Consider the following 41,779-nt stretch of genomic DNA (forward strand, 5'->3'; position numbering starts at 1 on the left):
GACCGGCACCCGCCGCGTGCGGCTGACCCTGGTCAATCCGCCGTCAGCGTTCCGGCTGGGCTCGACGATCACGGCGACGCGCATGACCAAGCTGGCGCCGACCATCGAACTGCCGATATCGGCGCTGCTGGAAAAGAATGGCTCGGAAATGGTGTGGGTCGTCGATCCGCAGTCCTCAAGCGTGAGCGCGCGCGAGATCAAGATCGCGTCGAAAAAGGGCGGCAGCTTCACCGTGGCCGAAGGCCTCGAGGCAGGCATGCGCGTCGTCACCGCGGGCGTCCACAGCTTGAGCGAAGGCGAGAAAGTCAAGGTGCCGGAGGGCGGGGTCTGATGCAGGGCTTCAATCTTTCCGATTGGGCGCTCAGCCACCGCTCCATGGTGTGGTATTTCATGCTGGTCTTCGTCGTGGCCGGCATTTTCTCCTATCTCAATCTCGGCCGCGAGGAAGATCGCGCCTTCACCATCAAGACCATGATCATCCAGGCCAACTGGCCGGGCGCCTCGGTCAAGGAGACGGTGCAGCAGGTGACCGATCGCATCGAGAAAAAGCTCGAGGAGCTCGACAGCCTCGACTTCACCAGATCCGTCACCACGGCCGGCCAGACCGTCATCTTCGTCAACCTGAAGGACACCACCAAGGCGCGCGATGTCGTGCCGAACTGGCTTCAGGTGCGCAATATGGTCAACGACATCAAGGCGCAGTTGCCGCAAGGCGTGCAGGGACCGTTCTTCAACGACCGCTTCGGCGATGTCTACGGCAACATCTACGCCTTCACCGCCGACGGGCTGACGCCGCGCCAATTGCGCGACTATGTCGAGGATGTGAGGACAAAGATCCTGACCGTGCCGAATGCCGGCAAGGTTGACCTGGTCGGGGCGCAGGACGAGGCGATCTACCTGGAATTCTCCAGCCGGCAGATCGCCGCGCTTGGCCTCAACCAGCAGCAGATCGTCGCCAGCCTGCAGGCGCAGAACGCCATCACGCCGTCCGGCGTCGTGCAGTCCGGTCCGGAGCGCGTCAGCGTGCGCGTCGGAGGCCAGTTCACTTCCGAAGAGAGCCTGCGGGCCATCAACCTGCGCGTCAACGACCGCTTCTTCCGGCTGAGCGACGTGGCGACGATCAGGCGCGGCTATGTCGACCCGCCGACGGCCTTGTTCCGCTTCAACGGCCAGGATGCGATCGGGCTTGCCATCGGCATGAAGCCGAACGCCAATCTGCTCAAATTCGGCGAAGCGCTGCACGACGAGATGCAGAAGGTGCTGGCCGATCTGCCGGTCGGCGTCGGGGTGCATCTGGTCGCCGACCAGCCGGTCATCGTCGAGGAGGCGGTCTCGGGCTTCACGCGGGCGCTGTTCGAGGCCGTCGCCATCGTGCTGGCCGTCTCCTTCATCAGCCTCGGCCTGCGCGCCGGCTTCGTCGTCGCACTGTCAATTCCGCTGGTGCTGGCCATCACCTTCACGGTCATGGCGTATCTCGGGATATCGCTGCAGCGCATCTCGCTCGGTGCGCTGATCATTGCGCTCGGCCTTTTGGTCGACGACGCCGATCGCCGTCGAGATGATGGTGGCGCGGCTGGAGGTCGGCGACAACCTGCGCAAGGCGGCGACCTATGTCTATACCTCGACCGCCTTCCCGATGCTGACCGGCACGCTGGTGACAGTCGCCGGCTTCATCCCGATCGGGCTCAACTCGAGCGCCGCAGGCGAGTACACCTTCACGCTGTTCGTCGTCATCGCGGTGTCGCTGCTGGTGTCATGGATCGTGGCGGTGCTGTTCGCGCCGCTGCTCGGGGTCACCATCCTGCCGGCGACGATGAAGGAAAAACATCACGACCAGCCCGGCCGGTTCACGTCACTGTTCCGGCGCGTGCTTGTCTTCTCGGTTCGCCGCCATTGGCTGACGATCATCGTGACGATGCTTGTGTTCGCGGCCTCGGTCGCCGGCTTCGGTCTCGTCCAGCAGCAGTTCTTCCCGCCATCGGACCGGCCGGAGCTGATCGTCGACTGGAACCTGCCGCAGAACTCCTCGATCACCGAGACGCGCGACCAGATGGAGCGCTTCGAGCAGCGGGCGCTGGTCGGCAACCCCGACATCGACCATTTCAGTTCGTACATTGGCCAGGGCGCGGTGCGCTTCGTGCTTGCCTATGACGTACAGCCGGCCAATCCCTATTTCGGCCAGACCGTCATCGTCACCAGGAGCATCGAAGCGCGCAACCGGGTGAAGCCGGCGCTGGAAAAGCTGCTGCGCCAGGAGTTCGTCGGCACCGACGCGTTCGTCAAGCCGCTCGAGCTCGGGCCGCCGGTCGGCAGGCCGGTGCAGTACCGCGTCGGCGGTCCCGACATCCAAACGGTGCGCGAGCTGGCGCAACAGTTTGCCGGCGTGATCTCCGCCAATCCGAGGCTCGCCGCGCCGACCTTCGACTGGAACGAACCGCAGCGCGTGCTGAGGGTCGACGTGCTGCAGGACAAGGCGCGTCAGCTCGGCATCACCTCGTCCGATATCGCCAGCGCGCTGAACAGCACGGTGGGCGGCTCGACGATCACCCAAGTGCGCGACGCCACCTACCTGATCAATGTCGTGGCGCGCTCGCGCGAGGCGGACCGCAGCTCGATCTCGACACTGCAGAACATGCAATTGCCGACCGGCACGGGCGAGTCGATCCCCTTGGCTGCCATCGCCAATTTCCGCTACGACCTCGAGCAGCCGACGGTGTGGCGGCGCAACCGCACGCCGACGATCACCGTGCGCGCCGGCCTGGTGGGCGACGTGCTGCCTGCGACCGTGGTCAACGAGCTTAAGCCTTCGGTCGATGCCTTCATCGCCAAGCTGCCGCCCGGCTATTCGGTCGAGACGGCGGGCTCTGTCGAGGAAAGCGCCAAGAGCCAAGGACCGATCGCGGCCGTGGTGCCCTTGATGCTGTTCATCATGGCGACCATCCTGATGGTGCAGTTGCAAAGCTTCCAGCGCCTGTTCCTGGTGGTGGCGGTGGCGCCGCTCGGGCTGATCGGCGTGGTGGCCGCCCTGGTGCCCAGCGGCGCGCCGCTCGGCTTCGTCGCCATTCTCGGCGTGCTGGCACTGATCGGCATCCTGATCCGCAACTCGGTCATCCTGATCGTCCAGATCGAGGATCTCGTCGCCGAGGGCAAGGACCACTGGGCAGCCGTGATCGAGGCGACCGAGCACCGGATGCGGCCGATCGCGCTGACGGCGGCGGCGGCCAGCCTGGCCCTCATCCCGATCGCGCGCGAGGTGTTCTGGGGACCGATGGCCTACGCGATGATGGGCGGCATCATCGCCGGCACGGCGATCACGCTGCTCTTCCTGCCGGCGCTTTATGTGACGTGGTTCCGGATCAAGGAGCCGCCGAAGCGGGTGCGGGATGGCGCCAAAGCAGACGTGATCGTTGCTGCGGAGAGTTAAAAGCCAGGTCGCACCCCGTCGCGAACCTGCGAGAGAAAACTACACCCTCACAAACCCCTCGCTCGCCCGAAGCAGGTTGCGCGTATAATCCTCGCTCACGCGGTGGCCGATCAGCTGGCTTGCGGTCAGCGTCTCCACCGCTTCGCCGTTCTGCATCACCATCAGCCGTTCGCACATATGGGTGATGATGGCGAGGTCGTGACTGACCATCAGGAAGGTGAGCTTGCGCCGCCGCCGCACCTCTTCGAGCAGGTTCAGCACCTCGGCCTGGACAGAGGCATCGAGCGCCGAGGTCGGCTCGTCGAGCAAAAGGATCGAGGGTTCGAGGATCAGCGCGCGGGCGATCGCCACGCGCTGGCGCTGGCCGCCGGAGAGCTGGTGCGCATAGCGGAAGCGGAAACCCTTGCCGAGGCCGACTTCGTCCAGCGCGCGCTCGATGCGCTTCTCGCCGTCCTGGATTGCGTGAATGGCGAGCGGTTCCTGCAGCAGCCGGTCGACGGTCTGGCGCGGATGCAGCGACCCATACGGATCTTGGAAGACCATCTGCACGTCGCGGTAAAAGGCCTTGTCGCGGGTCTTGCCGAGCGTCTTGCCGTTGACAGCGATGGTGCCGGCAGCGACAGGCGCAAGGCCGGTGATCGCCTTGAGTAGGGTCGACTTGCCGGAGCCGCTTTCGCCAACCAGCCCGTAGGACTCGCCTTCCCTGACTTCGAGGTTAACGCCCTTCAGCGCGCGGAAGCGGTCGAAAAGCACCTCCAGCCCTTCGATGGTGATGGCGGCCGTCATGCCGCCCACTCCGGCTTGCGGTCGAGCACCGGCAGCGGGTGTCGCTCGAAGCCGATCCTCGGCATGCAGTTGAGCAGGCCGCGCGTATAGGGATGCTGGGCCTCGCGCAGCTCGGACGCCTTGAGCTGCTCGACCACCTTGCCGGCATACATGACGACCACGCGGTCGCAGAAGGAGGACACCAGGCGCAGATCATGCGAGATGAAGATCAGCCCCATGCCGCGCTCGGCGACCAGCCTGTCGAGAATGTTCAGCACATCGAGTTGCACGGTGACGTCGAGCGCCGAGGTCGGCTCGTCGGCGATCATCAGTTCCGGCCCGGCGATCAGCATCATGGCGATCATCGCGCGCTGGCCCATGCCGCCCGAGACCTCATGCGGGTGAAGGTCGAAGACACGGGCCGGATCGCGAATTTGCACCGCCCGCAGCATCTCCAGCGCGCGCTCGCGCGCTTCGGCCTTTCCGACTTTCTCATGCGTGCGCAGCGTCTCGACGATCTGGCGGCCGATGCTCATCACCGGATCGAGCGAGTATTTCGGGTCCTGCAGGATCATGGCGATGCGGTTTCCCCGCAGCGCACGGCGCCGGCTGGATGACACCGAGAGCAGGTCGATGCCGTCGAAGCGCAGCTTTTTCGCCGACACCTCGGCCTGCGGCGGGGTCAGGCCCATGATGGCGCGGCCGGTCTGCGACTTGCCGGAGCCGCTCTCGCCGACGATGCCCAGCCGCTCGCGGCCGAGCGAGAAGGAAACGCCGCGCACCGCCTGCACGATCCCGGTGCGTGTCGGGAAAGTGACGCGCAGATCGTCGACTTCGAGCAGCGTGCCTTTCGTTTGCTTATCGGAATTGCCGCTCATTGGTCGCCACTCATTGGTCGCCACTCCGGGGATCGAGCGCGTCGCGCAGGCCGTCACCGAGCAGGTTGAAGCCGAGGCTGACGATGAGGATGGCAGCACCTGGCGCGGCAGCCACCCACCACTGATCGAGGATGAAGCGGCGGCCGGATGCAATCATCGCGCCCCATTCGGGCAGCGGCGGTTGCGCGCCGAGGCCGAGGAAGCCGAGGCCGGCGGCGGTGAGGATGATGCCCGCCATGTCGAGCGTCACCCGGATGATCAGCGAGGAGATGCAGAGCGGCATGATGTGGCGCAGCACAATGCGGAAGGGTGAGGCACCCATCAATTGCACCGCCTTGATGTAGTCGGAATTGCGCACCGTCAGCGTCTCGGCGCGGGCGATGCGCGCGTAAGGCGGCCAGGAGGTGATGGCGATCGCCAGCACCGCGTTCTCGATGCCGGGACCGAGCGCCGCAACGAAGGCCAGCGCCAGCACCAGCTTCGGGAAAGCCAGAAAGATGTCGGTGATGCGCATCAGAATGGCATCGGTCCAGCTGCCGGCATAGCCTGCGACGGTGCCGACCAGCAGGCCGATGGGCGCGGCAATGATGGCGACGAGGATGACGACATAGAGCGTCCAGCGCGAGCCGTAGAGAATGCGCGAGTAGATATCGCGGCCGAGGTCGTCGGTGCCGAACCAATGCGCGGCGCTCGGCGCCAGCAGACGGGCATTCTTCAGGTCACCCACGGTTGGCGAATAGGGTGCCAGCACGCCGGCAAGCGCGGCTACCACCACCAACGCGAAAATGATGAGCAAACCGACGAGCGCGAGCCGGTTGGCTGTGAAGCGCCGCCAGGCCACATAGGCGCGGCCGAGCCTTGCCTGCATGCGCGAGGCCGGCCTCTCGCTGAGCAGCCATTCGCGTCGGGTTTGCATCGTCTCGGCGCTCATTCGACTTTCGTCCGTGGATCGAGGAGCCGATAGAGCAGGTCCGACAGAAGGTTGATGGCGATGAAGACCGAGCCGATGATGATGGTGCCGCCGAGCACCGCGTTCATGTCGGCGTTCTGCAATGAATTGGTGATGTAGAGGCCGATGCCCGGCCAGGAGAAGACGGTCTCGGTCAGCACCGAGCCTTCGAGCAGGCTGGCATAGGAAAGCGCGATCACCGTCACCATCGGCACAGCGGCGTTGCGCAGCGCGTGGCCCCAGATGATGCGCGTCTCCGACAGGCCCTTGGCGCGGGCGGCGACGATATATTCCTGCGCCATCTCGTTCAGCATGAAGGAGCGCGTCATGCGGCTGATATAGGCGAGCGCGAAATAGCCAAGCAGGGAGGCCGGCAGGATGATGTGGCGGTAGGCGTCGTAGAAGACATCCCACTGTCCCTGCATGGCCGCATCGAGCAGGTAGAAGCCGGTGATCGGCGTGAAAGTGTATTCGTAGACGACGTCGAGCCGCGCCGGAAAGGCGACCCATTGCAGCTTGGCGTAGAACAGGACGAGGCCGAGCAGTCCCAGCCAGAAGATCGGCACGGAATAGCCGATAAGGCCGATGATGCGCACGATCTGGTCGACGAGACTGCCGCGACGGACAGCAGCGAGCACGCCGAGCGGCACGCCGATGACGGCGCCGATGATCGTGCCGAGCGTCGCCAGCTCGATGGTCGCCGGAAAGACGCGGCGGATGTCGGACATCACCGGATTGGTGGTCAGCACCGAAGTGCCGAAATCGCCGCTGAGCGCGTTTTTGACGTAGATGTAGAACTGCTGGATCAGCGGCAGGTCGAGCCCCATCTCGCGGCGCGTGCGCTCGACGACAGCTGTCGGGGCCCGGTCGCCGAGCACGGCCAGCACCGGATCGATCGGGATGACGCGGCCGATGAAGAAGGTCACCGCGAGAAGACCGAGATAGGTCGTCACCGCGATGACCAGGAAGCGGCCGATCGACGACAGAAGCGCGACGGCACGGGCGCCGCCGCGCCCCGCCGCCGCCTGGTTCTCAGCTACGCTCACGCGGCGCGTCCGAAAGCGCTATTCCTTCGAGACCGGCCAGACGAAGTTGGTGTCGAAGCTCGGGCCGAGCTTGAAGTCCTTCAGGTTCTTGCGCAGCCCCGCCACTTCCAGCTGCTGATGGATGATGACGAAGGGGCTGGTGTCGAGGATCTTCTTCTGCAGGTCCTTGTACATGTCGGCGCGCTTGGCGGAGTCCTTCTCCAGCAACGCCGCCTCGGTTTCCTTGGTCAGGTCCGGAATGTCCCAGGCATTGCGCCAGGCCAGTGTCTTGATCTTGGCACTGTCGGAATTGTCCGGGTTCGAGGCGAAAGTCTGCGCGTTGGAGTTGGGATCGAAATAGTCCTGGCCCCAATTGCCGATATAGATGTCGTGGTTGCGGGCGCGGTATTTGGTCAGCGTCTGCTTGCCGTCGCCGGGGATGATCTCAAGCTTGATACCGGCCTGGCCGAGCGTCTGCTGGATCGATTCCGCCATGCCGGTGGTCGGCTGGCCGGTGCGCACGTCCATGGTCACTTTGAAGCCATCAGCCAACCCGGCCTTTGCCAGCAGTTCCTTGGCCTTGGCCACGTCGAGCTTGAACGGATTCTCGTCGATCGCGCCGAGGTCGCCCTTGGGCAGGAAGGACTGGTGGATCTCGCCGATGCCCTTCAGGATGGTCGAGGCCATCGCATCATAGTCGATCAGATATTTGAACGCCTGACGCACCTCCGGCTTGGCGAGGTTCGGGTTCTTCTGGTTGAGGCTGATGTAATAGACCGTGCCCTTCGGCGCGCTTGTCGTGGTGAGATCGGCGTTTTTGGAGATGGCATCGAGATCGTTCGGTTCCAGATTGCGGGCGACATCGATGTCACCGGCCTCCAGCGCCAGGCGCTGCGCCGAGCTCTCCTTCATGTTGCGGTAGATGACGCGGGCGAGCTTGGCCTTCTCGCCATTGTAGTTGTCGTTACGCTCCAGCACGACAGCCTCGTTGGCGCGCCATTCGCGCAGCTTGTAGGGGCCAGAGCCGGCATAGCCGGTCTTCAGCCAGGCGTTGCCGAAGTCGTTGTCCCATTTGTAGTCGGCGCTCGGCGTAACGGCGGCGACATGCTCCTTGACCAGCTTGCTGTCGACGACCGAAGCGACGGTGGCCGACAGGCAGTTCAGCACGAAGCTCGGCGCATAGGCCTTGTCGACAACGAACTGGAAGGTGGTGTCGTCGACCGCTTTCGCCTTCTCGGTGACATTGTCGCCACTGATGCCGAACTGATTGATGATGAAGGCTGGGCTCTTATCGAGCTTGATGGCGCGCTCGAAAGAATAGGCGACGTCGGCCGCGGTGATCGGATTGCCGGAGGCGAACTTCATGCCGGGCTTAAGCTTGAAGGTATAGGTCAGGCCGTCATCCGAAACGCTCCAGCTTTCGGCGAGATCACCCCTGACCTTGGAAGTATCGTTAAGGTCGAGGCGGACCAGAAGATCATAAGTATTGCCGGTAACCTCGGCGGTCGACAGCTCGAACGCTTCGCCCGGATCCATCGAGATGATGTCGTCGATTGCGAAACCTTCGACCAGCGTGTCGGCAGGCGTGACCGCAAAGGCCGGCACCGCGAGCAGCGCCGACATCGCCACACCCGCGAGCAAGCCACGAGAGCGAAGAGCAAACCTTTCCAGCATCATGGTAGTCGTTCCCTGTTTTGTCGATTGTTGACCTGAGTTCCCGGCTCAGGGTTGCAGAATTCCTTGGGACCGATCGACGGCCCACCGACCTTACCGTCGTGGTTTTTGTCCAGTTGGTCAACACCCTATTCGGCGGCGTTCGAGCCCGCAACGCGCATTTTGCGAGACAGCTTATTGGGCCAGAATGGGCCGCCGCGAGTCGACCCAACTGCCGCCCAATCGAAACCGCCGATTGGGAAAAATCTGCCAAATCTTGGCCGCTTGGAAGTCGCCCGTCATTTCAGCTGCGCAACCAGGTTCGCGTCCGGAAAGCAGGTGGCGGCCTTGCCGTTCTTCGCTTGCCAGACGCCGATCGAGCGGCGTGTCTTGAAGCCGGGCAGGCCGTCGGCACTGCCGACATCGTAGCCCTTGGCCTCCAGCGCTTGCTGGAGGGCCGCGATATCGGACCGGTGGAGATCGCCCACCCGACCCCAGGTGCCGGCAAAGGTGGTGTCGCCTTTGGCGATGCGATCGGCGGCGTGGCCGATGAACAGCGCATAGAGATCGCTGGTGTTGTATTGCTTCAGCACATAGAAATTCGGTGTGACGATGAAAGCGGGGCCGCTGCGTCCGGCCGGCATCAGCAGGAAACCCTCGGCCTTGAGTTCACTGGCCGGAAACGCCTTTCCGTCGACGCGCCTGATGCCCATCGCCACCCAGTCAGAAATCTTCTTGCCCTGGTCGGGTCCTTCGAACGCGCAGGAGACGTTTGCCGGCGCAATCACCTCGGTCCCCCAGCCGCGCCCCCTCACCCAGCCATAGTGGACAAGATAGTTGGCGATGGAGGCGAGCACGTCCGGCGTCGAGTTCCAGATGTCGGGCCGGCCGTCGCCGTCAAAGTCGACGGCATGCTTGAGGAAGGACGTCGGCATGAATTGCGGCTGGCCGAGCGCGCCGGCCCAGGAGGACTTCATCGCATTGACCGGAGCGAGCCCGCGCTCGACGATCTCGAGTGCGGCCAGCACCTCCGTGCGGAAGAAATCCTTCTTCGTCGACATGAAGGCCTTGGTGCCCAGCACCTCGAAGGCGTCGTAAGGCATCTTGGCGGCGCCGAAGCCGGTCTCGCGACCCCAGATCGCCAGCACGATCTCGCCGGGCACGCCGTATCGCTTCTCGATGAGCCCAAGCACGCGGGCGTTGGCGCTTTCGCGCGACCGTCCTCCGCCGGTGACGGCCCGAATGATCTTCTCGGCGAAATAATTGGCGGGCGGACCGAACTCCGCCTGGTGCTGTTTTTGCGGTGTCGCCGGCTTCTCGCCGGGCATGACGAGATCCGGCAGTTTCAGGTTCGGCTTCACGCCGATGAAGGCGGCGTCGAAGGTCTTTTTGGAAATGCCTTTGGTCTTGGCCTCGGGCCAGAGGTCGTTTTGCAGCCAGGCCTGGAATTGGTTGTCGATGGGCGTGGCGCGAGCGGGGAGGGTGAGGAGGACGGCAAGCGCCGCAAGGAAAAATGCGAAGCCGAATTTGGAAAAGCCGCGTTCTGTCGCGCCCTCCTCTGTCTTGCCGGACATCTCCCCCACTTGGGGGGAGATTGGCTGTTTCGGTGCCCCGCCTCTTCCTGCGACCTTGGATATTGGCGAAAGCCGGCGTGACGTCTGATCTCCCCCCTTGCGGGGGAGATGTCCGGCAGGACAGAGGGGGGTGGGACGGAGTGCGGCCTTTCCGGGAAAAACGCCAGTCACCAATCCCCTCCCCTCAAAACGCCGTCCTCGAGCGCAGCGCCGCGGCAAGCGTGCCTTCGTCGAGATAGTCGAGTTCGCCGCCGACCGGAACGCCATGCGCCAGCCTAGTCACCTTGACCTCGAAACCCGAGAGCTGATCGGTCAGGTAGTGCGCCGTGGTCTGGCCCTCGACGGTGGCGTTGACGGCAAGGATCACCTCCTTCACCTCGCCGCCGGCGACACGGTCTACCAGCGAGCGGATGTTGAGCTGGTCCGGGCCGATGCCATCGAGCGGCGACAGCGTGCCGCCGAGCACGTGATAGCGCACATTCATGGCGGCGGCGCGTTCCAGCGCCCAGAGATCGGAGACGTCCTCGACGACGATAAGCGTGCCGGCATCGCGGCGTGGATCGGTGCAGATCATGCACGGGTCGGAGGTGTCGACATTGCCGCAGGTCGAGCAGATGCGCACTTTATCGGCCGCCTCGCCCATAGCTGCGGCTAAAGGCTCGAGCAGCTGCTCCTTCTTCTTGATGAGATGGAGAGCCGCGCGCCTTGCCGAACGCGGCCCGAGCCCCGGCACCTTGGCCAGGAGCTGGATCAGGCGTTCTATCTCTGGACCGGCGATTCTTTTCGACATCGCTCTGATCTAGAGCAATTCCGGGAAAAGTGCGAAACGGTTTTCAGAGCGCTTTGGTGACATCCGCAACATGAAGTGATCCGCCATGTCGTCACGGCGGATCGTTTGATGGCGGAGTTGGCTCAGTAAGCTTCGAGCGGCCGGGACTGGCTGACGATCAGCGCGCCGATGGCGTCGGTGTTCTCAGGCGTCGACTGGAATCCCATCGCCGCTTCCTGCGGAGCGCTCGGAACGGAGGTGATGTAGCGACCTTTCAACGTGCCGCCGAAGCGGGAGGCGTCGGGCTCCTCCATCGGCTCCTGCATCGCCACCATGATCGGCTTCGCCGTGACGCGGCCGGCCTTCTGCCCTGGCGCGGCGGAGGCCGTCACATAGGTCTGCTGGGCAGCAACGGTTGTGGTCTTGGCGGGAAGCGCCGGCGCGGCAGCCGCGGTCGTGGCGGCCTGCTTGGCCGGATCAGCATGCACGATCGTCTTGACCACCGGCTCGGCGGAAGCGACGAGAACCGGAGCGGTGGGGTCGGTCTTCTGCGACTTGCCGGAGGCCATGGCGACCATGGGCTCATCCGGCAACGGCTGCCAGTCGCGGCCGCGCTTCTCATAGAAGGCATTGCCGCCGGCCACCATCGTGTAGTGCATGTTCTTGTAGGGGAAACGCAGGCCGGCGGTGTGGAAGAACATCGTGTTCTTGAGCTTGGCCTTGCGCTCGCCTTTCAGCACTGCCTCGGCGGCTTCCTCGACATCTGGCAATGCCCGCGAATTCATCGGGCGCGTCAGCACGCCCGGGGCGAACTGGCCCCTTTCGCCGACGACCTCGCAGATCGTGCTGCCATGCTGGCCCGAGCGTAGCCGGTTCATCACGACCGTGCCGACGGCGATCATGCCGTCACGGCTCGACCGGTTGGACTCGAAGAACATCGCCCTTTGCAGGCACTCCTTGTCCTTCATCGAGTATTTGTAGGAACGCGAGCTGAGAAAGCTCGGGGTGACGGCGTCGGTCAGGCTCGCCACCGACATGCCATGTGAAGCGGTCTGGCTGCAGCCGGCCAGGAACAAGGGGGAAGCGGCGATGCCGATAAGCAGCAGCGGCGTCTTCCATCGCGTCGCGATCAACAAAAAAGCCTCATTTCCAGATGCCAGCCCGCCCCGAGATGTGGCAAGAATGAGACTCTTTCAGGCAAAAAGATGGCTAGATGGTTAGCAACCTCTGGACTTGGGTAAAACTTTATGAATGTCGCGAAATGAGCCCGTGAGCATGCCGGCAAAATGGTTAATATTGCGGCCCAGGCTCAATTCTCGTTCACAATCAATTAACTGGTGGCAGATGCCTTAGAACGGCAATTTCATTCCGGGCGGTATAGGCAAGCCCGCAGTCAATGCCTTGGTCTTTTCCTGCATGACCAGCTCGACCTTATTTTTGGCATCATTGTGAGCGGCCAACAGCAAGTCTTCGAGGATCTCCACCTCGTCGTCCTTCAGCAAGGACGGATCGATCTTCAGCGCCTTCATTTCGAACTTGCCGGTCAGGGTCACGCTAACCAGCCCGCCACCCGCCTGCCCAGTGGCTTCGAGGGTGGCGATCTCGTCCTGCATGGCCTGGAACTTGGCCTGCATTTCCTTTGCCTTGCCCATCAGGCCGAGAAGATCCTTCATCGTAAAACTTCCTCTTGTTGGAATCTACGTTAACGCGAGCATGATCTTGACCGAAACCGGTCCGTACTTTCCCTGACGCGTTCGTCAGCTCTAGATCTCTTCGTCGTCGGCAGCCGGCTCAACCGGCAGGTCGGCGTCAACGCCTTCCGCTTCCGGCACATCCGGAATGCGCACGTCGATGATCTTGGCGCCGGGAAAGCGAGCGAGGATGGCGGCGACGGTCGGATCGCTCCTGGCATCGGAGAAGGCGTTCTCGCGCTTGGTCGTCTCCATCTCGGCCAGCGTCTGGCTACCCTCTTCCTTCGACAGCGAGACCAGCCAGTTGCGGCCGGTCCAGGCACGCAGCTTGGAGGTCAGGTCATTGAGCAGCATCTTGGGCGCATCGTCGGTCAGGCTGACGTCGATGCGGCCAGGCTCGATGCGCACCAGCCGCACGCAGCGCTTGACCAACACCTTGAAGGCGATGTCGCGGTTGGCATCGGCCAGGGCCACGATGTCGGCCAGCGACTTCACCGGAACGGCCGGTGTTTCGATGACCGGTTCGGGCGCCGGGACGAAGGCGGCAGGCGCGGGCTGCATCTCGACCAGCCGCATGGTCTGCCCTCCGCCGTTAGAGGCCGGCATCCGCGCCGGCGCCACGGCATTTGTGCCGCCGCCACTGCTTGCCGGCGCTCCATTGGCGCGCGGAGCGCCATTCGGCACAGGGGCCGCCCCCTCGAGCGATTTCAGCGCTTCGTCCAGCGTCGGCAGGTCGGCGGCGTGCGCCAGCCGGATCAGCACCATCTCGCCGGCGCTGACCGGACGGTTGGAGGACTGCACCTCGGGAATACCTTTCAGGAGCATCTGCCAGGTTCGCGAGAGCACGCGCACCGACAGCGTGCTCGCAAATTCGGCGCCGCGCCGCCGCTCGTCCTCGGAGAGCGAGGCATCATTGGCCGCGGCCGGCACGAACCGCAGACGCGTAACGAGGTGGTTGAATTCCGCCAGGTCGGTGAGCACCGCGGCCGGATCGGCGCCGGTATCGTATTGCGCGCGGAATTCGGACAAGGCCGCCGCAACATCGCCCTTCATGACGTGCTCGAACAGGTCGATGATACGGGCGCGGTCGGCCAAGCCCAACATGGCGCGAACGGCGGCGGCGCTGACGGTGCCGCTGCCATGGGCGATCGCCTGATCGAGGATGGAGAGCGAATCGCGTGCCGAGCCCTCGGCGGCCCGCGCAATCATCGCCAAAGCCTCATCATCCACGGAAATGCCTTCCTTGGCGGCAATCGAGGAAAGATGCGCGACGAGCGCGCCGGCATCGATGCGCCTCAGGTCGAAGCGCTGACAGCGCGACAGAACCGTGATCGGCACCTTGCGGATCTCGGTGGTGGCGAAGATGAATTTGACATGCGGCGGCGGCTCCTCCAGCGTCTTCAACAGGCCGTTGAAGGCCTGGGTGGAGAGCATGTGCACTTCGTCGATGATGTAGACCTTGTAGCGGGCCGAGACCGGCGCGTAGCGGACGCGGTCGATGATGTCCCTGATGTCGTCGATGCCGGTATGGGAAGCCGCGTCCATCTCGATGACGTCGACATGGCGGCCTTCCATGATCGCCTGGCAATGCTCGCCGGGGGTCGAAAGGTCGACGGAGGGTTGGTCGACGGTGGCGGTTTTATAGTTCAGGGCGCGTGCGAGAATGCGCGCCGTCGTCGTCTTGCCGACACCGCGCACGCCGGTCAGCATCCAGGCCTGGGCGATGCGGCCAGTGGCGAAGGCATTGGTGAGCGTGCGGACCATCGGCTCCTGGCCGATCAGTTCGGAGAAATTGGAGGGGCGGTATTTGCGCGCCAGCACGCGATAGGCGCCGGCCTTACCTGTCTCCAGGCTTTCTGGCCCCGAATTTCCGGCTTCGCTCATTCGCCGTCAAAAGCTCCAAGGACCGCGACGGAAGGCGGCCGATTCCTGCGCATAGTCTCGCCCGCACGGCTCGGCGCCGTCAATGTCGCGGGAGAAAGGCGAAGAGGCGGGAGGCTGGAACAATGACCCGTTCCGGGCTCGTTAGGGCTGCTTCCTTCCGGACCTGACCCGGTTGGCGAGTGGATCGTCCACCACCAACCTCCCAAGCTCCATATCGGCAATTCAGCGGCGAAATGCAAGGGTCGTATTGGATCAGCGGCCAGGCCATGCGGTGCAGACGACCTTCAAATCCGCAGGAGCGGTCAATGATTCGCTTGCAGCCACCTTGCCGTCGCTCTAGCGTTCAGGGTTTGAAGCATTCTCGAAAAGTGAGGGAAACGCCCATGCTGCCTGGCCTAAAGGCCGGTTTCACACTGGACACCCGATTGGAGGCGGACAGTGAGCAGCTCATGTGGCTCGGTCTGTGCGAGCTCCGGCTGATGAACGATCGCCGCTGGCCGTGGCTGGTCCTGGTGCCGCAGCGGCCGGGCGTGGAGGAAATCCACGACCTGACGCCGCTCGACCAGACGATGCTGACCTTCGAGACCAATATGGTCGCCCAGGCGCTGAAGCGGGTGACCGGCTGCACCAAGATCAACACCGGGGCGCTCGGCAACATCGTGCGCCAGCTGCATGTCCATGTCATCGCCCGAAGCGAGAGCGATCCCGGCTGGCCAGGGCCGGTCTGGGGGCATGGCATGCGCGAGCCATATGAGCGCTCCGACATCCGCCGGTTTGCCGAAAAGATCAAGGCAGCGCTATAAGCCATCAGTGTCCATTCCTGCCCCTCCTCGAGTCTCCTATGAACTTTCGTCTGTTTGACGCGCCTCTGCGCGAGCCGAGCCAATTCGTCGGTTTCGCCGGCAACCGGATCGACCGGCAATCGGAATCCCGCGCCGACGACGCGGTCGAGAAGGCGCTTGGCGAGCGATCGGCGCGGCTGATGCTGATGCATGGCGGCAGGCTTTATCTGAAGCTCGACGACGGCAAATTCGACCCATGGTTCGAAGCGGCGGAAAGCCAGGCCTTCGAGGTTTCGCTCGACGGCGGCGTGCTGCTCGGCCTTTCGGAGAGCGGCCCGGTGCTGGCCGTGCCCGCCGGCATCGAACCGGAAAATCTCCCGGAAACGGTGAAGGCGATCGACTACCGCTCCGTCTATATGCAAGGGCTGATCGACGAAGCGGCGGCCGGTGCGCTGGCCCAGGGTGCTGCGCTGCTCGCCTGGCATGCCAGCCACGCTTTCTGCAGCAAATGCGGCAATCGCTCGGAGATGCGCGCCGGCGGCTACAGGCGGCATTGCCCGGCCTGCGGCACCGACCATTTCCCGCGCACCGATCCGGTGGCGATCATGCTGACGGCGACGCGCGAGAAATGCCTGCTCGGGCGCGGCCGGCATTTCGGGCCCGGCATGTATTCGGCCCTTGCCGGCTTCATCGAGCCCGGCGAGACGATAGAGGCGGCGGTGCGCCGCGAGACGCTGGAGGAGGCCGGAATCCGCCTCGGCCGCGTCGTCTACCACGCCAGCCAGCCCTGGCCGTTCCCCTATTCGCTGATGATCGGCTGCTTCGGCGAGCCGCTGAACGAGGACATCCAGGCCGACCTGAACGAGCTCGAAGACTGCCGCTGGTTCTTCCGCGATGAGGTGCGCTCGATGCTGGAGAGGACGCACCCGGGCGGCCTGATCACGCCGCCGAAAGGGGCGATCGCCCACCACCTCATCCGCGCCTGGGTCGACAGCGAATAGGAGCCGAGAAATGATCCGTCATACCGTCGTGTTCACGCTAAAGCATCCGCCGCATTCGCTGGAGGCGAAGCGGTTCCTCCACGATGCCAAGAAGATCCTGACGGCGATCAAGGGTGTGACGCATTTCGAGCAGCTGCGCCAAGTGAGCCCCAAGAACGACTATCAGTTCGGCTTCTCGATGGAGTTCGCCGACCAGGCTGCCTACACCAGATACAACGAGCATCCCGACCACGTCGCGTTCGTGCGCGACCGCTGGCTGCCTGAGGTCGAGAAATTTCTCGAGATCGACTATGTCCCGCTCGGCTTTGGCTGAGATTGGATCGAGCGCCGGCGTCTAAGATTGACGCGGACCTCCATGAGGTCATCCCAGGGCGGAGCGACGCGAAGCGGAGCGCAGACCCTGGGATCCATGCCGTTACCTCAGTCGAGGGGCGCAGCGGAGCAGAATCTGGACCGTCCTAACGCGTTGAAGTCCGGGCATGGATCCTCGGGTCTGCGCCGCCTCGCTTCGCTCCTTGCTTCGCCCGTGGATGACGAAGCATCAAGGCCTTTGCTAATCTCGAAGGTCCTAGGAACCACCTAATCGGCGACCTTTCACTGCTCGCGCGACGCGCTTGCCGGATAGACGCCGAGAATGCGCATCTCGCGCGAGAAGAAGCGCAATTCGTCGAGCGCCAGCTTGACCAGCGGATCATCGGGGTGGCCCTCGATGTCGGCATAAAACAGCGTCGCTGTGAAAGCGCCGAGCTGGTAGCTCTCGAGCTTGGTCATGTTGATGCCGTTGGTGGCGAAGCCGCCCATGGCCTTGTAGAGCGCGGCCGGCACGTTGCGGACGCGGAAGATGAAGGTGGTCATCATCTTGGCTTCCAGCGAGGGGCGCTCGGCCCATTGCTTGTTCTTGGTCAGCACGACGAAGCGGGTGACGTTCGAGTCGGTGTCCTCGACATTCTTCTCGATGATGTCGAGGCCGTAGAGCTCGGCGGCAAGCGCAGGCGCAAGTGCCGCCATCGTGCGGTCCTTGACCTCGGAGACCATCTTGGCCGATCCCGCCGTGTCGCCGGCGACAACCGGCTTCCAGCCATTCTTGCGGATGTATTTGCGGCATTGGCCAAGGGCATGGATATGGCTGTGCACGCTTCTGATCTCTTCGCGTTTCACGCCCGGCAGCACCATCAGCTGGAAATGGATGGGCAGGAAATACTCGCCGACGATGTGCAGGCGCGATTCCGGCAAAAGATGATGGATGTCGGCGACGCGCCCGGCAATCGTGTTCTCGATCGGGATCATGGCGAGCTCGGCCTTGCCGGTCTCGACCGCGTTGAAGGCGTCTTCGAAGGTCGGACAGGGCAACGGCTCCATCGAGGGGAACATGTTGCGGCAAGCGGTATCGGAATTGGCGCCCGGCTCGCCCTGGAAGGATATTCTGTTGGTCTTTTCAGGCATGCGCCAAGGTCTCGCTTACGGATGTCTCAGTTTGAAAGAATTTGCCTGGCGCGCTCGAGATCGTCGGGCGTGTCGACGCCGAGCGGCAGCGACCGGACGATCTCGGCATCGATGCGCATGCCGGCTTCCAACGCCCGCAGCTGCTCCAGCCGCTCACGGCGTTCGAGCGGCGACGGCTTCAGCGCCACGAAGCGTTCCAGCGCTGTCCGGCGGTAGGCATAGAGGCCGATGTGGTGATAGAGCGGGCCCTCCCCCCACGGCGCCGTGGCGCGCGTGAAATAGAGCGCCTTCAGCCTTGTCGCCGAGAGCGGCGAGCCGACGATCTTGACCACGTTCGGATTGGTCCTTTCCTCGTCGCGCACTATCTCGACGCCGAGCGTGGCTATGTCGACCGACGGGTCGGCGAAGGGCCGCAGCGATGCGCCGATGATCTCAGGATCGATGGTCGGCAGATCGCCCTGGACGTTGACGATGGTTTCGACCTTTTTCTCCGGGTCCAGCACGGTGAGGGCCTCGAAGATGCGGTCGGATCCCGATTCGTGGTCCGCGCGCGTCATCACCGCCTCGAAACCGTGATCCCTTACCGCCGAGGCGACCGCTTCGGTGTCGGTCGCCACCACCACACGGCCGAGCCCAGCCTCGGCGCCGCGGCGGGCGACATGGACGATCATCGGCGCGCCGGCGATGTCGGCCAGCGGCTTGCCCGGCAGGCGCGTCGAGGCCATGCGGGCGGGGATCAGGATCAATGTCGACATGGGACTTCTGGGACAGCCGGGGAAGCGGATGGAAAAGTGGCAAAACGTCTCACTGGAAGCGCCCTTATAGGTGTTGCAACGACGAAGCAAAAGACCTAGTTTCCGCGCGATTTAACGGGCCCGTTGGGGCCTTCGCTATACCGACGGACGGAGTGGACGGGACGGTCCGCCGGAAAAGGGAGCAAGGGGCGTATGGATTCCAACGAAGTCAACAAGCTGCTCGCCGGATTCCTCGGAACCTGTTTCGTCGTCTTTTCCGTGGGCATTGTTTCCGACGGGCTGTTTGCCTCCCCCGCTCCCGAGAAGCCGGGCTTCGCCATCGAGGCGGCCGAGCCGGCCGAAGGCGGCGGCGCTGCCGCGCCCGCGGCCGAAGCCAAGCCGATCGCCGACCTGCTCGCAACCGCCAATGCCGAGACGGGCGCCGCCATTTTCAAGAAGTGCCAGGCCTGCCATTCCGGCGAAAAGGGCGGCCCCAACAAGGTCGGTCCGGACCTCTGGGACATCATCGATCGCCCCGTCGCCGAGCATGAGGGCTTCGCCTATTCGGCCGGCATGAAGGATTTCTCCAAGGGCGGCGCCGAGAAGTGGACCTACGACAACCTCAACCACTTCATCAACGCGCCGAAGAAGTTCGTGAAGGGCACGGCGATGGGCTTTGCCGGCCTGCCGAAGGATGAGGACCGCGCCAACGTGATCGCCTATCTGCGCACGCTGTCGGACAATCCGAAGCCGCTGCCGCAGCCGGGCGCTTCGGCGGAAGCCAAGCCCGCCGAAGGCGCCGCCGCGGCGAAGCCGGCCGCAGGTGCGGCACCCGCCAAGCCGGCCGAAGGTGCGGCTCCGGCAAAGCCGGCCGAAGGTGCCGCCCCGGCCAAGCCGGTCGCGCCCGCGCAATAAACATTTCGTCATAAAGACACCTTGGAAAAGCCGGGTTCGTCCCGGCTTTTTTGTTAGGAAAGCCGCATATGCTGAGACAAAAGCCGGCGCTTGCGGTTTTCACCGGCGTCAAATGATCTAGATTGCCGGTGGGTACTGTTGCGACGAGGAGAACGCATGACGGTCGGCCGCTCCCGGACGTTTTTCGCATCGATGCTGGCGATCGCCTTCGCCGCCAGCCTGCAGGCCAGCCTCGCTGATGAGTGGCACACCACGTCCTCGCTGACCGGCCCGTCCAAATACGGCGAAAATTTCCAACGCTACGACTATGTCAATCCGGACGCTCCCAAGGGTGGCGCCCACGACTCCGTCGTTGTCGGCACTTTCGACAGCTTCAATCCCTATATCGTGCCGGGGTCGCCGGCCGCGGGGCTCGCCGGGTTCGGCGGCGGCCTGCTCTACGACACGCTGATGGACCAGGCGACCGACGAGGGCAGCGTCAGCCACCCGCTGGTTGCCGAGGCCTATAAATACCCGCCCGACTATTCCTCTGCGACCTACCGGCTCGACCGGCGAGCGAAATGGCATGACGGCCAGCCGATCACCGTCGACGATGTGGTCTGGTCGTTCCAGGTGCTGAAGGCCAACGCCCCCCAATACAACCGCTATTTCGAGAACGTTACCGACGCGGTGGCGATTTCCGACCGCGAGGTCGAGTTTCATTTCAACCAGAAGGGCAACCGCGAGCTGCCCAAGATTATCGGCGATCTGGTCGTCCTGCCGAAGCACTGGTGGGAGGGCACCGATGCCAGCGGCAAGAAGCGCGACATCACCAGGCCGACTCTCGAGCCGCCGCTGGGATCAGCCGCCTACAAGATCGCCAGCTTCAAGCCGGGTTCCGAGATCGTCTGGCGGCGCGTGCCTGATTACTGGGGCGCCAAGCTGCCGGTGAAGATCGGCCGGGAGAACTTCGACACCCAGCGCTTCACCTACATCCTGGACGAGAATGCTGCGTGGCAGGCCTTTACCAAGGGCGGGCTAGACGACATCAAGGCCGAAAACAGCTCGCGGCGCTGGGCGACGGCTTACAACTTTCCGGCGGTGAACGCCGGCGACGTGATCAAAAAGGAATTCAAGACCACTTCGCCGGAGCCGATGCAGGCCTTCATGCTGAACCAGCGCCGGGCGCTGTTCCAGGATCGCCGGGTCCGCGAGGCGCTGACCTATCCCTATGACTTCGAGACGATGAACCGAACGCTGTTCTTCAATTCCAACACGCGCACCCAAAGCTATTTCCAAGGTACGGAACTCGCGTCGAGCGGTCTGCCGCAAGGCAAGGAACTCGAAATCCTGGAGAAGTATCGCGACAAGCTGCCGCCTGAACTTTTCACCCAGGAATTCAAGCTGCCGGTCTACGACTCACCGCAAGCGGAGCGGAAATATCTGAAGCAGGCTGTCGACCTCTTCGCCCAGGCCGGCTGGGTGATCAAGGGCGGCAAGATGATGAATGCCAAGAGCGGCGCGCCGTTCAAATTCGAGATCCTCGGCACGTCCGACACGGATCAGATCCTCTCCGGCAACTATATCGCCAATCTGCGCAAGATCGGCGTCGATGCGACGCTGCGCATCATCGACCCCAGCCAGTACGTCAACCGCGTCAACAATTTCGACTATGACGTCATCACCAACGTGCTGCAGCAGTCGGATTCGCCCGGCAACGAACAGCGCGATTTCTGGAGTTCGAAGTCCGCCGATTCACCCGGCTCGCGCAATTACTCCGGCATCAAGGACCCGGTCGTCGACGCGCTGGTGGACCGCGTCATCTTCGCCACCGACCGCGACGATCTCGTCGCCGCCACTCATGCGCTCGATCGCGTGCTGTTGTGGAACTACTATACCGTGCCGCAATACTACCGGGCGGTGGTCTGGCTTGCCTACTGGAACAAGTTCGGCATGCCCGAAAAGCAGCCCAGCTACCGTGGCGCCGATATCGACTCCTGGTGGATCGATACGGCGAAGGAAAAGGCATTGACCGCCAAATACAGGGGCAACTGATGAGGCGGCAGACATTGCTTCCTCGTCGCGACTTCCTGGCGCTCGGCGCGGCGACGACTGCCGCAGCGCTGCTGCCGGGTCGGGCTTTCGCCCAGACCCCGACCGGTGTCAAATTGCATGGGCTGTCGGCGTTCGGCGATTTGAAATACAAGCCTGACTTCGCGCATTTCGACTATGTCAACGTCGATGCGCCGCAAGGCGGCACCTTCAATTTCTCGCCGCCCAACTGGGGCCAAAACCAGAGCCCTTTGACGTTCAACACGCTGAACTCCTTCGTGCCCAAGGGCGATGCGCCGCAGCGCATGGAAATGTGCTTCGATTCGCTGATGGTGCGGGCGCTCGACGAGCCTGACGCCGTCTATGGGCTGATCGCCGACGGGGTCACAATTTCCGACGACCGCAACGGCTTCACCTTCTCGCTGCGCCCGCAGGCGCGCTTCCATGACGGCACGCCGCTCACCGCCGACGATGTCGCCTTCACCTTCAAACTGCTGAAGGACAAGGGGCATCCGGATTATTCGCTGTCGTTGACGCATCTCGACAACGCGGTGGTGAAGGACGCCCATACGGTCGAGCTCAAGTTCTCCGGCAAGCAATCGGCCCGTACCATCCTGAACGTCGTCGCGTTTCCGATCCTGTCGAAGGCCTTCTTTACGGCCAACCCCTTCGATTCGTCCCAGCTCAACCCGCCGCTCGGCTCAAGCGCCTACAAGGTCGGGCGCTGGTCGGCGGGCGCCTGGATCGAGTACGAGCGGGTGGCCGATTATTGGGGCAACGACCTGCCGGTCAACCGCGGCCAGAACAATTTCCAGCGTATCCGCATCGAATTCTACCAGGACCGCACGGCCGGCTTCGAGGCCTTCAAGAAGGGCGAGATCCTCTATCGCGAGGAATTCACCTCACGCGTCTGGGCGACGGCTTACAACTTTCCGGCCTTTACCGCCGGCAGGGTGGTGAAGCACGAATTCCCGGCCGAGACGGTGCCGTCGATGCAGGCGACAGCCGTCAACCAACGGCGCGCGCAGTTCCAGGACCCGCGCGTTCGGCAGGCTATCGCGCTCTGCTTCGACTTCGAATGGACGCGACGCAATTTCTTCTATGGCTCCTATGAGCGCTCGCAATCCTGCTTCGAGAAATCAGATTTTCGCGCCGAAGGCGTGCCGCCGCCGCCAGAACTCGCGCTGATGCAGCCCCTGCGCGAGAAGCTGCCGCCGGAGGCCTTCGGCGAAGCGGTGACGCAGCCAGCCTCGGACGGCTCGGGACGTGACCGCAAACTGCTTGGTAAGGCGGCGAAGCTGCTTGCCGAAGCCGGCTGGAAACGCTCCAGCGATTTCGTCGTCAACGACAAGGGCGCGCGGCTGCCCGCCGAGTTCCTCGTGGAAGACGAGACCTTCGTGCAGGTGTATTCGCCCTGGGTCGCCAACATGAAGGCGATCGGCATCGACGCTTCGATCCGGCTGGTCGATTCCGCCCAATACCAGCTTAGGCAATCGACCTTCGATTTCGATCTGATCTCGGCCGCCTTCTCTTTCAGCGCCACGCCGACACGCGACGACCTCGAGATCTTCTTCCATTCGCGAAGCGCGTCGGTTTCAGGCTCTCGGAACCTGCCGGGCATAGCGAGTCCGGCTATAGACGCGCTGATCGACGCCGTCGGCGCGGCCAAGGACCGTGAGAGCCTCACCGTCGCCATGCGGGCGCTCGATCGGGCCTTGCGCGCTCGGCGCGATTGGATTCCAAGTTGGTATCTGGCGAATCACCGAAGCGCCTATTGGGACATGTTCGGCTTTCCCGAGCAGAAGCCCGATTTCGGCTTTCCGGTCGAAGCGCTGTGGTGGGTCGACAAGGGCAAGGCGGCGAAAATTGGCAAAGGGTGACTTTCATGCGGGCGAAGGTGCCGCCCCTCACCTGCCTGCCGGCATCCTCTCCCCGTATAGTGACGGGGAGAGGGAAGCCTTCATCTTTGGTTTCGCCAATCACAAGCGGCGTGGCGAAAGTGCCGAGATTGCGGCCAGCCCCTTTCTCCCCGTCACTATAGGAGGAGAAATGTCCGGCAGGACGATGAGGGGCGGCGCCGACGCCGACAATTGGTCTGAAGCGATTGCCTCGGGGGCACCTCCAGATACAGTGGTCTTCCCCAAGGAGGGCAACATCTGATGGGCGCCTATATCCTGCGCCGCATCCTTCTGATGATCCCGACGCTGTTCGGCATCATGGCGATCTCGTTCGCCGTCATCCAGTTCGCGCCGGGCGGCCCGGTCGAGCAGGTCATCGCCAAGCTCACCAATCAGGGCGGCACCGATCGCCTGGGCGGCGGCGGTGGCGACGCGGGCGCCACCAATTTCGACGTCGCCGGCGATGTCGGCTCGAAGTATCGCGGCGCTCAAGGGTTGGATCCCGAATTCATCAAGAAGCTCGAAAAGCAGTTCGGCTTCGACAAGCCGCCGCTCGAGCGCTTCGGCATGATGCTGTGGAACTATGCCCGATTCGACTTCGGCGACAGCTATTTCCGCGACATCTCGGTGCTCGACCTGATCCTGGAAAAGATGCCGGTGTCGATCTCGATCGGGCTCTGGATCACGCTGCTCTCCTACCTGATCTCGATCCCGCTCGGCATCCGCAAGGCGGTGCAGGACGGCTCGACCTTCGATGTCTGGACGAGCGGCGTGGTGATCGTCGGCTACGCCATCCCGGGCTTCCTGTTCGGCATCCTTTTGATGGTGCTGTTTGCCGGCGGCTCGTTCTGGGATTGGTTCCCGCTGCGCGGCATCGTTTCCGACAATTGGGACCAGTTGTCCTGGCCGGACAAGATCATCGACTATTTCTGGCACATGACGCTGCCGCTGACCGCGCTTGTGCTGTCGGCCTTCGCCACGACGACGCTTTTGACCAAGAACTCGTTCCTCGAGGAGATCCGCAAGCAATATGTGGTGACGGCGCGCGCCAAGGGTCTCTCGGAGCGCAAGGTGCTATACGGCCATGTCTTCCGCAACGCTATGCTGATCGTTATCGCAGGGTTCCCGGGAGCCTTCATCTCGGCCTTCTTCACCGGCTCGCTGCTGATCGAGAACATCTTCTCGCTCGACGGGCTCGGCCTGCTCGGCTTCAAGTCGGTGATCGACCGCGACTATCCGGTGGTCTTCGCCAATCTCTACATCTTCTCGCTGCTCGGCCTGTTCGTCGCCCTGCTCTCGGACCTGATCTACACCTGGGTCGATCCGCGCATCGATTTCGAGCGGAGAGACGTCTGATGACGGCAGCTTCGGCAGAAACCAAGCCGGCCCGCGCCGCCCGGCCGTGGTTGTCGCCGCTCAATCAGCGGCGGCTGCAAAACTTCAAGGCGAACCGGCGCGGCTACTGGTCGCTGTGGATCTTCCTGTTGCTGTTCGTGCTGTCGCTGTTTTCCGAATTGATCGCCAACGACAAGCCCATCATCGCCTCCTACAAGGGCGAGATCCTGTTTCCGGTGCTGGTCGCGTATCCGGAGGAGAAATTCGGCGGCTTCTATGCCGTCACGGACTATCGCGATCCGGTGATCCAGGACGAGATCAATGCCAATGGCTGGATGATCTGGCCGCCGGTCCGCTACTCCTACCAAACGGTCAACAACGCCATCCCTGAAGCCGCACCCGCCAAGCCGTCATGGCTTTACGACAAGAAGACGCGCTGCAGCCAGTATCCGCAGGGCGAAGCCGATCCCAACTGCGTCGTCGGCAACTGGAATTGGCTGGGCACCGACGACCAGGCGCGGGACGTGCTGGCACGCGTGCTTTACGGCTTCCGCATCTCGGTGCTGTTCGGGCTGATCCTGACGCTCGGCTCCTCGCTGATCGGCGTCGCGGCGGGCGCGGTGCAAGGCTATTTCGGCGGCTGGACGGACCTTCTGTTCCAGCGCTTCATCGAGATCTGGTCGGCGATCCCGGTGCTTTATCTGCTGCTCATCGTCTCCGCCATCCTGCCGCCCGGCTTCTTCATTCTGCTCGGCCTGATGCTGCTGTTCTCCTGGGTGGCGCTGGTCGGCGTAGTGCGGGCCGAGTTCCTGCGCGCGCGCAACTTCGAATATGTCAACGCGGCGCGCGCGCTTGGCGTGCCCAACCTCACCATCATGTTCCGCCATCTCCTGCCCAACGCCATGGTGGCGACGCTGACCTTCCTGCCCTTCCTGCTCTCGGGCTCGATCTCGACGCTGACCTCGCTCGACTATCTCGGCTTCGGCCTGCCGCCGGGTTCGGCCTCGCTCGGCGAATTGCTGAAGCAGGCGCAACGCAATCTCAACGCGCCATGGCTCGGCATCTCGGGCTTCATCGTGATTTCGCTGATGCTGTCGCTGCTGGTCTTCATCGGCGAGGCGACGCGCGATGCCTTCGATCCGCGCAAGACGTTCAAATGAGCGAGCCTCTGCTTTCCGTCCGCGATTTGAGTGTCGCCTTCGCGCAAGGCGGCAAGCAGTCGATTGCCGTCGACCACGTCTCCTTCGACATCGGCAAGGGCGAGACGGTGGCGCTGGTCGGCGAATCCGGATCCGGCAAATCGGTCTCGGCGCTCTCGGTGCTGAAGCTGTTGCCCTACCCGTCGGCCAGCCACCCCTCGGGAAAGATCCTGTTCCACGGCGCCGACCTGCTCCACGCCAACGAAAGGACGCTGCGCGGCGTGCGCGGCAACAAGATCACCATGATCTTCCAGGAGCCGATGACCTCGCTCAATCCGCTGCACACGATCGAGCAGCAGATCGTCGAGGTGCTGAAGCTGCATCAGGGGCTGGGCGATCGCCAGGCCCACGCTCGCACGTTGGAGCTGCTCACCGAGGTCGGCATACGCGACCCGCAGAAGCGGCTCGATGCCTATCCGCACCAGCTCTCCGGCGGGCAACGCCAGCGCGTCATGATCGCCATGGCCTTGGCCAACGAGCCGGAACTCTTGATCGCCGACGAGCCGACGACGGCACTCGACGTGACCGTGCAGGCGCAGATCCTCGAACTGCTCGCCGGCCTGAAGAGCCGCAAGCGCATGTCGATGCTGTTCATCACCCACGACCTCGGCATCGTCAGAAAGATCGCCGACCGCGTCTGCGTCATGACCAAGGGCAAAATAGTCGAGACCGGGCCGACCAAGGAGATCTTCGCCAACCCGCAACACGCCTATACCAAGCACCTCTTGGCCGCCGAGCCGAAGGGCAAGCCGCCGTCGGCGAATGCCGATGCCACGGCGGTGATGACCGGCAAGGACATCAAGGTCTGGTTCCCGATCAAGCGGGGCTTCTTCCGCCGCACCGTCGACCATGTGAAGGCGGTGGACGGCATCGACGTTACCGTGCGCGCCGGCCAGACGCTCGGCGTCGTCGGTGAATCCGGCTCCGGCAAGACGACGCTCGGCCTAGCGCTCGCGCGGATGATCTCGTCCACGGGCGCGATCAACTTCAACGGGCGCGACATCAACCAGCTTTCCTTCAGCGCCATGCGGCCGCTGCGGCGCGAACTGCAGATCGTCTTCCAGGACCCGTTCGGATCCTTGAGCCCGCGCATGTCGGTCGCGGAGATCATCGAGGAAGGGCTGAAGATCCACGCGCCGAAACTCTCGCCCGATGAGCGCGACGACAAGGTCGTCGAGGTGCTGAAGGAAGTCGGTCTCGACCCGGAGACGCGTCACCGCTATCCGCATGAATTCTCGGGCGGCCAGCGCCAGCGCGTCGCCATCGCACGCGCCATGGTGCTCAACCCGCGCTTCGTCATGCTCGACGAGCCGACCTCGGCGCTCGACATGAGCGTGCAGGCGCAGGTGGTCGATCTGTTGCGCAACCTGCAGGCCAGGCACAACCTCGCCTATCTCTTCATCAGCCACGACCTGAAGGTCATCCGCGCCCTTGCCAACGACGTGATCGTCATGCGCAATGGTCAGATCGTCGAAGCCGGGCCGTCCGAACAGATTTTCGACCGCCCGCAAACCGACTATACGAGGGCGCTGATCTCGGCCGCGTTCCGGATCGAAACGGCACCGACCGGGGTCGTCAGCGAGTAGGCTGGAAACACAGGAAAGACACTGCGCGAATGGAAAAAGGCAAAGTCTTGCTTGCCCTCACCGGCTTTCACCCGCAGCGCTGGCGCGAACTGCTCGCGGCCGAGCGCGAGGTGGTGCTGGAGCCTGATGGTCCGAGCGATCCCTCGATCGCTTATGCAGTGGTGTGGAAGCAGAAACCGAATCTGTTGTCGTCGCTGCCCAATTTGCGCGCCATCTTCTCGATCGGCGCAGGCGTCGACCATATCTTCGCCGACCCCAGCCTGCCCGAGGTGCCGATCGTCCGGGTCGTTGCCGACAATCTCACGCAATACATGACCGAATATGTCGTCTGGCGCGTGCTCGACCACCATCGCCAGGGCATGCTCTACCGAGCGCAACAGCAGAAGAAGACCTGGCACGAGCCGCCGCAACGCCCGGCCGGCGACATCTCCGTCGGCATCATGGGTCTCGGCAACCTTGGCCGCGCCGCGGCATCGGTGCTTTTGGCGCTAGGCTTCGCCGTGAACGGCTGGTCGCGCACCGAGCACCCCATGCAGGGGGTCTCGACCTATTCCGGCGAAGGCGGGCTGATCCCCTTCCTCAACGCCACCGACATCCTGGTGGTGCTGTTGCCGCTGACGCCGCGCACGCAAGGCATCGTCAATTACGCCGTTCTGAAGGAATTGCGCAAACGCAACGGCCTCGGCGGCTCGGTGCTGATCAACGCCGGGCGCGGGCGGCTGCAGAAGGATGCCGACATCCTGCGCGCGCTGGACGACGGCACGCTGAAGGAAGCGAGCCTCGACGTGTTCGAGGTCGAGCCGCTGCCCAAGACGAGCCCGCTGTGGAGCCATCCGAAAGTGTTCGTGACGCCGCATGCGGCGGCGACCTCGGACCCGGCCCATCTGGTGCCGATCATGCTTCGGCAAATGGCTGCCTTCGAGCGCGGCGAAAAGCTCGAAAACGTCGTCGATCGCGAAGCGGGTTACTGAGCAGACGCCGGCTTCGAGCCCGGCAGCGCGAACTTGTCCTTCTTCTTCGGCTTGCCGCAATCGCGCCGTTCGATCGAACGGTTCATTGCGTCGATCTCGCCGCTCGCCTTGTCGCTGTCGCGCTGCGCCCTGGAGCGCATGTCCGGCGTGAACGGGCCAAAACCCATCGCCGGATTGGAGAAAGCCGGTTTTGCGGTGACCGGCAGATTGTATTGCTGCGCCAGCGCGTTGCGATTGGCCAGCAGCTGGTCGCAGGGCACGCTGTCATATTGCAGCGAGGATTGGACGTTTTCGTCCTGGCGCTCCGCCATCGAAGTGCCGCCAACGCAGCCGGCCGTCATCAGGCAAGATGCCAACACAGCCATGGTCCAGCGCATGGTAATTCTCCGTGCCATATCGCCCAAGCCTAAGCCGACACGCGATTCGGGCTTTTTCGCGAGCAGCCGTCGCCCTCATTCCGCCGGCCTGCGACGGGCTATTACAGCAAGGCCTCCTACGGCCTCGCCGCGGTCATGCCGGATGGTCGTGCTTTCCAGCGACAGGATCGCAAACCCGCTGTCGGCGAGAACGTGCCGCACATAAGCCTCGGAATGCGCGTAGCGCCGCGAGGGCAGCAATGCAAAGTCATCGCCACCGGCAAATGTCTCGACCGAGAACGCACAGAGCCCTTCATCGACCAGACTGTCGGCAACTGCTCCAACAATGCGTTCGAGCGCCCCGACATAGATGAACACGTCGGCGGCGACCACGAGGTCGGCTTTCGCGTCGGGTCGAGAAAAATGCTGGAGATCGGACTTGGAAAGCCGGTCGTAGATGCCTTTGGCGCGCGCCTTCCGCAACATGCTGCTCGAAATGTCATAGCCTTCCAGCCGGTCGACGATCGGGCGCAGCCTTTCGCCCATCAGGCCGGTGCCGCAGCCGAGGTCGAGCGCCAGCCGGAACCGGCCCGGGCTCGCCGCGCGAATGGCGCGCTCGAGAAACTCGGGCATCCGATAGCCGAGTTTCCCGACCAGCGATTGCTCGAAATTGTCGGCATAGTGATCGAACAGGGTCTCGACGAAAGCGCTGGGCGGAGCCGCTGCCGCCAGCGCATGGCCGATCAGCTGCAGCTTGAGCGCGGAACCCAGCCGGTCCGCGGGATCGAGCTTCATGGCCATCGCCCATGCGTGGGCGGCTTGGTCGGGAAAACGTGCGGCCTCCTGCATTTCACCGAGCCGGAACCACCCCGCCGTCCATTGCGGCGCCAGTTCCAGCGCGCCAAGCAAAAGCTCCGCCGCCTGCGCAGGCTCGCCGGAGGCCAGCAGCATCTCGGCAAAGTCGGCGCGACGGTCGGCGTTCAAATCGCCGGACGAGGCCTGAAGTGGTTTCATGGTTCCATTGATCCCGCCGGTGTGCGAACCGGCGGCCGGCTGTAGGACGAGTCAGCAGTCTGTTGCAACAGGCTTCCCGCGTCGAATTTAGCCACTATGTTCAAGGCCATGCGCGCCAGCGACCTGCTCAAGCCACGACCCGAAGGGCTCTACTGTCCGCCAGGCGATTTCTTCATCGATCCGGTGCGGCCGGTCAGCCGCGCGCTGATCACGCACGGCCATTCCGATCATGCGCGCTCAGGCCACCGCTCAGTGCTTGCCACCCAGCAAACGCTCGACATCATGGGCCTGCGCTATGGCGAGGATTTCGCCGAAACCACGCAGGCAGCCGTCATCGGCGAGACGATCGATATCAACGGCGTCTCCGTCACTTTCCATCCGGCCGGGCATGTGCTGGGTTCGGCGCAGATCGTCGTCGAGCATCAGGGCCTGCGCATCGTCGCCTCCGGCGACTACAAGCGCCAGAAGGACGCTACCTGCCTGCCGTTCGAGCCGGTGCCTTGCGATGTCTTCATCACCGAGGCGACCTTCGGGCTGCCGGTGTTCCGGCACCCGCCGGACCATGAGGAGATCGCGCGCCTGCTCAAATCGGCGATGCAATTTCCCGAGCGTTCGCACCTGATCGGCGCCTATGCGCTGGGCAAGGCGCAGCGCGTCATGCGGCTGCTGCGCGAGGCCGGTTACGACAGGCCGATCTACATCCACGGCGCGCTCGCCAAGCTCAGCGAATATTACCAGAGCCAAGGCATCGATCTGGGGCAACTCGAACCAGCGACGGTGGCAAGCGGCGGCAAGGCCGATTTCGAAGGCGCCATCGTCGTCGGGCCGCCGGCCGCCTTCGCCGACCGCTGGGCGCGGCGCTTCCCCGACCCGATCGCCTGCTTCGCTTCAGGTTGGATGCGCATCCGTCAGCGCGCCAAGCAGGGCGGCGTCGAGCTGCCGCTGATCATTTCCGACCATGCCGACTGGGACGAGCTCATCGCCACGATCAAGGAAACGGGCGCCGAGGAGATCTGGGTGACGCATGGCCGCGAGGAAGCGCTGGTGCGCTGGTGCGAGCTGGAGGGCATTGCGGCGCGGCCGCTGCATCTGGTGGGCTACGAGGACGAGGGCGATTGATGGAACAGTGTTCGCCAATCGCCGCCGAGTTCTACGGCGCCCCCCTCTGTCCTGCCGGACATCTCCCCCTCAGAGGGGGAGATTGGCAGTTTCAGCGCCGACGCATCTCGCGCGACGCGAGAGATTGGCGAAAGCCGACGCGGCATCTGATCTCCCCCCTTGAGGGGGAGATGGCCGGCAGGACAGAGGGGGGTGCCTCGCGCCGGCTTTCGTCATTGGCGTGTCGCGCATGAACCGCTTCGCCGAGCTCCTCGACCGGCTGGTGCTGACGCCTTCGCGCAACGGCAAGCTGACGCTGCTCACCGACTATTTCCGCAGCGTCGAGGATCCCGACCGCGGGCTGGCGCTGGCGGCGATCACCGGCGATCTGTCGATCGCGGCGGTGAAGCCGGCGATGCTGCGCGCGCTGGTGGTCGAGCGGATGGACCCCGTGCTGTTCGGCTATTCCTACGATTATGTCGGCGATCTCGCCGAGACGGTGTCGCTGGTCTGGCCGCAGCCGGCCGGCCACATACCGAACCACGCGCCGACGCTCGCCGAAGTGGTCGGCAAGCTGCAGGCGGCGAGCCGCTCCGACGGGCCGCAGGTGCTCGCCAGGCTTCTCGACAGCGCCAGCATCTCTGCGCGCTTCGCCATCATCAAGCTGGTCACCGGCGGGTTGCGCATCGGCGTGTCGGCGCGGCTTGCCAAGCAGGCGTTGGCCGATCTCGGCCAAGTCGATGTGGTCGAGATCGAGGAGCTCTGGCACGGGCTGACGCCACCCTACACGGCGCTCTTTGCGTGGCTGGAAGGCCGGGCGGAAAAACCGAGGAGCGCCGCGCTCGCATTGTTCCGGCCGGTGATGCTGTCCAACGCGGTCGACGACGGCGACTTGGAAAAGCTCGGCCGATTATGCGGCGGAGTGGAAGTGGGACGGCATCCGCGTCCAGGCGGTGTGCGAGGGCGGCATCCGCCGGCTCTATTCGCGCACCGGCGACGATGTTTCCGGCGCCTTCCCGGACCTCGCCGCGACGATGGATTTCGAGGCGGCGCTCGACGGCGAATTGCTGGTCGGCGATCCGCGCGAGGCGACCGGAACCTTCTCCGACCTGCAGCAGCGGCTGAACCGCAAGAGCGTCTCGCCAAAAATCCAGCAGCAATATCCGGCCTTCATGCGCTGCTACGACGCGCTGCAAATCAACGGCGAGGATTTGCGCAGCCTCCCCTTCGCCGAGCGCCGCACCCGGCTCGGAGCCTTCGTCCAGACGCTCGATCCCAGCCGCTTCGACCTTTCGCCGCTGGTCGAATTTTCGGATTGGGAGACGCTGGAGCGGCTGCGCCAGGCGCCGCCGCATCCGATCATCGAAGGGGTGATGCTGAAGCGCTGGGATTCGCCCTATCTTGCCGGCCGGCCGAAAGGCCCCTGGTTCAAGTGGAAGCGCGATCCGCACACGATCGATGCGGTGCTGATGTATGCGCAGCGCGGCCACGGCAAGCGCTCGAGCTTCTATTCCGACTACACTTTCGGGGTCTGGTCCGGCCCGGAGGGATCGGAAGAGCTGGTGCCGGTCGGCAAGGCCTATTTCGGCTTCACCGACGAGGAGCTGCGGCAAATCGACAAATATGTGCGCGACCATACGATCGAGCGGTTCGGGCCGGTGCGCTCGGTGCGCGCCGATCGCAAGAATGGGCTGGTGCTGGAAGTGGCCTTCGAAGGCCTCAACCGCTCGACGCGCCATAAATCGGGCGTCGCGATGCGTTTCCCGCGCATCTCACGGCTGCGCTGGGACAAGCCGGCCGCCGAGGCCGACCGGATCGAGACGCTGCAGGCGCTGCTCGACAGTTAAAAATCTGCCGGCACTTCACCCCACCCGGCGCTCCGCGCCGACCTCCCCATCAAGGGCCCATCAAGGGGAGGTGGAAAGTCGCATCCCTGGAGATAGCCCCTCGCTGCCGATGCCGAGGTCACTCCGCGATCGATACGCGGATCTCGTAGATGTCGACGGACTTGCCCTGCTTGTCGACGTCGGAGTTGACGGCGATGGTGCCGGCCGCACCCGGGTGCTTGTTCGGGAACTGCACGTCGAACAGGTATTCGTTGCGCTCATGGCCGACGGCATAGCGCTTGCGGCCGCAATCGCCGAGCTCGCCGAAATTGCAGTCGACCGAGATCTGCGTCTCCTTGCCTTCTTCCGAGCGGGCGATGATGTCAAACATGGCATGCTTGCCGGCGAGTTTTTCCAGCACGCCCTGGCCGACATCGAAGGCAATGGCCGAGCCGGATGCGCCCGAGCGGACGCGCAGGAACTGGCCGGTGTCGTCCTTCATCACATCGGCGGCGGCGTCGGACGGCGTGCTGACATGGGTCGGATCGCTGGGCGAGAAGACGTTGATCCAGTTCTTCGACTGATCCGCCTCGCCGGGCTTTTGCGGCGAGCCGGTGTCGGCTGACTGCGAGGAGTCTTCGTCTTCCAGCGTCGGGGTCGGCTCGGGCGGACCGGTGTTCAGTTCAGCCGCCGTCTTGAAGACGCCCGTCTGCTTGGCGAAATAGAGGCCGATGCCGGCAGCCGCCAGCAGAGTCGCCGCGACAAAGATGGCGGTGAGCGGCAGGCGCCGGCCACGGATACGCCGTTCATCGCGATCCGGCGCCACTTCGGCGCCGTTGCCGATGGACGCTCCGGGAGAGTCATCAAGCGTCGGCGCGTTCGGAAGCGCCTCGTCCGGCATGATGTCGGGCACGCGGGGCAGCACGCGCGAGCGCGGCGCATCCGATGTGTCGGGCTGCACCGGACCGTCGACGGTGATCGACGGCGACGGTGCCGCCTGGTCGGGGCCCCGCGGGGCATCCACCGGCGGCGCGGGAGACTGGCTCGGCGTGTCGACCGCCGGCCCCGGCGCGGCGTTGCCGACGAATGGACCGCTGTCCAGCGGAAGCGTCACGTCAGGAACGGCCTGGACAGCCGGCAGGAATTCGGATTCGATCTCGGTGATCTTGGCCTGCACCGCCTTGCGGCGGTTGATGGCGGCTTCCACCGTCACATTCGGGTTGGCCTGCAGCACGCGATCGAGCGCGGCAAAGGCCGAGCGATAGACCTTCTCGCGAAACGCCCGGTCCTCGGGATTGCCTTTCTCGAAGGCGTTGCGGATCGCTTTCTCGATGGCGTCCAAGCGAGCTCCCTCTGCGCGTTCGCTCACAGTTATCGATCGTTAGCCGCAGGCGACCAGTCAATCAACGGGCGGGCGGCTGCCTTGCCGACGCATCCAATGCCCATTTCGGCGTTTTTTGTTGGAGAATCAACATTTTTGTCGCCGCCGCCGGATCGGCCTGCAACGGAATCGGAGCCTCCCGCCGGCGAGCCCGCAAGCCGTGCTGGCGCGGCGCTTAGGCTGTCGCGCGGCGGCAAGCGACGGAATTGCCGCGCATGAGCGCAGGATTTCGCCGCCAGCCATCTTGAATTAGCTGGCGGTTGAGTCTATCAACCGGCGCATCTTGGAAGCCCAGCGGCTTCCCGGGCCGCTTTAGCTCAGTTGGTAGAGCACATCATTCGTAATGATGGGGTCGCGTGTTCGAGTCACGCAAGCGGCACCAGTTCCCTAGTGGATTTGGGTTTGCCCATGAACCCACCCAAGATCGCCTCAAGCGGAAACACTTGCCGCGTCGGACGGCAGCATTGCGCCGCTTGCCGACCTCAGCACCTCCAAGCGTGAATGTTCGGTGTGATGCCGATACAAAAGCGCCGCCACGGTGGCGTCAACCGGTTACACAGGACAGCCAACATCCCCGGCCTTCTGGAAGTGGCGTCAGCGTCCCCAGAGGCTGCGTGGGCGTGTCGTTGGTTGGCTGTAGCGCGCGACTGAACGCTCCACGCTTCGCAAGCTGGATAGCGGAATCTCGTGAGGGCAAGGTCAGGTTGCTCTCCGTTCCAGCGACGGGCGGAGATTGGGAAAGATGGATACCGTGCAGGTGAGGCGCATGGAAGCCGGCAGGACATGGACGGGGGACGGCGCGCGTGCAGGCGCCTGGCTGAGCCGTGCCATGACCACGCAGCGCCACCTCGCAGCGATCCTGGCTTGCGACGTGGTTGGCTATTCGCGCCTGACGGAGCGCGACGAACGCGGCACGCTCGAGCGGCTGAAGGCCTACCGCAAGGACCTCCTCGAACCGCTGGTTTCCGAGAACCAGGGGCGCATCGTCAAGCTCACCGGCGACGGCATGCTCTGCGAATTCGCGAGCGTCGTCAATGCGGTGACATCGGCGGTGGCGATCCAGCAGGCTGTGGCGGAACACGAGGCGGAGACGCCGGAGGAAGAGCGGATTCGCTTGCGCATCGGCGTCAATCTCGGCGACGTGGTCTGCGAGGAGGACGGCGACCTCTACGGCGACGGGGTCAACATCGCCGCCCGCCTCGAAAGCGCCGCCGATCCCGGGACCGTGGTCGTCTCGGGCACCGCCTACGACCACCTCCAGGGCAAGCTCGACTGCGGCTTCACGCCGCTCGGCAACCTGCGCCTCAAGAACATCGAGCGGCCCGTGCGCGCCTACCGCGTCGAGACCGACGCCAGCGCCTCGGTGGCTGCACCGCCTCCCCTGCCCGAGAAGCCCTCGATCGCGGTTTTGCCTTTCACCAACATGAGCGGCGACCCTGACCAGGAATACTTCGCCGACGGGCTGGTCGAGGACATCATCACGGGATTGAGCCGGGTGAACTCCTTCTTCGTGATCGCCCGCAACTCGTCCTTCACCTACAAGGGCCGGGCGGTCGACCTGCGCCAGGTCGGGCGCGAGCTGGGCGTCCGCTACGTGCTCGAAGGCAGCATCCGCAGAGCCGGATCGCGCGTGCGCATCAGCGGGCAGTTGGTAGACGCGATCAGCGGTCACCATGTCTGGACCGGCCGCTTCGAGGGCGACGTTAGCGACATCTTCGACCTGCAGGACAAGGTGACCGAGAGCGTCGTCGGCGCTGTCGAGCCGAGCATCCGGCTGGAGGAGATCAAGCAGGCGCGCATGAAGCCGACCGAGTACATCAGCGCCTACGACCTTTACCTTCGCGCACTGCCGCGCTTCTACAGCATGACGCGCGAAGGCTTTGCCGATGTGCGCCGGCTCACCAACGAGGCGCTCAGCATCGACCCGGGCTTCACCTTGGCGAAGGCACTCGGCGCCTATATCCGCAGCTTATCCGTGAGCCAGTGCTGGCACGAGCCCGACGATGTGCGAGTCGCCGCGCGTATGGCGCGCGAGGTGCTGGCGGAAGCGCGCGACGACCCCACGAGCCTGCGCTTCGCGGCGCAGGTGATCGCCTACAGCGCGAAGGAATACGAGATGGCGCTGAGCACAATCGAACGGTCCCTGCTGCTCAACCCCAATTCGGCGCAGGGCCATACCGGCAGCGGCTGGGTGAACGCGCATTCCAGCCGCCCGCTCGTGGCGATCGAGCACTTTCACAGGGCGATGCGGCTGAGTCCGGTCGACCCCGAGAAAGGCATCGCGCTCTCCGGCATCGGGATGAGCTATCTGATGCTCGAGCGCTACGAGGAAGCGCTGGCATGGGGAGAACGCGCGCTGCACGAGATGCCGAACTACGGCTCCTCGCACCGTGTGGTGATCATGGCGCTGGTCAAGCTCAACCGGCTGGACGAGGCGCAGGCCGCGGCGCGCCGCCTGATGGAGGCGTTCCCGACCTTCACGCTCACCCTGCAGAGACAGATCAACCCGTGGCTGGACAAGGTGTTCGCCGAGCGCTACGTCGAGGCGCTGGGCATCGCCGGCGTGCCGGAGTGATCGTCGCGGCTGCAACGATGCCCTCTCCTGCGCGCCGCGTGCGGCCAGGCGGCTTTGCCACGCATCTCGGGCATTGTCGAGAATCGCTGTTGGTGGGAAACTCCCGGTCTCTAGCAAGGAGGCCAAAATGCCCAACACTTTCAAGACCGGTGACGTCGTCAGGCTAAAATCCGGAGGCCCGGAGATGACGGTGAGTGATGGCGCTGCCTCGGGCACGTATCTGTGCCACTGGTTCAATCGTGATGGCGACGTGTGGACCCCGCAACATGCCGGCTTCAAGCCGGATCAGTTGATGGTGGTCGACGAACGGAAATAGTTTCGCTCACCCTCGTTCCCGATCGGCTCCGGCCCGGCTTTTTGCCGGACTCTTGCTGATTGTCTCGTCAGAAACGACCGACGGATTTTCCCTGTTGCCGCGTTTAACGGCTGAAGCGTGGCTGCCAATGGCCATGCGCAACCGGAGACGAGAGCATGATCCGCCGTTCGATATTTGTCGTTGCCCTTGGCCTGCAGGCCGCCGCCGCGGCCGCCCAGACAGCGACGCCTGCCACCGCGCCGACGCAGCCGGCGCCAATCGCGTCCGCCTCCGCCAGGCCCGGCATCACCCTGGAAAAGTTCGAGGCGCGCCGGGAAAAGACTTTCATGCGGGCGGACACCGACGGCGACGGCAAGGTCAGCCTCGCCGAGTGGACGGCGTTCCAGACCCAGCGCAAGGCCAAGGGCGATCCGGCCAGATCCTTCGCGCGGATGGACGCCAACAAGGACGGCTTCGTCGACAAATCGGAGCTCGACGCCTTCTTGGCCAAGCGCTTCGCCAGGCTCGACAAGAACGGCGATGGCGTGATGAGCGCCGAGGAACGGCCGGGCCACAAAACCGCTCCCAATCAGGAGCAATGACCGAGAGGTTATGCAGCACGATGATCATTGGGAGCGCCCCGATTGATGGGCGCCGATCCGGACGAGGAACTGGTACGGCGCATCGGTGCCGGCGATCAAGCCGCCGTGCAGGCGATGGTGGCGCGCAAGCTGCCGCGCCTGCTTTCGCTCGCCACCCGCATGCTCGGCGATGCCGCCGAGGCCGAGGACGTCGCCCAGGAGACCTTCGTGCGCATCTGGCATCATGCCTCGGGCTGGCGCCAGGGTCATGCGCGTTTCGACACCTGGGTCCACCGGGTGGCGCTCAACCTCTGCTACGACCGGCTGCGGCGGCGCCGCGAATGGGTGACGTACGAACTGCCGGAGGCGGCGGATGAGGCACCGCTTCCCGACGCCGGAGACGAAGGCCGGCGCGTCCAGCAGGCGCTGCTGCGCATCGCGCCGCGCCAGCGCGAGGCGATCGTGCTCGTCTATTATCAGGAGATGTCCAACATCGAGGCCGCCGGCGCCATGCAGGTCAGCGTCGATGCGCTGGAAAGCCTGCTCGCGCGGGGCCGGCGCTCGTTGCAGGCCATGCTCATCGGAGATGGCGATGACTGAGCAACTGGCGGCGATTGGGACTTCGGTGGCCACGTCAAACCCGTGGAAGGGGAAACGAGATGGCTGACGAAAGAAAGGCCGCTGACGGGCCGATGAGTGCCCAACGCTTCACCGCACTTGCGGACGCCTATGGCAGCGCCCTGCATCGCTGGCCGCGGGCCGAGCAGGCTGCCGCCACGCTGTTTGCGGAGAGCGAGGAGGGTCGCGCCATCTTAGCGACCGCCGGCAGGCTCGATGTCATCCTCGACCGCCATCACGTCGAAGCCCCAAGCCGGACGCTGCATGGCGAGATTGTCGCAAGGGCCACCACGCAGCTCAGCCAGGGGCGCCGCCGCCGGTTTTGGTGGCTGGGCTTTGGGCTTGCCGGCGTCGGCCTTGCCGGCGCCGTGGTCGGGCTGGCGCTGGTCACCGTCGTCACGCCAGATGCCACGTCCGACCATTATGTGATGGATGCCAACGCAACGTCGTTCGGCGATGCCGGTCCCGACGCCGACACGGAGGACCTATGAGCGCTCGTCTTTTCGCGGCATCGCTGGTGCTGAACGTCTTCCTGATCGGTGCCGTCGCCGGCGGTGCAGGCTGGCTGATCGGCCGTTCCGGAGGCGGCTATTCGCTGGAATCGGCCGGCGGTCAGCTTCCCGCCAGCGATCGCAAGGTATTCCGCCAGGCCCTGCGCGAGGTTCGGCGCGAGTCGCGCGCGGTCATCCTCGACGGACAGCAGGCGCGGCGTGAGGCGGCCAACCTCTTGCAGCAGCCGACGCTCGACGCCAACGCTCTGGCCGCTGCCCTGGAGCGGGCGCGCAATGCCGACGCCACCATCCGCAGCCGGCTGGAACAGCGTATCGTCGAATTCGCCGCGTCGAGCCCGCTAGATGACCGTAAGCTGCTGGCCGACGCCCTGCTGCGCCATGTCGGCAGGCAGCGGCCGATCCCGGCAAAAAATACGCCATAAGAGCGACGGAAAGCGCCGGCCGTCTCCGTTCAAAGAAAAAGAGGGACACGCCTGCCGCCACGCGAACGCGACGTGGCCGGTTCAACCTCGAGAAACTTCGGAGTATCCCATGAATGGTCTGACGAAATATTCTGTTGCGGCTGCGCTTGCCATCGGCGGGACTGCCGCGGCAAGTGCAGCCTCGGCAATGCCGATCGCGCCGGTTGCGGCGCCTGCGATTGTCGAGCATGTGGCCTGGGGCTGCGGCCCCGGCTGGCACCCCAACCGGTGGGGTCGCTGCGTGCCCAACCGCCGCGTGATCTATCCGGGCTATTATTACTGGGGTGGCCCAAGTGTCTATATCGGCCCGGCCTGGCGTCCGTGGCACGGCGATCGTTACTGGCGCCGCTGGTAAGCCCCTGCCGGCCTCATCATGCCGACTCCGGCGTCATAAGGCCTTTCGACCGTGGATATTGCCGCCGACGCGACCTGCGTCGGTCCGCGACGGAGGCTCTGTTGGCTCTATCCGTTCCAAATGCCGTTCCGCCCGATCCAGCCTTGGTCGCGCTCAACCGCTTCGGGCTTGGCGCGAAACCTGGTGACGATCTCGGCAAGATTGCGGCCGATGCGCGCGGTTATCTGAAGGCCGAGCTCGAGCTGTTGGATGTCGCGCTTGTCTCGGCCGACGATTCAAAAAATGCCGGCTTGTTGGACAGCACCGCCGCGATCCAGGCCAGCATGGCCGCCGCCGCGGAGCGCAAGGCAGCGCGGGAGAAGCCAGCGCCCGCCATGCAGCCTGCGGCAGACACTTCGGACGGCTCAGCCGAGGCAAAACGCAAGTCAGGCGTGCCGCCGGTCGAGGCCGACATCTATCGCGATGAAGCGCAAGCCCGTTTCGACAAGGCGCTCGGTGCGGCACCCGGCTTTGTCGAAAGACTGGTCGGTTTCTGGTCGAACCATTTCTGCGTCTCGACCGCCAAGGGCCAGCTCGTGCGGGCCTGCGCCGGCGCTTTCGAGCGCGAGGCCGTCCGCCCCTTCGTGCTCGGCCGCTTCGCCGACATGCTGCTGGCCGTCGAGCATCACCCGGCGATGCTGTTCTACCTCGACAACCGACAATCGACCGGACCGGATTCGCGCGCCGGAAAAAGACGCGGCCGCGGCCTCAACGAGAACCTCGCCCGCGAGATCCTGGAATTGCACACACTGGGCGTCGACGGCGGCTATAGCCAGGCGGATGTCACGAGTTTCGCGGGAGCGCTCACCGGCTGGACGATGGCCGGACGGAAGGGCCGCCTGGGCGAGCCCGGCACATTTGTGTTCGACGCCAATGCGCATCAGCCTGGCGAGGCGGTGCTGCTCGGCAAGACCTACCCGGCCGGCGGCATGGGCCAGGCCGAGGCCGCGCTCAACGACATCGCCCGCCAGCCGGCGACCTCGCGCCACATCGCTACCAAGCTTGCCCGCCATTTCATTGCCGACGATCCGCCGGCGGCTGTAGTCGACCGCCTTGCCGAGATCTTCACCAAGACGGACGGCGACCTGCGCGCGCTGGCGCTGGCCCTGATCGATCTGCCTGAAGCCTGGTCGCTGCCGCTGACAAAATTGCGCTCGCCGTTGGACTATGCCGTAGCGGTCCGGCGGGCGATCGGCTCCACCACCGGGAAAGAGCCGCAACGAACGCTGCGCTGGCTAAGGGCGCTGGGCGAGCCGCTCTGGCAACCGCCCGGGCCGAACGGCTTTTCCGACCGGACGGATAGCTGGGCGTCCGCCGAAGGCCTCAAGACGCGCCTCGACATCGCCTGGCAAGCGGCTCGTCAGGCGAGCGACATCGGCGATCCCGATGACATGCTTTCCACCGTGATCGGCGCCTCCGCCTCGGCCGAGACGCGCCAAGCGATCGCGCGCGCCGAATCCAAGCAGCAAGGCCTGGCGCTGCTGCTGATGGCGCCGGAATTTCAACGCCGGTGAACAATGGAGAAGCGGCATGAGTCTTCTTAGTGAAACGCCGAATCCATCTCGGCGCGCCTTGCTGATGACAGGCGGCGCGCTGTTTGCCTGGGCCTATCTGCCACGCTTCGCCCGCGCCGCCGACCATCGCGATCCGCGCCTGATCGTCATCATATTGCGCGGCGCGCTGGATGGGCTGTCGACGATCGGCCCGCTCGGTGACCCCGACTATGCCGGCCTGCATGGCGACATCGCGCTGTCGCTCTCCGGCGCCAATGCGGCGCTGCCGCTCGACAGCTTCTTCGCGATCAATCCCGCGATGCCGGTGTTCGCGCGGCTGTTCAAGGCAGGTCAGGCGGCTGCGGTGCACGCGGCCGCGACCGGCTACCGCGAGCGCTCGCATTTCGACGGCCAGGATGTGCTGGAGAGCGGCCTGCCGGGCCCTGGCAACGCCACAACCGGTTGGCTGAACCGCGCGATAGCCAGCCTGCCGGCAGGTGAAAGAGTGGCCAAGCTCGGCGGGCTGGCGGTCGGGCCATCGACCCCGCTGGTGATCCGTGGCGCAGCACCCGTGCTCGGCTGGGCGCCGCAGGCGCTGCCGACGCCCAGCGATGCGCTGGCGGAGCGTGTGCTCGACCTCTACAACCATCGCGACCCGGTGCTGGCAG

General features: G+C 64.4%; 35 protein-coding genes, 1 tRNA gene, 1 other RNA gene and 4 pseudogenes. 25 read left to right on the top strand and 16 right to left on the bottom strand.

Features of this window, described 5'->3' with window-relative positions; all coding sequences use genetic code 11:
- Both EOA32_RS05150 and EOA32_RS05155 read left to right on the top strand, forming a co-directional pair.
- Positions 1–331, top strand: a pseudogene (locus EOA32_RS05150) (efflux transporter periplasmic adaptor subunit); the annotation flags it as partial.
- Positions 331–3,424: pseudogene (locus EOA32_RS05155) on the top strand (efflux RND transporter permease subunit). The pseudogenes EOA32_RS05150 and EOA32_RS05155, both read left to right, overlap by 1 nt.
- A 39-nt stretch (positions 3,425–3,463) precedes the next feature.
- On the opposite strand, the gene EOA32_RS05160 reads toward EOA32_RS05155, so the two are convergent.
- From EOA32_RS05160 to ffs, 11 genes are all read right to left on the bottom strand, one after another.
- Entirely contained in the window at positions 3,464–4,210 is a 747-nt protein-coding gene (locus tag EOA32_RS05160; RefSeq protein WP_095831349.1) for an ABC transporter ATP-binding protein, read from the bottom strand.
- Positions 4,207–5,067: an ABC transporter ATP-binding protein gene (locus EOA32_RS05165; protein WP_128371065.1), complete on the bottom strand. Its 861-nt coding sequence runs from the start codon at positions 5,065–5,067 to the stop codon at positions 4,207–4,209. The genes EOA32_RS05160 and EOA32_RS05165 overlap by 4 nt, the downstream gene beginning before the upstream one ends.
- Before the next feature lie 10 nt (positions 5,068–5,077).
- Positions 5,078–5,998 (bottom strand): nickel transporter permease, encoded by a 921-nt coding sequence (gene nikC / locus EOA32_RS05170; RefSeq protein WP_128371066.1) that lies wholly within the window; start codon positions 5,996–5,998, stop codon positions 5,078–5,080.
- Entirely contained in the window at positions 5,995–7,062 is a 1,068-nt protein-coding gene (locus EOA32_RS05175; protein ID WP_095828031.1) for an ABC transporter permease, read from the bottom strand. The genes nikC and EOA32_RS05175 overlap by 4 nt, the downstream gene beginning before the upstream one ends.
- Positions 7,063–7,080: 18 nt before the next feature.
- The gene (locus EOA32_RS05180; protein ID WP_128371067.1) at positions 7,081–8,718 is read right to left on the bottom strand and encodes an ABC transporter substrate-binding protein; all 1,638 of its coding nucleotides are present in this window, start codon (positions 8,716–8,718) and stop codon (positions 7,081–7,083) included.
- Positions 8,719–8,993: 275 nt separating this feature from the next.
- Positions 8,994–10,268: a lytic murein transglycosylase gene (locus EOA32_RS05185; RefSeq protein ID WP_128371068.1), complete on the bottom strand. Its 1,275-nt coding sequence runs from the start codon at positions 10,266–10,268 to the stop codon at positions 8,994–8,996.
- A 184-nt stretch (positions 10,269–10,452) separates the two neighbouring features.
- Complete coding sequence (recR, locus tag EOA32_RS05195) at positions 10,453–11,058, bottom strand: recombination mediator RecR (RefSeq protein ID WP_066996262.1); 606 nt, start codon at positions 11,056–11,058, stop codon at positions 10,453–10,455.
- 122 nt (positions 11,059–11,180) lie between these two features.
- Positions 11,181–12,170: a cell wall hydrolase gene (locus EOA32_RS05200; protein WP_128371069.1), complete on the bottom strand. Its 990-nt coding sequence runs from the start codon at positions 12,168–12,170 to the stop codon at positions 11,181–11,183.
- Between the two features lie 216 nt (positions 12,171–12,386).
- Positions 12,387–12,710: a YbaB/EbfC family nucleoid-associated protein gene (locus tag EOA32_RS05205; RefSeq protein ID WP_066996259.1), complete on the bottom strand. Its 324-nt coding sequence runs from the start codon at positions 12,708–12,710 to the stop codon at positions 12,387–12,389.
- Between the two features lie 90 nt (positions 12,711–12,800).
- The gene (locus EOA32_RS05210; protein ID WP_128371070.1) at positions 12,801–14,612 is read right to left on the bottom strand and encodes a DNA polymerase III subunit gamma/tau; all 1,812 of its coding nucleotides are present in this window, start codon (positions 14,610–14,612) and stop codon (positions 12,801–12,803) included.
- A gap of 106 nt (positions 14,613–14,718) precedes the next feature.
- Positions 14,719–14,815, bottom strand: an RNA gene (ffs, locus tag EOA32_RS05215) — signal recognition particle sRNA small type.
- Positions 14,816–14,995: 180 nt separating this feature from the next.
- On the opposite strand from ffs, the gene EOA32_RS05220 reads away from it, so the two are divergent.
- The 3 genes from EOA32_RS05220 to EOA32_RS05230 are packed head-to-tail and all read left to right on the top strand — an operon-like array spanning position 14,996 to position 16,708.
- Positions 14,996–15,415, top strand: a complete 420-nt coding sequence (locus EOA32_RS05220; RefSeq protein WP_128371071.1) for an HIT family protein — start codon at positions 14,996–14,998, stop codon at positions 15,413–15,415.
- Positions 15,416–15,453: 38 nt separating this feature from the next.
- Entirely contained in the window at positions 15,454–16,395 is a 942-nt protein-coding gene (nudC, locus tag EOA32_RS05225) for an NAD(+) diphosphatase (protein ID WP_128371072.1), read from the top strand.
- A gap of 10 nt (positions 16,396–16,405) precedes the next feature.
- Positions 16,406–16,708, top strand: coding sequence for a Dabb family protein (locus EOA32_RS05230; RefSeq protein WP_095777526.1), 303 nt, complete (start codon positions 16,406–16,408; stop codon positions 16,706–16,708).
- Positions 16,709–16,989: 281 nt separating this feature from the next.
- Here the strand turns inward: EOA32_RS05230 and EOA32_RS05235 are convergent, their stop codons facing one another.
- Together EOA32_RS05235 and EOA32_RS05240 are read right to left on the bottom strand one after the other, a co-directional pair.
- Positions 16,990–17,838: a prephenate dehydratase gene (locus tag EOA32_RS05235; protein ID WP_128371073.1), complete on the bottom strand. Its 849-nt coding sequence runs from the start codon at positions 17,836–17,838 to the stop codon at positions 16,990–16,992.
- Between the two features lie 26 nt (positions 17,839–17,864).
- Positions 17,865–18,593 carry a 3-deoxy-manno-octulosonate cytidylyltransferase gene (locus EOA32_RS05240; protein ID WP_066996241.1) on the bottom strand — a complete coding sequence of 243 codons (729 nt, stop codon included), beginning with the start codon at positions 18,591–18,593 and terminating at the stop codon, positions 17,865–17,867.
- 192 nt (positions 18,594–18,785) lie between these two features.
- Between EOA32_RS05240 and EOA32_RS05245 the strand changes: the two genes are divergently transcribed.
- The 8 genes from EOA32_RS05245 (at position 18,786) to EOA32_RS05280 (ending at position 28,507) form a co-directional block, all read left to right on the top strand.
- A complete protein-coding gene (locus EOA32_RS05245) occupies positions 18,786–19,487 on the top strand; it encodes a cytochrome c family protein (RefSeq protein ID WP_095828034.1) in 702 nt (233 codons plus the stop codon).
- Between the two features lie 156 nt (positions 19,488–19,643).
- Complete coding sequence (locus EOA32_RS05250) at positions 19,644–21,521, top strand: extracellular solute-binding protein (RefSeq protein WP_128371074.1); 1,878 nt, start codon at positions 19,644–19,646, stop codon at positions 21,519–21,521.
- Entirely contained in the window at positions 21,521–23,398 is a 1,878-nt protein-coding gene (locus EOA32_RS05255; RefSeq protein ID WP_128371075.1) for an extracellular solute-binding protein, read from the top strand. Before EOA32_RS05250 ends, EOA32_RS05255 begins: the two co-directional genes overlap by 1 nt.
- Positions 23,385–23,678, top strand: a complete 294-nt coding sequence (locus EOA32_RS05260; protein ID WP_066996230.1) for a hypothetical protein — start codon at positions 23,385–23,387, stop codon at positions 23,676–23,678. Before EOA32_RS05255 ends, EOA32_RS05260 begins: the two co-directional genes overlap by 14 nt.
- Positions 23,678–24,772, top strand: a complete 1,095-nt coding sequence (locus EOA32_RS05265) for a microcin C ABC transporter permease YejB (RefSeq protein ID WP_066996227.1) — start codon at positions 23,678–23,680, stop codon at positions 24,770–24,772. Before EOA32_RS05260 ends, EOA32_RS05265 begins: the two co-directional genes overlap by 1 nt.
- Complete coding sequence (locus EOA32_RS05270; RefSeq protein ID WP_066996224.1) at positions 24,772–25,911, top strand: ABC transporter permease; 1,140 nt, start codon at positions 24,772–24,774, stop codon at positions 25,909–25,911. The genes EOA32_RS05265 and EOA32_RS05270 overlap by 1 nt, the downstream gene beginning before the upstream one ends.
- On the top strand, positions 25,908–27,536 hold the full coding sequence (locus EOA32_RS05275) for an ABC transporter ATP-binding protein (RefSeq protein ID WP_128371076.1): 1,629 nt from the start codon (positions 25,908–25,910) through the stop codon (positions 27,534–27,536). The genes EOA32_RS05270 and EOA32_RS05275 overlap by 4 nt, the downstream gene beginning before the upstream one ends.
- A 29-nt stretch (positions 27,537–27,565) precedes the next feature.
- Positions 27,566–28,507 (top strand): glyoxylate/hydroxypyruvate reductase A, encoded by a 942-nt coding sequence (locus EOA32_RS05280; RefSeq protein WP_128371077.1) that lies wholly within the window; start codon positions 27,566–27,568, stop codon positions 28,505–28,507.
- Here the strand turns inward: EOA32_RS05280 and EOA32_RS05285 are convergent.
- Positions 28,501–28,884, bottom strand: coding sequence for a hypothetical protein (locus EOA32_RS05285; RefSeq protein ID WP_066996215.1), 384 nt, complete (start codon positions 28,882–28,884; stop codon positions 28,501–28,503). The genes EOA32_RS05280 and EOA32_RS05285 overlap by 7 nt on opposite strands.
- A gap of 75 nt (positions 28,885–28,959) precedes the next feature.
- A complete protein-coding gene (locus EOA32_RS05290; RefSeq protein ID WP_128371078.1) occupies positions 28,960–29,877 on the bottom strand; it encodes a methyltransferase domain-containing protein in 918 nt (305 codons plus the stop codon).
- A gap of 108 nt (positions 29,878–29,985) precedes the next feature.
- Between EOA32_RS05290 and EOA32_RS05295 the strand changes: the two genes are divergently transcribed.
- Both EOA32_RS05295 and EOA32_RS05305 read left to right on the top strand, forming a co-directional pair.
- Positions 29,986–30,996, top strand: coding sequence for a ligase-associated DNA damage response exonuclease (locus tag EOA32_RS05295; RefSeq protein ID WP_128371085.1), 1,011 nt, complete (start codon positions 29,986–29,988; stop codon positions 30,994–30,996).
- Between the two features lie 229 nt (positions 30,997–31,225).
- Positions 31,226–32,822, top strand: a pseudogene (locus EOA32_RS05305) (cisplatin damage response ATP-dependent DNA ligase).
- 118 nt (positions 32,823–32,940) lie between these two features.
- Here EOA32_RS05305 and EOA32_RS05310 read toward each other — a convergent pair.
- The gene (locus EOA32_RS05310; RefSeq protein ID WP_128371079.1) at positions 32,941–34,143 is read right to left on the bottom strand and encodes a hypothetical protein; all 1,203 of its coding nucleotides are present in this window, start codon (positions 34,141–34,143) and stop codon (positions 32,941–32,943) included.
- Positions 34,144–34,488: 345 nt separating this feature from the next.
- On the opposite strand from EOA32_RS05310, the gene EOA32_RS05315 reads away from it, so the two are divergent.
- The 10 genes and pseudogenes from EOA32_RS05315 to EOA32_RS05360 form a co-directional block, all read left to right on the top strand.
- Positions 34,489–34,564 (top strand) — tRNA-Thr (locus tag EOA32_RS05315).
- Between the two features lie 360 nt (positions 34,565–34,924).
- Positions 34,925–36,757 carry an adenylate/guanylate cyclase domain-containing protein gene (locus tag EOA32_RS05320; RefSeq protein ID WP_245499163.1) on the top strand — a complete coding sequence of 611 codons (1,833 nt, stop codon included), beginning with the start codon at positions 34,925–34,927 and terminating at the stop codon, positions 36,755–36,757.
- A gap of 127 nt (positions 36,758–36,884) precedes the next feature.
- On the top strand, positions 36,885–37,073 hold the full coding sequence (locus tag EOA32_RS05325; RefSeq protein WP_067003764.1) for a DUF2158 domain-containing protein: 189 nt from the start codon (positions 36,885–36,887) through the stop codon (positions 37,071–37,073).
- Between the two features lie 155 nt (positions 37,074–37,228).
- Positions 37,229–37,654 (top strand): acid-shock protein, encoded by a 426-nt coding sequence (locus EOA32_RS05330; RefSeq protein ID WP_128371080.1) that lies wholly within the window; start codon positions 37,229–37,231, stop codon positions 37,652–37,654.
- A 45-nt stretch (positions 37,655–37,699) separates the two neighbouring features.
- Complete coding sequence (locus EOA32_RS05335; RefSeq protein ID WP_128371081.1) at positions 37,700–38,233, top strand: RNA polymerase sigma factor; 534 nt, start codon at positions 37,700–37,702, stop codon at positions 38,231–38,233.
- Between the two features lie 59 nt (positions 38,234–38,292).
- On the top strand, positions 38,293–38,742 hold the full coding sequence (locus EOA32_RS05340) for a hypothetical protein (protein WP_128371082.1): 450 nt from the start codon (positions 38,293–38,295) through the stop codon (positions 38,740–38,742).
- Complete coding sequence (locus EOA32_RS05345) at positions 38,739–39,185, top strand: periplasmic heavy metal sensor (protein WP_067003693.1); 447 nt, start codon at positions 38,739–38,741, stop codon at positions 39,183–39,185. The genes EOA32_RS05340 and EOA32_RS05345 overlap by 4 nt, the downstream gene beginning before the upstream one ends.
- Before the next feature lie 109 nt (positions 39,186–39,294).
- The gene (locus tag EOA32_RS05350; protein ID WP_095828039.1) at positions 39,295–39,579 is read left to right on the top strand and encodes a hypothetical protein; all 285 of its coding nucleotides are present in this window, start codon (positions 39,295–39,297) and stop codon (positions 39,577–39,579) included.
- A gap of 101 nt (positions 39,580–39,680) precedes the next feature.
- Positions 39,681–41,132 (top strand): DUF1800 family protein, encoded by a 1,452-nt coding sequence (locus tag EOA32_RS05355; RefSeq protein WP_128371083.1) that lies wholly within the window; start codon positions 39,681–39,683, stop codon positions 41,130–41,132.
- A 16-nt stretch (positions 41,133–41,148) separates the two neighbouring features.
- A pseudogene (locus EOA32_RS05360) lies at positions 41,149–41,779 on the top strand (DUF1501 domain-containing protein); the annotation flags it as partial.

Origin of the sequence: Mesorhizobium sp. M1A.F.Ca.ET.072.01.1.1 (assembly GCF_004023325.1) — a bacterium.
Lineage (GTDB): Bacteria > Pseudomonadota > Alphaproteobacteria > Rhizobiales > Rhizobiaceae > Mesorhizobium.

Coding starts and splice junctions, on each gene's coding strand:
- EOA32_RS05160 (WP_095831349.1), bottom strand. CDS start 4,210: ATGACGGCCGCCATCACCATCGAAGGGCTGGAGGTGCTTTTCGACCGC.
- EOA32_RS05165 (WP_128371065.1), bottom strand. CDS start 5,067: ATGAGCGGCAATTCCGATAAGCAAACGAAAGGCACGCTGCTCGAAGTC.
- nikC (WP_128371066.1), bottom strand. CDS start 5,998: ATGAGCGCCGAGACGATGCAAACCCGACGCGAATGGCTGCTCAGCGAG.
- EOA32_RS05180 (WP_128371067.1), bottom strand. CDS start 8,718: ATGATGCTGGAAAGGTTTGCTCTTCGCTCTCGTGGCTTGCTCGCGGGT.
- EOA32_RS05185 (WP_128371068.1), bottom strand. CDS start 10,268: ATGTCCGGCAAGACAGAGGAGGGCGCGACAGAACGCGGCTTTTCCAAA.
- recR (WP_066996262.1), bottom strand. CDS start 11,058: ATGTCGAAAAGAATCGCCGGTCCAGAGATAGAACGCCTGATCCAGCTC.
- EOA32_RS05205 (WP_066996259.1), bottom strand. CDS start 12,710: ATGAAGGATCTTCTCGGCCTGATGGGCAAGGCAAAGGAAATGCAGGCC.
- EOA32_RS05210 (WP_128371070.1), bottom strand. CDS start 14,612: ATGAGCGAAGCCGGAAATTCGGGGCCAGAAAGCCTGGAGACAGGTAAG.
- EOA32_RS05220 (WP_128371071.1), top strand. CDS start 14,996: ATGCTGCCTGGCCTAAAGGCCGGTTTCACACTGGACACCCGATTGGAG.
- nudC (WP_128371072.1), top strand. CDS start 15,454: ATGAACTTTCGTCTGTTTGACGCGCCTCTGCGCGAGCCGAGCCAATTC.
- EOA32_RS05230 (WP_095777526.1), top strand. CDS start 16,406: ATGATCCGTCATACCGTCGTGTTCACGCTAAAGCATCCGCCGCATTCG.
- EOA32_RS05235 (WP_128371073.1), bottom strand. CDS start 17,838: ATGCCTGAAAAGACCAACAGAATATCCTTCCAGGGCGAGCCGGGCGCC.
- EOA32_RS05240 (WP_066996241.1), bottom strand. CDS start 18,593: ATGTCGACATTGATCCTGATCCCCGCCCGCATGGCCTCGACGCGCCTG.
- EOA32_RS05245 (WP_095828034.1), top strand. CDS start 18,786: ATGGATTCCAACGAAGTCAACAAGCTGCTCGCCGGATTCCTCGGAACC.
- EOA32_RS05250 (WP_128371074.1), top strand. CDS start 19,644: ATGACGGTCGGCCGCTCCCGGACGTTTTTCGCATCGATGCTGGCGATC.
- EOA32_RS05255 (WP_128371075.1), top strand. CDS start 21,521: ATGAGGCGGCAGACATTGCTTCCTCGTCGCGACTTCCTGGCGCTCGGC.
- EOA32_RS05265 (WP_066996227.1), top strand. CDS start 23,678: ATGGGCGCCTATATCCTGCGCCGCATCCTTCTGATGATCCCGACGCTG.
- EOA32_RS05270 (WP_066996224.1), top strand. CDS start 24,772: ATGACGGCAGCTTCGGCAGAAACCAAGCCGGCCCGCGCCGCCCGGCCG.
- EOA32_RS05275 (WP_128371076.1), top strand. CDS start 25,908: ATGAGCGAGCCTCTGCTTTCCGTCCGCGATTTGAGTGTCGCCTTCGCG.
- EOA32_RS05280 (WP_128371077.1), top strand. CDS start 27,566: ATGGAAAAAGGCAAAGTCTTGCTTGCCCTCACCGGCTTTCACCCGCAG.
- EOA32_RS05285 (WP_066996215.1), bottom strand. CDS start 28,884: ATGCGCTGGACCATGGCTGTGTTGGCATCTTGCCTGATGACGGCCGGC.
- EOA32_RS05290 (WP_128371078.1), bottom strand. CDS start 29,877: ATGAAACCACTTCAGGCCTCGTCCGGCGATTTGAACGCCGACCGTCGC.
- EOA32_RS05295 (WP_128371085.1), top strand. CDS start 29,986: ATGCGCGCCAGCGACCTGCTCAAGCCACGACCCGAAGGGCTCTACTGT.
- EOA32_RS05320 (WP_245499163.1), top strand. CDS start 34,925: ATGGATACCGTGCAGGTGAGGCGCATGGAAGCCGGCAGGACATGGACG.
- EOA32_RS05325 (WP_067003764.1), top strand. CDS start 36,885: ATGCCCAACACTTTCAAGACCGGTGACGTCGTCAGGCTAAAATCCGGA.
- EOA32_RS05330 (WP_128371080.1), top strand. CDS start 37,229: ATGATCCGCCGTTCGATATTTGTCGTTGCCCTTGGCCTGCAGGCCGCC.
- EOA32_RS05335 (WP_128371081.1), top strand. CDS start 37,700: ATGGGCGCCGATCCGGACGAGGAACTGGTACGGCGCATCGGTGCCGGC.
- EOA32_RS05340 (WP_128371082.1), top strand. CDS start 38,293: ATGGCTGACGAAAGAAAGGCCGCTGACGGGCCGATGAGTGCCCAACGC.
- EOA32_RS05345 (WP_067003693.1), top strand. CDS start 38,739: ATGAGCGCTCGTCTTTTCGCGGCATCGCTGGTGCTGAACGTCTTCCTG.
- EOA32_RS05350 (WP_095828039.1), top strand. CDS start 39,295: ATGAATGGTCTGACGAAATATTCTGTTGCGGCTGCGCTTGCCATCGGC.